At 46.2% G+C, this 56,549-nt stretch carries 60 protein-coding genes and 4 pseudogenes (1 of these 64 running past the window's edge); 42 read left to right on the plus strand and 22 right to left on the minus strand.

The genetic code is table 11. From position 1 onward, the window contains the following. Positions 1-11 precede the first annotated feature (11 nt). Together licA and licH are read left to right on the plus strand one after the other, a co-directional pair. Positions 12-344 (plus strand): PTS lichenan transporter subunit IIA, encoded by a 333-nt coding sequence (gene licA, locus ABK447_RS01175; protein WP_003150867.1) that lies wholly within the window; start codon positions 12-14, stop codon positions 342-344. Beyond that, the gene (gene licH, locus ABK447_RS01180) at positions 341-1,669 is read left to right on the plus strand and encodes a 6-phospho-beta-glucosidase LicH (protein ID WP_094031392.1); all 1,329 of its coding nucleotides are present in this window, start codon (positions 341-343) and stop codon (positions 1,667-1,669) included. The genes licA and licH overlap by 4 nt, the downstream gene beginning before the upstream one ends. Before the next feature lie 39 nt (positions 1,670-1,708). Here the strand turns inward: licH and ABK447_RS01185 are convergent, their stop codons facing one another. From ABK447_RS01185 to ABK447_RS01210, 6 genes are all read right to left on the minus strand, one after another. Further along, complete coding sequence (locus ABK447_RS01185; RefSeq protein ID WP_025650062.1) at positions 1,709-2,800, minus strand: branched-chain amino acid aminotransferase; 1,092 nt, start codon at positions 2,798-2,800, stop codon at positions 1,709-1,711. 184 nt (positions 2,801-2,984) lie between these two features. Then, positions 2,985-4,163 (minus strand): D-alanyl-lipoteichoic acid biosynthesis protein DltD, encoded by a 1,179-nt coding sequence (dltD, locus tag ABK447_RS01190; protein WP_012118763.1) that lies wholly within the window; start codon positions 4,161-4,163, stop codon positions 2,985-2,987. After that, entirely contained in the window at positions 4,164-4,400 is a 237-nt protein-coding gene (gene dltC, locus ABK447_RS01195; RefSeq protein WP_003150875.1) for a D-alanine--poly(phosphoribitol) ligase subunit 2, read from the minus strand. A gap of 16 nt (positions 4,401-4,416) precedes the next feature. Further along, on the minus strand, positions 4,417-5,598 hold the full coding sequence (gene dltB / locus ABK447_RS01200; RefSeq protein ID WP_015240830.1) for a D-alanyl-lipoteichoic acid biosynthesis protein DltB: 1,182 nt from the start codon (positions 5,596-5,598) through the stop codon (positions 4,417-4,419). Then, on the minus strand, positions 5,595-7,106 hold the full coding sequence (gene dltA / locus ABK447_RS01205) for a D-alanine--poly(phosphoribitol) ligase subunit DltA (RefSeq protein ID WP_094031391.1): 1,512 nt from the start codon (positions 7,104-7,106) through the stop codon (positions 5,595-5,597). Before dltA ends, dltB begins: the two co-directional genes overlap by 4 nt. Positions 7,107-7,121: 15 nt before the next feature. Beyond that, on the minus strand, positions 7,122-7,271 hold the full coding sequence (locus tag ABK447_RS01210; RefSeq protein WP_003150882.1) for a teichoic acid D-Ala incorporation-associated protein DltX: 150 nt from the start codon (positions 7,269-7,271) through the stop codon (positions 7,122-7,124). A gap of 443 nt (positions 7,272-7,714) precedes the next feature. On the opposite strand from ABK447_RS01210, the gene ABK447_RS01215 reads away from it, so the two are divergent. From ABK447_RS01215 to ABK447_RS01225, 3 genes are all read left to right on the plus strand, one after another. Then, positions 7,715-8,650, plus strand: coding sequence for a 1,4-dihydroxy-2-naphthoate polyprenyltransferase (locus ABK447_RS01215; protein WP_003150884.1), 936 nt, complete (start codon positions 7,715-7,717; stop codon positions 8,648-8,650). 131 nt (positions 8,651-8,781) lie between these two features. Then, a complete protein-coding gene (locus ABK447_RS01220; protein WP_007407732.1) occupies positions 8,782-9,414 on the plus strand; it encodes a GTP pyrophosphokinase family protein in 633 nt (210 codons plus the stop codon). A 259-nt stretch (positions 9,415-9,673) separates the two neighbouring features. Further along, positions 9,674-10,534 carry a glycosyltransferase family 8 protein gene (locus ABK447_RS01225; RefSeq protein WP_007407730.1) on the plus strand — a complete coding sequence of 287 codons (861 nt, stop codon included), beginning with the start codon at positions 9,674-9,676 and terminating at the stop codon, positions 10,532-10,534. A gap of 55 nt (positions 10,535-10,589) precedes the next feature. Here ABK447_RS01225 and ABK447_RS01230 read toward each other — a convergent pair whose 3' ends face one another. Beyond that, positions 10,590-12,335: a S8 family peptidase gene (locus ABK447_RS01230; protein WP_094031899.1), complete on the minus strand. Its 1,746-nt coding sequence runs from the start codon at positions 12,333-12,335 to the stop codon at positions 10,590-10,592. Positions 12,336-12,496: 161 nt separating this feature from the next. Here ABK447_RS01230 and celB point away from each other — a divergent pair, with 161 nt between their 5' ends. Continuing rightward, entirely contained in the window at positions 12,497-13,831 is a 1,335-nt protein-coding gene (gene celB, locus ABK447_RS01235; protein ID WP_094031390.1) for a PTS cellobiose transporter subunit IIC, read from the plus strand. 27 nt (positions 13,832-13,858) lie between these two features. On the opposite strand, the gene ABK447_RS01240 is transcribed toward celB, so the two are convergent. After that, on the minus strand, positions 13,859-14,242 hold the full coding sequence (locus ABK447_RS01240; protein WP_003150894.1) for a VOC family protein: 384 nt from the start codon (positions 14,240-14,242) through the stop codon (positions 13,859-13,861). A 94-nt stretch (positions 14,243-14,336) separates the two neighbouring features. On the opposite strand from ABK447_RS01240, the gene ABK447_RS01245 reads away from it, so the two are divergent. Continuing rightward, a complete protein-coding gene (locus tag ABK447_RS01245; RefSeq protein ID WP_094031389.1) occupies positions 14,337-15,524 on the plus strand; it encodes a class I SAM-dependent rRNA methyltransferase in 1,188 nt (395 codons plus the stop codon). An 82-nt stretch (positions 15,525-15,606) separates the two neighbouring features. Here the strand turns inward: ABK447_RS01245 and ABK447_RS01250 are convergent, their stop codons facing one another. The 4 genes and pseudogenes from ABK447_RS01250 to ABK447_RS01265 all read right to left on the minus strand — a co-directional run. After that, positions 15,607-16,449 carry a DUF2268 domain-containing protein gene (locus tag ABK447_RS01250; RefSeq protein ID WP_082187773.1) on the minus strand — a complete coding sequence of 281 codons (843 nt, stop codon included), beginning with the start codon at positions 16,447-16,449 and terminating at the stop codon, positions 15,607-15,609. Between the two features lie 46 nt (positions 16,450-16,495). Further along, positions 16,496-17,257, minus strand: a complete 762-nt coding sequence (locus tag ABK447_RS01255) for a MerR family transcriptional regulator (RefSeq protein ID WP_012118755.1) — start codon at positions 17,255-17,257, stop codon at positions 16,496-16,498. Between the two features lie 155 nt (positions 17,258-17,412). Further along, entirely contained in the window at positions 17,413-17,607 is a 195-nt protein-coding gene (locus ABK447_RS01260) for a YwbE family protein (RefSeq protein ID WP_003150901.1), read from the minus strand. 128 nt (positions 17,608-17,735) lie between these two features. Then, positions 17,736-17,927 (minus strand): annotated as a pseudogene (locus ABK447_RS01265) (LrgB family protein); the annotation flags it as partial. Positions 17,928-18,061: 134 nt separating this feature from the next. Between ABK447_RS01265 and ABK447_RS01270 the strand changes: the two are divergent. The 4 genes from ABK447_RS01270 (at position 18,062) to ABK447_RS01285 (ending at position 21,388) form a co-directional block, all read left to right on the plus strand. Continuing rightward, positions 18,062-18,496: a hypothetical protein gene (locus tag ABK447_RS01270; RefSeq protein ID WP_025650423.1), complete on the plus strand. Its 435-nt coding sequence runs from the start codon at positions 18,062-18,064 to the stop codon at positions 18,494-18,496. Between the two features lie 61 nt (positions 18,497-18,557). Continuing rightward, complete coding sequence (locus ABK447_RS01275) at positions 18,558-19,355, plus strand: ABC transporter permease (protein WP_017418638.1); 798 nt, start codon at positions 18,558-18,560, stop codon at positions 19,353-19,355. An 824-nt stretch (positions 19,356-20,179) separates the two neighbouring features. Beyond that, positions 20,180-20,734: an ABC transporter permease gene (locus tag ABK447_RS01280; RefSeq protein ID WP_223254685.1), complete on the plus strand. Its 555-nt coding sequence runs from the start codon at positions 20,180-20,182 to the stop codon at positions 20,732-20,734. A gap of 12 nt (positions 20,735-20,746) precedes the next feature. Continuing rightward, positions 20,747-21,388, plus strand: coding sequence for an ATP-binding cassette domain-containing protein (locus tag ABK447_RS01285; RefSeq protein ID WP_017418641.1), 642 nt, complete (start codon positions 20,747-20,749; stop codon positions 21,386-21,388). Between the two features lie 85 nt (positions 21,389-21,473). Here ABK447_RS01285 and ABK447_RS01290 read toward each other — a convergent pair whose 3' ends face one another. After that, positions 21,474-22,151, minus strand: coding sequence for a CidB/LrgB family autolysis modulator (locus ABK447_RS01290; protein WP_094031387.1), 678 nt, complete (start codon positions 22,149-22,151; stop codon positions 21,474-21,476). Next, positions 22,133-22,519: a CidA/LrgA family holin-like protein gene (locus tag ABK447_RS01295; RefSeq protein WP_007407725.1), complete on the minus strand. Its 387-nt coding sequence runs from the start codon at positions 22,517-22,519 to the stop codon at positions 22,133-22,135. The genes ABK447_RS01290 and ABK447_RS01295 overlap by 19 nt, the downstream gene beginning before the upstream one ends. 106 nt (positions 22,520-22,625) lie before the next feature. Between ABK447_RS01295 and ABK447_RS01300 the strand changes: the two genes are divergently transcribed. The 6 genes and pseudogenes from ABK447_RS01300 to ABK447_RS01325 all read left to right on the plus strand — a co-directional run bounded on the left by ABK447_RS01300 (position 22,626) and on the right by ABK447_RS01325 (position 27,384). Then, positions 22,626-23,534, plus strand: a complete 909-nt coding sequence (locus ABK447_RS01300) for a LysR family transcriptional regulator (RefSeq protein WP_003150908.1) — start codon at positions 22,626-22,628, stop codon at positions 23,532-23,534. Between the two features lie 2 nt (positions 23,535-23,536). Then, positions 23,537-24,355, plus strand: coding sequence for a hydroxyethylthiazole kinase (gene thiM / locus ABK447_RS01305; protein ID WP_094031386.1), 819 nt, complete (start codon positions 23,537-23,539; stop codon positions 24,353-24,355). Further along, positions 24,352-25,026, plus strand: coding sequence for a thiamine phosphate synthase (gene thiE, locus ABK447_RS01310; RefSeq protein ID WP_094031385.1), 675 nt, complete (start codon positions 24,352-24,354; stop codon positions 25,024-25,026). Before thiM ends, thiE begins: the two co-directional genes overlap by 4 nt. A gap of 75 nt (positions 25,027-25,101) precedes the next feature. Continuing rightward, positions 25,102-25,421: pseudogene (locus tag ABK447_RS01315) on the plus strand (Efem/EfeO family lipoprotein); the annotation flags it as partial. Between the two features lie 18 nt (positions 25,422-25,439). After that, positions 25,440-26,696 (plus strand): annotated as a pseudogene (gene efeB, locus ABK447_RS01320) (iron uptake transporter deferrochelatase/peroxidase subunit). A gap of 85 nt (positions 26,697-26,781) precedes the next feature. Further along, complete coding sequence (locus ABK447_RS01325) at positions 26,782-27,384, plus strand: DsbA family oxidoreductase (RefSeq protein ID WP_349909317.1); 603 nt, start codon at positions 26,782-26,784, stop codon at positions 27,382-27,384. 20 nt (positions 27,385-27,404) lie between these two features. Here the strand turns inward: ABK447_RS01325 and ABK447_RS01330 are convergent, their stop codons facing one another. From ABK447_RS01330 to ABK447_RS01340, 3 genes are all read right to left on the minus strand, one after another. Beyond that, on the minus strand, positions 27,405-28,079 hold the full coding sequence (locus ABK447_RS01330; RefSeq protein ID WP_039063812.1) for a glycosyltransferase family protein: 675 nt from the start codon (positions 28,077-28,079) through the stop codon (positions 27,405-27,407). Next, positions 28,079-28,759 (minus strand): bifunctional 2-polyprenyl-6-hydroxyphenol methylase/3-demethylubiquinol 3-O-methyltransferase UbiG, encoded by a 681-nt coding sequence (locus tag ABK447_RS01335; protein WP_007407718.1) that lies wholly within the window; start codon positions 28,757-28,759, stop codon positions 28,079-28,081. Before ABK447_RS01335 ends, ABK447_RS01330 begins: the two co-directional genes overlap by 1 nt. Positions 28,760-28,975: 216 nt before the next feature. Beyond that, positions 28,976-29,137: an anti-repressor SinI family protein gene (locus ABK447_RS01340; protein ID WP_003150917.1), complete on the minus strand. Its 162-nt coding sequence runs from the start codon at positions 29,135-29,137 to the stop codon at positions 28,976-28,978. A gap of 335 nt (positions 29,138-29,472) precedes the next feature. Between ABK447_RS01340 and ABK447_RS01345 the strand changes: the two genes are divergently transcribed. The 4 genes and pseudogenes from ABK447_RS01345 to galT all read left to right on the plus strand — a co-directional run bounded on the left by ABK447_RS01345 (position 29,473) and on the right by galT (position 33,330). After that, positions 29,473-30,096, plus strand: a complete 624-nt coding sequence (locus ABK447_RS01345) for a TetR/AcrR family transcriptional regulator (protein WP_014419191.1) — start codon at positions 29,473-29,475, stop codon at positions 30,094-30,096. A 79-nt stretch (positions 30,097-30,175) separates the two neighbouring features. Further along, positions 30,176-30,562, plus strand: coding sequence for a GtrA family protein (locus tag ABK447_RS01350; protein ID WP_032863219.1), 387 nt, complete (start codon positions 30,176-30,178; stop codon positions 30,560-30,562). A gap of 51 nt (positions 30,563-30,613) precedes the next feature. Further along, positions 30,614-31,799, plus strand: a pseudogene (locus ABK447_RS01355) (galactokinase). Further along, positions 31,789-33,330 carry a UDP-glucose--hexose-1-phosphate uridylyltransferase gene (gene galT, locus ABK447_RS01360; RefSeq protein WP_100001642.1) on the plus strand — a complete coding sequence of 514 codons (1,542 nt, stop codon included), beginning with the start codon at positions 31,789-31,791 and terminating at the stop codon, positions 33,328-33,330. Before ABK447_RS01355 ends, galT begins: the two are co-directional and overlap by 11 nt. Before the next feature lie 16 nt (positions 33,331-33,346). Here galT and ABK447_RS01365 read toward each other — a convergent pair whose 3' ends face one another. Next, positions 33,347-33,592, minus strand: coding sequence for a GlsB/YeaQ/YmgE family stress response membrane protein (locus ABK447_RS01365; RefSeq protein ID WP_003150926.1), 246 nt, complete (start codon positions 33,590-33,592; stop codon positions 33,347-33,349). A gap of 502 nt (positions 33,593-34,094) precedes the next feature. On the opposite strand from ABK447_RS01365, the gene qoxA reads away from it, so the two are divergent. From qoxA to qoxD, 4 genes are read left to right on the plus strand one after another with little or no spacing between them, the layout of a single operon-like run. Further along, a complete protein-coding gene (gene qoxA, locus ABK447_RS01370) occupies positions 34,095-35,060 on the plus strand; it encodes a cytochrome aa3 quinol oxidase subunit II (RefSeq protein ID WP_087920812.1) in 966 nt (321 codons plus the stop codon). 27 nt (positions 35,061-35,087) lie between these two features. Beyond that, positions 35,088-37,037: a cytochrome aa3 quinol oxidase subunit I gene (qoxB, locus tag ABK447_RS01375; protein WP_100001640.1), complete on the plus strand. Its 1,950-nt coding sequence runs from the start codon at positions 35,088-35,090 to the stop codon at positions 37,035-37,037. Positions 37,038-37,051: 14 nt separating this feature from the next. Further along, positions 37,052-37,666 carry a cytochrome aa3 quinol oxidase subunit III gene (gene qoxC, locus ABK447_RS01380; protein ID WP_003150930.1) on the plus strand — a complete coding sequence of 205 codons (615 nt, stop codon included), beginning with the start codon at positions 37,052-37,054 and terminating at the stop codon, positions 37,664-37,666. Between the two features lies 1 nt (position 37,667). Continuing rightward, positions 37,668-38,036 carry a cytochrome aa3 quinol oxidase subunit IV gene (qoxD, locus tag ABK447_RS01385; protein WP_007614576.1) on the plus strand — a complete coding sequence of 123 codons (369 nt, stop codon included), beginning with the start codon at positions 37,668-37,670 and terminating at the stop codon, positions 38,034-38,036. Positions 38,037-38,079: 43 nt separating this feature from the next. On the opposite strand, the gene ywcE is transcribed toward qoxD, so the two are convergent. Continuing rightward, on the minus strand, positions 38,080-38,340 hold the full coding sequence (gene ywcE / locus ABK447_RS01390) for a spore morphogenesis/germination protein YwcE (protein WP_003150937.1): 261 nt from the start codon (positions 38,338-38,340) through the stop codon (positions 38,080-38,082). Between the two features lie 292 nt (positions 38,341-38,632). On the opposite strand from ywcE, the gene ABK447_RS01395 reads away from it, so the two are divergent. From ABK447_RS01395 to ABK447_RS01410, 4 genes are all read left to right on the plus strand, one after another. Continuing rightward, on the plus strand, positions 38,633-39,091 hold the full coding sequence (locus tag ABK447_RS01395; RefSeq protein WP_061047005.1) for a GNAT family N-acetyltransferase: 459 nt from the start codon (positions 38,633-38,635) through the stop codon (positions 39,089-39,091). A gap of 201 nt (positions 39,092-39,292) precedes the next feature. Beyond that, complete coding sequence (locus tag ABK447_RS01400) at positions 39,293-40,480, plus strand: FtsW/RodA/SpoVE family cell cycle protein (protein ID WP_007407709.1); 1,188 nt, start codon at positions 39,293-39,295, stop codon at positions 40,478-40,480. Between the two features lie 102 nt (positions 40,481-40,582). Beyond that, positions 40,583-41,332 (plus strand): oxygen-insensitive NADPH nitroreductase, encoded by a 750-nt coding sequence (nfsA, locus tag ABK447_RS01405; RefSeq protein ID WP_007407708.1) that lies wholly within the window; start codon positions 40,583-40,585, stop codon positions 41,330-41,332. Between the two features lie 161 nt (positions 41,333-41,493). Next, positions 41,494-42,495 (plus strand): LLM class flavin-dependent oxidoreductase, encoded by a 1,002-nt coding sequence (locus ABK447_RS01410; protein WP_039063808.1) that lies wholly within the window; start codon positions 41,494-41,496, stop codon positions 42,493-42,495. A gap of 45 nt (positions 42,496-42,540) precedes the next feature. Here the strand turns inward: ABK447_RS01410 and ABK447_RS01415 are convergent, their stop codons facing one another. Further along, on the minus strand, positions 42,541-44,952 hold the full coding sequence (locus ABK447_RS01415; RefSeq protein WP_221663917.1) for a S8 family serine peptidase: 2,412 nt from the start codon (positions 44,950-44,952) through the stop codon (positions 42,541-42,543). Between the two features lie 525 nt (positions 44,953-45,477). On the opposite strand from ABK447_RS01415, the gene ABK447_RS01420 reads away from it, so the two are divergent. The 5 genes from ABK447_RS01420 to ABK447_RS01440 all read left to right on the plus strand — a co-directional run bounded on the left by ABK447_RS01420 (position 45,478) and on the right by ABK447_RS01440 (position 50,023). Then, positions 45,478-45,792, plus strand: a complete 315-nt coding sequence (locus ABK447_RS01420) for a hypothetical protein (RefSeq protein WP_003150952.1) — start codon at positions 45,478-45,480, stop codon at positions 45,790-45,792. Positions 45,793-45,815: 23 nt separating this feature from the next. Then, positions 45,816-46,646, plus strand: a complete 831-nt coding sequence (locus tag ABK447_RS01425) for a PRD domain-containing protein (protein WP_007407705.1) — start codon at positions 45,816-45,818, stop codon at positions 46,644-46,646. Between the two features lie 219 nt (positions 46,647-46,865). Further along, on the plus strand, positions 46,866-48,248 hold the full coding sequence (locus ABK447_RS01430; protein WP_020958006.1) for a sucrose-specific PTS transporter subunit IIBC: 1,383 nt from the start codon (positions 46,866-46,868) through the stop codon (positions 48,246-48,248). Then, entirely contained in the window at positions 48,245-49,684 is a 1,440-nt protein-coding gene (locus tag ABK447_RS01435; RefSeq protein ID WP_100001638.1) for a sucrose-6-phosphate hydrolase, read from the plus strand. The genes ABK447_RS01430 and ABK447_RS01435 overlap by 4 nt, the downstream gene beginning before the upstream one ends. 63 nt (positions 49,685-49,747) lie before the next feature. After that, positions 49,748-50,023, plus strand: a complete 276-nt coding sequence (locus ABK447_RS01440; protein ID WP_042635591.1) for a hypothetical protein — start codon at positions 49,748-49,750, stop codon at positions 50,021-50,023. Positions 50,024-50,054: 31 nt separating this feature from the next. On the opposite strand, the gene ABK447_RS01445 is transcribed toward ABK447_RS01440, so the two are convergent. Then, a complete protein-coding gene (locus ABK447_RS01445; protein ID WP_003150959.1) occupies positions 50,055-50,867 on the minus strand; it encodes a bifunctional hydroxymethylpyrimidine kinase/phosphomethylpyrimidine kinase in 813 nt (270 codons plus the stop codon). A 149-nt stretch (positions 50,868-51,016) separates the two neighbouring features. On the opposite strand from ABK447_RS01445, the gene ABK447_RS01450 reads away from it, so the two are divergent. From ABK447_RS01450 to ABK447_RS01485, 8 genes are all read left to right on the plus strand, one after another. Further along, a complete protein-coding gene (locus tag ABK447_RS01450; protein WP_003150960.1) occupies positions 51,017-51,355 on the plus strand; it encodes a PadR family transcriptional regulator in 339 nt (112 codons plus the stop codon). Beyond that, positions 51,348-51,983 (plus strand): permease prefix domain 1-containing protein, encoded by a 636-nt coding sequence (locus ABK447_RS01455; protein WP_100001636.1) that lies wholly within the window; start codon positions 51,348-51,350, stop codon positions 51,981-51,983. Before ABK447_RS01450 ends, ABK447_RS01455 begins: the two co-directional genes overlap by 8 nt. 44 nt (positions 51,984-52,027) lie before the next feature. Continuing rightward, entirely contained in the window at positions 52,028-52,555 is a 528-nt protein-coding gene (locus ABK447_RS01460) for a hypothetical protein (RefSeq protein ID WP_061581646.1), read from the plus strand. A gap of 84 nt (positions 52,556-52,639) precedes the next feature. After that, entirely contained in the window at positions 52,640-53,446 is an 807-nt protein-coding gene (locus ABK447_RS01465; RefSeq protein WP_015418477.1) for a glycosyltransferase family 2 protein, read from the plus strand. Positions 53,447-53,460: 14 nt separating this feature from the next. After that, the gene (locus ABK447_RS01470) at positions 53,461-54,144 is read left to right on the plus strand and encodes a uracil-DNA glycosylase (RefSeq protein ID WP_221663921.1); all 684 of its coding nucleotides are present in this window, start codon (positions 53,461-53,463) and stop codon (positions 54,142-54,144) included. Positions 54,145-54,203: 59 nt separating this feature from the next. Then, positions 54,204-54,626: a YwdI family protein gene (locus ABK447_RS01475; protein WP_015387535.1), complete on the plus strand. Its 423-nt coding sequence runs from the start codon at positions 54,204-54,206 to the stop codon at positions 54,624-54,626. A gap of 18 nt (positions 54,627-54,644) precedes the next feature. Continuing rightward, a complete protein-coding gene (locus tag ABK447_RS01480; protein ID WP_094031379.1) occupies positions 54,645-55,964 on the plus strand; it encodes a purine/pyrimidine permease in 1,320 nt (439 codons plus the stop codon). Positions 55,965-56,027: 63 nt separating this feature from the next. Next, entirely contained in the window at positions 56,028-56,399 is a 372-nt protein-coding gene (locus tag ABK447_RS01485; protein ID WP_012118729.1) for a DUF423 domain-containing protein, read from the plus strand. 46 nt (positions 56,400-56,445) lie between these two features. On the opposite strand, the gene gerQ is transcribed toward ABK447_RS01485, so the two are convergent. Then, positions 56,446-56,549, minus strand: the 3' end of a protein-coding gene (gerQ, locus tag ABK447_RS01490; protein ID WP_094031378.1) for a spore coat protein GerQ. The gene runs 442 nt beyond the window's last position; the window shows 104 of its 546 coding nt (coding positions 443-546); its start codon lies beyond the right edge, outside the window — the gene reads right to left on this strand; it ends in the stop codon at positions 56,446-56,448.

Raw genomic sequence — 56,549 nt, forward strand, 5'->3', positions numbered from 1 at the left:
GAGTGAAACACATGAATGAAAAAATGGAACAGACCATTTTTCAGATCATCCTGCATGGCGGCAACGGCAGAAGCGCATCAATGGAAGCCATTGCCGCCGCAAAGCGGGGGGACAGAGCTATGGCGGAAGAAAAGCTTCAGGAAGCCGCAAGGGAACTGACCGAAGCCCATCATTATCAGACAGAACTGATCCAAAATGAAGCCGGCGGAGAAAAAACAGACATGACGCTTTTGATGGTGCATGCGCAAGATCATTTAATGAATGCCATGACCGTGAAAGACTTGGCCGCTGAGTTAGTCGAGATTTACGAAAAAGTGAGTCTGCAAGGGGGAGCAAAAATATGACAAAAGGAATTAAAATTGTAACGATCGGCGGAGGTTCAAGCTATACACCGGAGCTTGTGGAAGGCATCATTAAACGCTATGAGGAACTGCCTGTCAGAGAATTATGGCTCGTCGACATTCCCGAAGGCGAGAAAAAACTCAATATCGTCGGCACGCTTGCAAAACGCATGGTCGAAAAAGCGGGTGTTCCGATAGAGATTCACCTGACGCTTGACCGGAGAGAAGCCTTGAAGGATGCGGATTTCGTAACGACTCAATTCCGCGTCGGCCTTCTTGAGGCCCGCGCCAAAGATGAACGGATTCCGCTAAAATACGGTGTAATCGGCCAGGAGACAAACGGTCCGGGCGGTTTATTCAAAGGGCTGCGCACCATCCCGATTATTCTGGAAATCGCGAAAGACATCGAAGAGCTTTGTCCGAATGCATGGCTCGTGAATTTCACAAATCCTGCCGGCATGGTTACCGAGGCCTTGCTCCGCTACTCGAATCTCACAAAAGTCGTCGGCCTCTGCAATGTGCCGATCGGCATTAAAATGGGCGTCGCAAAAGCATTGGACGTGGATGTCAGCCGGATCGAAGTGCAATTTGCCGGGCTGAATCATATGGTCTTCGGATTAGATGTTTTCTTAGACGGCGTCAGCGTGAAAGATCAAGTCATTGAAGCCATGGGAGACCCGGAAAACGCCATGACGATGAAAAATATTTCAGGGGCGGAATGGGAGCCTAAATTCCTGAAGGCGCTCGATCTGATTCCTTGCGGCTACCACCGCTATTATTTCAAAACGAAAGAAATGCTCGAGCATGAAATAGAAGCGTCACAGACGGAGGGCACACGCGCCGAGGTCGTACAGAAGGTTGAGAAAGAACTGTTCGAACTGTACAAAGATCCGAATCTCGCCATTAAACCGCCGCAGCTTGAAAAACGGGGCGGAGCGTACTACAGTGACGCGGCCTGCAACCTGATCAGCTCCATCTATAACGACAAACATGATATCCAGCCCGTCAATACGATCAACAACGGCGCGATCGCCAGCATTCCGAATGACTCAGCGGTCGAAGTGAACTGTGTTATGACGAAAGACGGTCCGAAACCGATCGCCGTCGGTGATCTGCCGGTGTCTGTCCGCGGACTCGTCCAGCAAATCAAATCATTTGAGCGTGTCGCCGCTGAAGCAGCCGTCACGGGAGATTATCAAACGGCGCTACTTGCGATGACGATCAATCCTCTCGTCCCGTCAGACTCCGTGGCAAAGGCCATTCTGGATGAAATGCTTGAGGCCCACAAAGAACATCTGCCTCATTTCTTTAAGTCGATTGAAGCATAAGAGCAGTAAAAAACCCGGATTCGCTTCCGGGTTTTTTGCTTATTTTGATTCGCTTAGTGAGGCGACTTCCGTCGTCCAGCCGAACACGTCGGCTTCCGCGCCTTTTTGAATGCCTGTAATGGTATCATACAATTTCTTCGAGATCTCTCCGGTTTCACCGCTGCCGATGACAAGACTTTCATCATTCCAGATCAGTTCGCCGACCGGAGAAATGACCGCAGCCGTACCGGTTCCGAATGTTTCTTCCAATCGGCCGTCACGATGCGCCTGGATGATTTCATCGATCGAAATCTTCCGCTCAGACACAGTCAGTCCCCAATGTTTGAGAAGGGTGATGACGGAATTTCTCGTAATTCCTTCAAGAATGCTTCCGTTCAGCTCCGGCGTCACGATCTCGCCGCTGATCTTGAAGAAGATGTTCATGCTGCCGACTTCTTCGATGTATTTTTTCTCAATGCCGTCAAGCCATAAAACCTGGGAAAATCCCTTCTCTTCCGCAACCTGCTGCGCTTTCAGGCTTGATGCGTAGTTGCCGGCGGTTTTCGCGTTTCCGGTGCCGCCTTTGACGGCGCGCACGAATTCGTTTTCCACGGCGATTTTTACCGGTTTAATGCCTTCTTTGTAATAAGAGCCGACCGGGGAAAGAATGATAAACAGCTTGTACGTATGGGATGCCGCTACACCGAGGAAAGGCTCAGTCGCAATAATAAACGGACGGATATAAAGGGAAGTGCCTTCCGCTTTCGGAATCCAGTCTTTGTCGATGGCTACGAGCTGTTTCAGGCCTTCAAGAACAAGCTCTTCATCAATGAGCGGGATGCAAAGGCGGTCATTTGACTGGTTCAGGCGCTCCATATTTTTCTCCGGTCTGAACAGAAGCACTTCCTGATCCTTCGTTACATACGCTTTAAGCCCTTCAAAAACGGTTTGGCCGTAATGATAAACCATGGCCGCAGGATCCATTGAGATGGACTGATAAGGGATAATTCTCGGATCATACCAGCCTTGATCGGCGTCGTAATCCATAACAAACATATGGTCGGTGAAAATTCTGCCGAACGCAAGGTCATGGGGGTCCGGTTTCGGTTTTTTGGCTGAAGTCAATTCAACACGAATATCTTGTTTCATAATGTTCTGTCTCCCTATTGGTGTTATTGTCAAACTTATTTGAAAATAATTTATATTCTATTGTATACCTTCAACAAATATTCGCAATAGTTTTCCTCAAATTTGTGAAAAAATCAAAATCACATAAAAAGCAGGGGAGAGAATGCCCCCTGCGTGTTCGTTTTTACGTATTCTGTCATCACCGTGCTCAGTGAACCGTCACCTTGCCGGTTTTGTAAAACTGCTCCATTGCTTTATCGACGTACACCCAGCCCTTCCAGGCGATATGGATGGTGTCTTTCATAAAGTACGGATCATATTCGTGCCCGGATAAGTCGGCAACCTGAAAGCCCTTCGCTTTAATTTGCTTAGTGACTTTTTTGTAGTAATCAGTCCGGCCTTTTTTCGGGAAGCCGGTGTAGTCATACCATTTTCCGTTGACCGGAATAACCACGAACATCGGTTCAGCGCCTGCATCTTTCAGAATGTCCAGCATATCCTCAAAGTCGTGATATTCGACTGATTTGGCGTATGTTCTTCCTTTGTTGATTCCTTTCACTCTCTTTACTTTCTTCTTAATCTTTTTATAAGAAGCGTCATCGATATAGAAAGGATTGGACTTGGAGCTCCGTTCTCCTAATTGAGCGGCGGCTGTTTTTAACTCTGACCACGATTTCCCTTTCAGGTTTTCAGAGATCGTCCGTTCAGGGCCCTTGTTTTCTCCCATTGAATAATAAAGATCTTTTTTCTCAAGCAGAGAATAATAAGCTTTTGCAGCCGGCATGACCGCTTTCACTTTCCATGATTGTCCGTTGACCATTCCCTTGTACAATTCAGAAAGGACGGCATCATGCTGAACGACTTTAAAACGGAGCATGCGCTTCATCATGTTCTTTTTGACCGCGGGATCAATCTGGTTATTAAATGCTAAATCCAATGCCTGAAGTGATGAAAAATTCGGCGCAAAGTGCTGTTCATCAGAACCTTTTTTGATAAACCATTGCGGAGAAACAATGAATACCAGTTTTTTGCCCTTCAGCTGCTGATAATGCGCCGCAAAGTTCACGGCGTGTATCAAGGATTGGTCCCCGCCTTTTCCGACAAGATAAGGCGTAAAGCCTTGGTTGTTCACTTGGAAATAGTTGGACGGGTGAAACTCATCCAGTCTTGAAAGCTCGGAAGAACCGAAAATCGGCAGATACTTCGAGTCTTCGAACATTTTGTTTTGAAGATAGAGTCCCTGGAACATATTCGGATTTAAGGCTGCCGCCGACTCTTCGACACGTTTTTCAGGAATGAAGCGCGTAAGCCATGAAGCCGGAACTGCGATAGCTCCGACAAACAGGACGAACGCTAAAATAATTGGTCCAAAGAAACGCTTTTTCATTTACTTCAACTCAGTCAGTTTGTTTACAATGTTGTTTGGCGTATTCCACTCGTCACGGTCAAATTCAGTGATCGGCACTGTAATGCCGAAGCGGTTTTCGATGGCGACCAGCAGCTCTACAGTTCCGAAAGAATCAAGCAGTCCTTCTTCAAAGATTTCAATATCAGGATTTTCTTTCACAGCGTCCTCCTGACAAACTTCAGCTAATACGTCTAATACTTCCTGTTTAAATTCCATGTGTTTTCAATCTCCTTTAGTGATGAAATGGTTTTCCTGAGAAAATATAAAATCCGAAACATACGAAATGGAATGTGATGACGATGGCTAAAAAGGCCGTAAAACGATTGGCGGGCAGCCACTTGTATTTCTTATTCCATTTCTCAAAAAAGTTATACCCGGTCATTAATACGGCGTGGTACAGGCCGTATACAATATATTGCAGGGCGAGTCCGTGCCAGACGCCCATCAGCATGAACAGCAGGAAATACCCGATGTTCGAGACGGCCATCCGGTTCTTTATCCATTTTTTCTTTGTCATCCAGAAAACAAAGCGCATAAATACGTAGTCTCTGAACCAGAAGGATAAGGACATGTGCCAGCGGTTCCAGAAGTCTTTAATGTTTTTGCTGATAAACGGCTTATTAAAGTTTTCCGGAGATTTGATACCCATGATATAGCTTACACCGACGGCAAACATCGTGTAACCCGCAAAATCAAAAAACAGGTACAAGCTGTATCCGTACATGTACAGCACATTACCCCACAGTTTGCTGTGGGTGATATGAGACAGATTCATAATGAAATACGTGTTAATCGCATATCCGATAATGAATTTGTATAAGAAACCGATAAAAATTTTATGAATGCCGGTATACAGTAAATCAGCGTATTCTCCCTTTGTCCATACTTTCTGTTCGTCCTTGGCAAATCTACGGTATCTGTCGATCGGACCGGAAGAAATGGTCGGGAAAAACATTATAAAGTACAAAAGGCGGTGAAGCGGCATTTTTTCTTTAATCAGCCCGTCTCTCGTTTCCATGATCAGCTGGACGCCTTTAAATGTCAAATAAGAAATTCCTAAGAAACTGATCAGGTTATGAACCGGGTGATGAGGCACCGGCGGAAAGAAAAACGGCCATAATTTAGATAAAAACAGGGGTAAAATGGACGCGATCACGGCCATACTGAAGACAAAGCCGCTGTTGGCTTTCAGTCTGTAAGCGAGATAACCCCTGATTAAAAGCACCTGCCACAGCGTAAAGATACATAGTGCGATCACGCCGTGCAGATCATGCGCGAAAATCAAAGCCAATACGATGATGGATATAAACATGTTGTATCCTTGGAATCTCTTGCCGTTCAGCCCTAAAATAATCGTCGGCAAAAGAAGGATTCCAAGTAAGATAAAGAAGAAAAACGAGCTGTAAGGCGTCATACAAGAACCTCTTCGCCAATGCGTTTACGGTCGATTTTTCCGTTCGCAGTCATTTGAATGTGATCCTGATAAATGAATTTTCTCGGAATCATGTAGGCCGGAAGCGAAGCGGCCAGTTCTTTCTTAATGGCGCTTGTCAGCTGGAATTCTTTTTCAAAATCATGTTTTTCAGGCACGATGGCGGCAATTAAATATTCGACAGGTCCGTTAGGCTGATACGGGATGACAACCGCCGTGCGCACATATTGAGACTGCCTTACATGTACTTCGATTTCCTCCAGCTCCATGCGGTAGCCGTGAAGCTTAATCTGGAAATCAAGGCGTCCTTGGCAGAAAATCTGACCATCCTGAACATAACCGGCATCACCCGTGTGATATGCCCACTGGCCGTCGATCGGGAAAAACGCTTTTTCCGTTAGAGAAGGTTCTCCGAGATAGCCTTTGCTTACGCTCGGGCCCGCGATGATGATTTCCCCTTTTTCTCCGTCCGGAAGCTTATTCCCGTTTTCATCCATGATGAAGATATCCATATCGGGTTTTGCAAAACCGACAGGCAGAGATTCATTTTCATCAATGATCTGCTGCGTAATTTCAACGGAGGTGACGGCAACCGTTGTTTCAGTCGGGCCGTATGTATTGAATACGCGGGCCTTCGGAAAACGGTTTAACAGCTCCTGTGCCACGGCAGCCGGAAGCGCTTCTCCGCAAAACATAAATACTTCTGCCTCAGGCAGGAGCTCCTGCGTAAAGCCGGGGTCCATCAGACACATTTGGACGAAAGACGGCGTCGATGTCCAGACGTTCAGTTTGGATTTCTCCAGCTCTTCAAATAGTACTTTCGGTTTATTGATTTTGTCTTTCGTTACGCAGTGCAGCGTACCTCCCGTTTGAAGCGACGGGAAAATGTCCATGACAGATAAATCAAAAGAAAACGGAGCTTGGTTTAAGAATGTCTTACCCTCGCCCACAGGAAAATCCCTGCAGATCCAGTCAGTGAAGCTTTGCAGGTTATCAGCCGATATCTGCACGCCCTTCGGATTTCCTGTGCTGCCGGACGTGTAAATAATGTAAAACGTGTCCAGCTCTTTTACCCAGTTCTCACGGCTGAGGTCTGCATCTTCGTAAGCTGCAAGCTCTTCGGGCGTAACGGTTTTAATCAGATTGCTTCCCGTATCGACTGCATCGCCCGATACGCTGATAAGCAGCTCTGCGCCTGAGCTTTCAATGATTTTGACGATCCGCTCCGCCGGAATGGAAACATCGACAGGGATGTATGGGCGGCCCGCTTTGACGCTTCCTAAGAAAGAAACGATCATATTCGGCTCCATATGTCCGTAAACCAGGACAGGCGCTTTCGAACCGTCAGCTGTATGTTTTTGAATGCCGGACGCAACCCGCTCCGACAAATCCCATAATTCCCCGTAAGTGAGGGAATGATCTAAGGAACGAAACGCTTCGGCCTGCGGCTTGGCGTCTGCGTATGTTTTTATAGCATCAAGTAGTTTCATAGTTATCCTCCCCGATTAGAAATCGTTGTAAATATAAGTGCCGGTATTCGCTGTATGAAATCCATACATCCAAAAGAGCAATACTAATATCAGAAAATAAAAGCCCGTATGAAACGTCCATTTGATCAATGTATTTTCATAAGCACGTTTTAATTTTTGCATCATATTCAAAATTCCTTCCCCGCGTATTCAATAATTACACCAGTATATGACGATTAGATTAACAAAAAGTTTCAAAATATGTCTAATATCCTAAGCTTAAAATTTCCTTAAAAATGAATGAGAAACAAAAGGATGGAAAACACGCATGTATAAATTGGCAAATGATCATACTAAAAAGGCGCTGTTCAGGCGGGATTTTTAACTTATCGTAAATATAAACGAGGTAAAAAAATTTTGGCGGCTTTTTCTTAAGCAGGCTTGTGCCGAACCCCAATGGAGAAGGGCGAAAAGCCGTTTCCGGCAGGATAGCCGATAAAGCGCCGCATCTTGTGAAATGAGGAAGAAATTATTATGATAGATAAGGTAGCAGAAAACGTGAAAACCCCAATTCAACACTACTGTTATCGGCTGACTGTGAAAGCCTTTTAATAGAAAGGAAGAGGAAAATGAATCAAAACAATATGGGGGGCAGCCAAAAGACGCCCGAGAAAGAAAGCATGGGCCGCATTTTGTGGCAGCTAACCCGCCCTCATACATTGACGGCATCGTTTGTGCCCGTACTTCTCGGCACCGTATTGGCGATGTTTTACGTAAAGGTTGATTTCCTGCTGTTTTTGGCCATGCTGTTTTCCTGTCTTTGGATTCAGATCGCCACGAACTTATTCAATGAATATTACGATTTTAAACGCGGTTTAGATACGGAGGATTCCGTCGGTATCGGCGGAGCGATCGTCCGCCACGGCATGAAGCCGAAAACAATTCTGCAGCTGGCGCTCGGCTCTTATGCGATTGCCCTCGTGCTCGGTGTTTATATCTGCATGAGCAGCAGCTGGTGGCTTGCGGCTATCGGCCTTGCCGGCATGCTGATCGGCTATCTGTATACGGGCGGCCCGCTGCCGATTGCGTATACACCGTTCGGGGAACTGTTCTCCGGCATTTGCATGGGCTCTGTATTTGTCCTTATTTCTTTCTTCATTCAGACAGGCAGAATTAATGAACAGAGCATTTTGATTTCCATCCCGATCGCCATCTTGGTCGGAGCCATTAATCTGTCCAACAATATCCGTGATATTGAGGAAGATAAAAAGGGCGGACGTAAAACCCTGGCCATTTTGATGGGGCATAGAGGGGCTGTCATGATACTGGCCGCATCTTTTGCCATCGCTTACATCTGGATCGTCGGTCTTGTCATTATGGGTTACACAAGCCCGTGGCTGTTCCTGGTCTTCCTGAGCGTGCCGAAACCCGTTCAGGCCGTGAAAGGCTTTGTGAAAAACGAAATGCCGATGAACATGATTATTGCGATGAAATCAACGGCGCAAACCAATACATTTTTCGGATTCCTGCTTTCCATCGGACTCCTGATCAGTTATTTCCGCTGATCAAATGAAAGGGCAAATGCCATAACCGGCATTTGCTTTTTTTTATGACATAATCTTCACGATATTGTAAAGAACCTGACCGCGGACTGACACGTCTCATATATGGACAGCAAAGCAAGGAGATGAAAAAAATGGACTTGTCAACAGCCCATATGGATGATTTGAAAACGGTCATGGAAGATTGGAAAAATGAATTATTAGTTTATAAATTCGCTTTAGATGAGCTGGATACGAAGTTTTCTATCATCAGCCAGGAATATAATCTGATTCACGGGCATAACCCGATCGAGCATACAAAATCACGCGTGAAAAGTTTTGAGAGTATCGTCAATAAACTGATGCGCAAAGGCTGCGATGTGACGACGCAGGAAATGAAAGAGCATATTCATGATATTGCGGGTGTCAGGATTATCTGTTCCTTTATTTCCGATATTTATAATGTCGCTGAGGTTTTGAAGCAGCATAAGGACCTGAAGATCGTAAAGGTGAAGGATTATATCAAACATCCGAAGCCGAACGGCTACCGCAGCCTGCATTTGATTATTGAAATTCCCGTTTATTTGACGAATCGTGTGGAATATGTGAAGGCGGAAATTCAAATCCGCACCATCGCCATGGATTTTTGGGCGAGTCTTGAACATAAAATTTATTACAAATTAAATAACGAAGTCCCAAAGCATCTGACCGACGAGCTGAAGGAAGCGGCGGACATCGCCCATTATTTAGACGAAAAGATGCTTGGGATTAAGAAAGAAGTCGATTAAACGATTGATGCATCACAACCAGCCGGACCGCTTTTATGTGCAGTCCGGCTGGTTGTTTTTATGTTTACGTGTTTTCGCTTTCCTGCGCGATATATTCTGACGATGATTCAGGCTGAAATCCTGATTGAATTTGAACAGGGAATGCAAAAGATATCAAATCGTAAACAGCACATTCCCGCAGAAAAAATGTGTAAGATCGAGGTTTACTTTTTAAAAAAAGGGAAAGACATTTGTACAACAAAAAGGGAGATGAATATCAGTGGGAAAGAATGAAACAATGCATATCGTATCATGTGCCGATGATCATTATGCTCGTCATTTGGGTGGGATGTTCGCTTCTTTATTGATGAATATGGATAAAACAAGGGATGCAAAATTATATGTAATCGACGGCGGAATTACTGCCGAAAACAAGGACAAGCTTGAACAGACCGCGATGTCATTCGGGACGCCGCTTGAATTTTTAGAAGTAGACGCTGATCAATACAAGCATGCAGTCGAAAGCAGCCACATTACAAAAGCGGCTTATTACCGCATTTCCATCCCTGATTTAATTAAGGATGAGTCCGTAAAGCGGATGATTTACATCGATTGCGATGCAATTGTGATGGAAGATATTTCGGTTTTATGGGACTTGGATATTTCCCCGGCAATAGTTGCGGCGGTAGAAGACGCCGGACAGCATGAAAGGCTGAAAAAAATGAATATCAGCGACACTGCCAAGTATTTTAATTCCGGTATTATGATTATAGATTTCGAACCTTGGAGAAAACAAAATATTTCCGAAAAGGTGATTGATTTTATTAACGAAAACAGCTCGGAGGATTTTCTCGTGTTTCATGATCAGGACGCGCTTAACGCGATCTTATATGATCAATGGCATGAACTGCATCCGCGCTGGAATGCGCAGACGCATATTATCATGAACGAGAAAACGCCTCCTGAACTGATCGACCGTATACGTTACAGAGAAACACGTGCCGAACCGGCCATCGTCCATTTCTGCGGCAGCGACAAGCCTTGGAATACAGGCACCTCGCACCCGTATCGTGATCATTATTTCCGATATATGTCCTTTACGAAATGGAACACGATCGACCGCCCGGCCATGAACCAATAGGCAGGTGTGATGAAACGCTTGTGAAGCCGTTATCCGGCTCATAAGCGTTTTTTTGCTATTTCACCCGAATCGCACGCACGCGTTTTTGCAGGCTGGTCTTTTCGGCAGACGGCTTCAATCGGCTGACTGCCGTTTGCGCCGCTGATTTTGCTTTTTTCGTCTTGGTTTTTTCAGCCGTTTTTACTTTGTCTCTAGCCTGCTGCCGGTTGAGTTTATCTTTTATCCGGTCAAGCCGTTTTTCCAGAGCGTTTTTTTCTTTTCCCGGCTGGATTTCGCTGACTGCTTTTTGGGCTTTTACGGTGCTGGCCTCAGAGGTCTTTTTTTCCGCCTGCTTGACGCTGGCCTCAGCTGTTTTCAAAAGGCTTGAGTTGACAGCGTTCAGCCGCTTTTGCAGCCCTTTTTTTTCTGAACCGGCCGGTAATTTGCGAATGGCGCTTTGTGCGGCATTGACGGCGGTTTTTTTCTTTTGTTTTTCGGCAGTCCGGACTTTGTCTCTTGCGTCCGTCACATTTCTTGCCGTCTGAACTTTATTGATCCGGGACTCGAGAGCGGTTTTTCCCTTTGACTTGGACAGCTTGCTGACGGCCGTTTTTGCTTGATTGATATCTGCCTGTTTTTTCGTCTTTTCCGCTTTTATTACGGCCCGTTCGGCATAGCTCTTTTGCTTTACATGATATTGCACCAGGCCGTACCCGAATCGGCTGTCACGTCCGGGAGCGCCCAGATCTTTGACGTTTTGCTGCATCTGCTGCCGGAGCTGTGTATTTGTTTCCTCGGGATATTTCTGCCTGAGCAGCGCGAACATGCCGGTGACGTGGGGCGCGGCTTGAGATGTGCCGTCAGCCGTGGCGTACATTTGATTCAGATACGTGCTCGTAATATTGGTGCCGGGTGCGGCAAACTCAATTTGTTTTCCGGTCGTGGAAAAAGCCGCGAGCCCGTTTTTTTCAGTTGACGCTGAGACTGCCGTTACGCTGCTGTAGGCGCCCGGATAATTGACGGGTTTTTTGTTGCCGTCGTTTCCTGCGGCGGCTACGATCACGATTCCTTTTTTGTATGCTTTATCTACGGCGTCGTGAAGAATTTTGCTGTCTGCGTTAGTTCCGAGGCTCATATTGATGATGTCCATTTTATTGGCGATCGACCAGTCGATTGCTTTAAGAAGGCTCTTAAGATCCCCTGCACCCTTTCTGTCTAATGCCTTAACCGCATATAACCGGACATCCGGCGCGATGCCGTCAATGCCGTATCCGTCATGTTTTGCCGCAATGATTCCGGCGACATGCGTCCCGTGTCCGTTGTCATCTTTGTATGAGGAAGTATAGCTGACTGCGGAATAGCCTCCGGCAATGGAAAGGTCATCATGAGGGTAAATGCCGCTGTCAATGACAGCCACTTTCACCTTTTTTCCCGTCAAGCCTTCTTTCCACGCCTGCTTGACCTGAGTCGGTTCTATATCCCATTGCGGCAGCGCGTAACTGCTGCTTTGGGCCGCTGATAACGGGCGGATATCAGAACCGTCTGCTGCCTGAAAGGATACATTGTCTTCTACATATAAGATGTCAGGGTCCTGTTTCAGGTCTTTCACCGTTTGTGAATCGGCTGACACGGCGACTGCCGGGAGATGCTGATAGGTCTGTTCCACATCCGCTCTGCTGTCTATGGCGGATTTCTTGCCGTTTTGATTTTTGTACACCACGATAACGTCCCGGTCGTGCGTCTCGGCGTGCGCGGGCGCCGCGGCGGAGAACAGGCCGACGCACAAGGCCGCGGCCATTATCGGTTTCAGGGTGTGATACATTGTGATTCCCCCTTTTTCTTTATATATCGGCAGTGCGGAATTCTTTTTTTCCTGAAGGATAAGGAAAATTTCTGTATGCAAATGTAAGCGTTTCCAAAATATGATGGAGAAAATGCTTTAAGACATCTGCGCAATGAACTCAAAAAGGGGGTTTTTGATAAATGAGTACGTTCAATCGGGTCATGGAAGAAAAAATCATGCCTGTCGCCGGAAAAGTCGCCGGCCAAAGGCACTTAAGAGCTTTGCGGGACGGCATTATTTTGACTATGCCGCTTATCATCATCGGATCGGTTTTTCTGATTCTGACGAGTCTTCCGATTCCCGGTTATGCCGATTTTATGGCTGGTCTTTTCGGTGAAAATTGGGTTGAAAAGCTCGGGTATCCCGTGAATGCGTCCTTTGACATTATGGCGCTTGTCGCCGCCTTTGGGATTGCCTACCGGCTTGCGGAAAGCTATGAGGTGGATGCCCTGTCGTCGGGAGCCATTGCCCTTGCCGCTTTTTTATTGGCGACGCCGTATCAGATTCCGTTTATTCCTGACGGCTCGGCAACAGAGATTATGGTGGGAGGCGGCATTCCGATTTCGCTGCTCGGAAGCAAAGGTCTGTTTGTCGCGATGATCATTGCAATGCTGTCTACGGAAGTGTACCGGTTTATCATACAAAGAAATATCGTCATTAAAATGCCTGACGGAGTGCCGCCTGCGGTCAGCAAATCGTTCGTTGCGCTCATCCCCGGTTTCATTATTATTACGCTTGTATGGCTGGCCCGTCTGTTTATTGAAATAACTCCTTTTAAAAGCCTCCACAATGTCGTAGGCGATCTGCTGGGCACCCCGCTGTCTATTTTGGGCGGGAGTCTCGGCGGGAGTCTTATCGCCGAATTCGTGCAAATGCTGCTTTGGTCGTGCGGCATACACGGCGCGTCCATTATCGGCGGCGTCATGTCGCCGATCTGGTACGGGGCGATGGACGCCAACCGTTTGGCTTTTCAGGCGGGAGAAGCGCTGCCGAGCATTTTTACGACACAGTTCTTTCAAATATGGATTAATGTCGGCGGAAGCGGAGCGACGCTTGCCCTTGTGCTGACCATGCTTGTGCGCTCCAGAAGCAAACAGATGAAACAGCTCGGCCGTCTCGGAATCGGGCCCGCGATTTTTAACATTAACGAACCGATTATTTTCGGGATGCCGCTCGTCATGAATCCGCTGTTAATCGTGCCTTTTATCATTGCGCCGCTCTTGACCATTACGGCGACGTACATCGGGATGAGCACGGGGATGGTGGCAAAACCGGCGGGAATCGCCGTGCCGTGGACGATGCCGCCGCTGATTTCCGGTTATTTAGCGACGGGCGGGAAAATCTCCGGTTCGGTCATGCAGCTGATCAATCTCCTGATTACATTTATCATCTATTATCCGTTTTTCCGAATTTGGGATCTTCAAAAATGGAGAGAGGAACGGGCGGCGGAACAACACGTCACTGAAGAAACATAAAAAAACGGGCGCTTTCGCCCGTTTTTTTTAACGCTGGAAAAATTCAATCCATTCGCCGTCAGGTCCTTCAATGTAAAAGTAGCGGTACCCGTTCGGAAGCGTCGTGATTTCTTCATCGATAAATACGGCGCCCTGACGCTTCGCATGCGTGAACTCCGCCGCGATATCTTCTGTCAATAAAGCGACATGATGCACTTTTCCTTCTGCGGGAAGCTCGCTGCTGTAGCCCTGGATCAGCTCAATTTCTGTCTCCGGCCCTTCCTGAAAGCCGAGAAAGGCAAGTTCAATAATGCCGTTCGTATGAGTGATACGATCCTTTAACTGCATACCGAGAACGTCTTGATAAAAGGCGATGGATGTTTCAATATCTTTGACCATAATGCCTGTATGGTCGATTCTTTTGGCTGTCATGGTTTTCCCCCTGTTTTGAATTTTTCGGGACAATGCGGTGTTGATCATGTTTTATGGTACGATAAGAGAAAGCAAAACGAAAGAGGAATGCACAATGAAGCTACTTACAGTGAAAGATACATTTGTCGGAAAGCTGAAAAAAGGATTCCCCCTGATTGAAAAAGACGCTCTGTCCGGAAGCTCTGCTCATTTAACAGAGGGCGATCTTTTTGATGTGACATCCGAGAAGGGTGAGTTTATCGGAAAAGGCTATTACGGTTTGCAGAATAAAGGAGTCGGCTGGGTGCTGTCCCGCGAGAGAGATGAACGGATCGACGGACGTTTCTTTCTGGACAAGCTGAAAAAAGCGGCTGAAGCAAGAGCCCATCTGTTTAAGGCGCCCGATACGACGGCGTTCCGGCTTTTCAACGGTGAGGGCGACGGCATCGGTGGCGTCACGATTGACTTTTATGACGGTTATCTGCTGATTCAATGGTACAGTAAAGGTATTTACGCTTATAAGGACAGCATGATTGAGGCGATTGACGGACTGGAGCTTTCTTATAAAGCGATCTACGAAAAGAAACGATTCGATACGGCCGGGCAATACGTGGAAGACGACGATTTTGTCAAAGGCGAAAGAGGAGATTTTCCGGTCATTGTTCAAGAAAACGGCATCCGGTACGCGGTGGATTTAAACGACGGGGCGATGACGGGCATTTTCTTAGACCAGCGTCATGTGCGCAAAGCGATTCGGGACAAGTATGCAAACGGCAGACGGGTGCTGAATACGTTCTCTTATACGGGGGCATTTTCCGTTGCGGCAGCGCTTGGCGGAGCTGAGAAAACGACCAGCGTCGATGTCGCCAACCGCAGTCTCGCAAAAACGATTGAACAGTTCAGCGCCAACGGAATTGATTATGAGGCGCATGACATTAAAGTCATGGATGTTTTCAAATACTTCGGCTATGCGGAGAAAAAAGGGCTGGAGTTTGACCTCATCATCCTTGATCCGCCTTCTTTCGCCCGCACAAAAAAACGGACGTTCAGCGCGGCGAAAGATTATAAAAATCTGCTGAAGGAAACGATCGCCATCACTGCAAAAAACGGCATCATCGTCGCTTCGACAAACAGCAGCGCCTTCAATATGAAGAAATTTAAAGGCTTTATAGAGACCGCCTTTAAAGAAACAAATGAGCGTTACGACATTTTGGAAGAATACACGCTTCCGGAAGATTTCAAAACGATTCCCGCGTTTAAAGAAGGGAACTATTTGAAGGTTGTTTTCTTGCGGAAAAAATAGGATGATCATTTATAGCGTGGAAAGAGGGGAAAAGAAAACCCTCTTCCATCGCGTTAATACGGGATAAAATAATCTTCATATCTTAAAGAAACAACCCGCTATTACTTAGTATTTCATCTGTGCCAAGTAAAGTGGCCTCACTAATCCCCACATTGTTGGCTTTCATGAAGGATTGCACCGCTTGGTAGCCAACCGCATAACCTGCAAACGGTGATAAGCCGACAGGCTGATAACCTTGTTCGGCTGCAAAGGTGTCACCAAACATGTAACTGCTGACCTCAGCAAACCCTTTCTTATTTAACGAGTCTTTGATGATTTCTTTTGAGTATTCTAAGTCTTCTTTTTCAAAAGAAGTAACCCAAGGACCTAACAGAGCTTCTCCGTAAAGTTCTTTGGCAAACGATTCTGCCAACCCCTCTATAATTAAGTAATCACCAACCGTTACGTTCCCATAATCCCAATTGAAATACGAAAAACGAATATTATGATGAAATTCATGTGCGATTACAGCAGGCAGTCTCGGTATGTTATAAGAATTGGGGAATATTGAAACTTGAATAAATCCCGGAATTCCTCCGAATCCACAATACCCTCTATGTAACTCAAGCTTTTTTGGATTGGCCAGATACATCCCAAACCTTATTTCATCAGCATTTATTTTTAAGCGGTTTTGTTGGATAAATTCTACACAATGAGTTAAAGTGCCATATGCAATTTGAAGAGCTTGAATTTCTTTTAGATTCTCTAATGCTTTTCTTCCGGTTTCCGTATCAAATATGCTCAGATAGCCCAGCATATTTGTAGCCATGATTACATCATATCCGTTAGGTTGCTTTGCCTTTAAGGGAACATTCATCTTTTTCCACATATCTTCAAAAGGTTTCATCATTGAATACCGATAATAATCTTCTCTATTTTCAATCATTGAAAATAACGTTTCGTATTGCCCAATTGTATCCTCGATAATGATTTTAATGGGTACCACCCTTTTTTTGATGATCTATATAAATTGTAATGGCATCACTCATGAGCTTCGCCAACCCTTCACCATACTGATCGATGTTCTTAGTGAAGCGTTTATCTTCAATATAGAGTTGACCTAATCCGTAAAAGGCATCAAAAGAATATTCACCAAAATTTTCATTGAGAAAATCAAACCACTCTTTGATAGCTGTTTGTACGTCTGGGGACTTGGGAGATTGGTTAATAAGGAGTGCAAATTTATTGAACATTGCAGTCCACTTATCAGATAAATCTTTTTGCTCACCATCAGTCATGTTTTTCAATCTAATATTTACCTTATCGACAGGTTGATCACCCCACCGTTTGCGAGCTTCTTGTTCATAAAGATTATGATTGAAGTTCATTCCCTCAAACCGCTCTTTGTTCGTCATGCAAATCTCTCCCATCAAATGTTTGATTGATTTATCGATGGTTTCAATCATTTTATCGACTCTATTCCGTTTCTCAATCAACATTTTCTTTTGTAAAATTAATGCCTCCCTTCGGTTAAATGAAGGACTATTAATGATTTCTTTAATCTCTTTTAAGGAGAAATCGAGCTCCTTGAAAAATAGTATCTGCTGCAGCTGTTCAAGATTCTCTTCAGAATAAAGCCGATAACCGGAATCGGTCGTTTCCTGAGGAGTCAATAATCCGATTTGATCGTAATGATGGAGAGTACGTATGCTTACTCCAATCAGTTCAGCTACTTCTTTTACTTTCATACCCATCACGTTTGCCGCCTCCTTAATGGCTACTCTAAAGTATTACGCAACGTAAGAGTCAATAGTTGGTTTAAAATTTTTTGTATATAAAGGGAGAACATATGAGGATTTCATTGCTGAAATTAAAGAAAAAAAGCCGGGCGTGAAGCTCCGGCTTTTTTCTATTCAATAATGTGCTGCACCCGGCCGATTCGTCCGTCTTCAAGGCGGACCTTAATGCCGCGCGGGTGGAAGCTTGAGTTCGTCAAAATATCTTTCACGATTCCTCTTGTCAGCTTTCCTGAACGCTGATCGGCTTTCAGGACGATATCGACTTCAAGTCCTTTTCTGATGCTGCTTCGCTGCTGGCCGTTCATATGACACATCCGTTCTTCAGTCTTTTCACTTCATATCTTATCATATCGTGTTTTCGTCTTTTTATGAAGGACAGACAAATCCATCTGAGTGGCAAATAAAAAAAGACCGCTCTGTAAGGAGCAGTCTTTTATGACATAAACGAAAGCAAAATCGGGGCCGCGCACAGCGTCATAATTGCGGCGAGAATCATGGACACGCTTGAGATCGTTCCTGATACGGAGCTGAGCTCAAATGCTTTAGATGTTCCCGCTCCGTGCGCGCTAGTTCCGAGCAGCACGCCCCGGGCAATTTCGTTATCAATGCGGAAATAGCGGATGACCCGGTCCGATGATCCTAGAGTAAACACCTCTTTATATAGAAAAAAGAAATAAGTCTGATAAAAATAGAAAAAAACTTGATTAAATACATTTTTTTGTATACAATCCTTATATATCAAAAAAAGGAGGATCAATAGTGAAATTCAAAAAAGTACTTACATATTCTTTCGGAACGATTGTTCTTTTGTCAGGTTTAGTTACAACTAATGCTTTGGCAAAAGGAGACACAAAAGATACAGGTTATTATCTCGAGATGCCAAAAGGATTTGGTGCCAATAACTATACAGGGTCTAGAACTAAATACAATGATTCCTCAGTATATCAAAAAAACTCATGGATAGGTAGAGACAGAAAAATAAATTTGTGGATAGTTAATAAAGATAAAAAGGATGTATCAGGCGGTCGTTACGTAGTTGTTAGTAGTGGTCAACATAAGAATATACCAAATGTTGCAATTGAGAAGAATCATGGTAAAGCACTCGGTGTAAGAATTGCTGGAGAGGTACAAGGCCCTCCAAATGCAGTAGTTATTGCAGCAAAAGGAGTTTGGAGTCCAGATAGTAGAAGATAGAATTTGATAATAACTAGAAAGAATTTTTTCTTTCTAGTTATTTGAATTGGGAGGGTTTTTTTTGTTTTATCAATTATTGAAAAATAATTTCATAGAAGTTTTAAGCTCGAAAAAATATAAATTTTCTTTATTAATTATGATTCTCCTTTTCGTTATTGATATTTTCATATCAATCTATCAAAAGTTTTCTCTTCCTTATTTTGATAAAGATCATTTGAGTTTTTCGTTGTATTTTTGGTTAGGCACGAACGACTCTGTTATTAGCGGTATCTTAATATTCTTATTTGTTTTAATTTCTTGCTTACCGTACAGTACAAATGTATTAGAAGAAAAGCAAAATGGTTATTTTCAATTTGTTATATCACGTTGTTCATTATTAAAATATTTTAGTTCCAAAGTGATAACAGCCTTTATTAGCGGCGGTTTCTTATTTGTTCTCCCTTTTGTGTTATCATTCATATTGATGTTAATAATGTTCGGAAACAAGTTGCCGTATACTGAATTTGTTGATAATTATGGAATGTTTCATCAGATTGCAGAGTATCATCCTAGTATTTACATGGCAATATATATTTTAATTTTGTTTTACTATGCAGGGTCTTTTGCAATTTTAGGAGTGTTTTTGTCTACTTTCCTAAAGAATAAATATCTTGCATATGTGTCACCGTTTTTGATTATTTTGGTTTTAGAACCTGTTTTCGAAATATTTTACCCACAGTTATCGCCTATATTGTTAATGAGTCCCATTCAAACTATTACAGGTATTTCGATTATATATCTGTTTGCGATACCATCTTTTGTTTTAGCAATTTCATTAGTAGGAACTTATATTGGGTTGAAAAGATATGTTCAACAATAACTTTCTGTATTATTTACTGAAAATAAGTTACAAAAGAATTTTATTAACATTTATAATTTTGCTGTTGTTAAATTCGGCCGTATTTTATAATAATACAATTAATTCAGCAATAGATATTAGTTTTATGAAAATTTTCTTGAACATATTAGGTGGACCTACAAGCTTTATAACAGTATGTGTATTTTTATTGTCTTTGAATAGTTTGCATTTTTCAAATTATGTTATACCACGGTTTAATAAGAGAACTATTTTTTTTAGTTTTATTATTAAGCTTATCCTATTAAGGACTATTTTGTTTTTAGTATTAGCAGTATTAAGCACTTTACTTACAGCGTTACTTTTATCACCTGGTACATTTCTTAAAACTATAATTTATACAAATGGGACTATTGGATTGCAACTAGTATGTTTGTTATTAGGGTGGGTAATGGTTTTATTAATTATTCAGTTAGTTATATTGATATTCGAATTGAAGTTTCCAAGATACGGAATGTTAATTGGTTCGGTTATTGTACTACTAATCCTATTTAATGATATGTATGATTATTTTTCAATCATATTTGTTCAGGCCATATCATCCACGTTTTACGATAAATTATATCTATTATTTATAATTGTTTTTACATCCTTGATTTGCTTGAAACTATCAAAGTCTTTTCAAATACTGAGGAGATAAATAAAAAATGTATTTATATGATGTGAAAAATATCTGGAGACAGAATAAATGGCAATGGATAATTTGGATTTTTGTTATTGCTTTTTTGCTATTTATGATAGTCCATAGTCTCAATATAATTAATATTAATTCTGTTTGGGAGTCGTTGATGGGAAATGAATTATTTTTCATGCCGTTCCCTTATTTCTTTATCTGTGGATTTTACTTGTTGATTAATGGTAATTATTTATATCAACAACGGAGTAAAACAATTTCTATTGTCCTTACTAGAGTATCCTCGAGGAAACAATGGTTATTTGGCAAACTCTTTTTTACTATAGTAATGTGTACTAGTTATTGTCTGTTGTTAATTTTATTAGTACATATAGCTGTTTTTTTAAAACATGGAAATTTTAGATATGACCATTATACAGCTTATACTTTTTTTACAGTTTTTTTAACTTTGTTAATTTGTGGTTTGTTTCAAACCATTTATATTTTGAAAGTAAAACCTATACAAGCTTTTTTTGTAGTGTATGGTCTATTGATACTTCCTGTATGGATTGACGTACCTTTTTTACCTGGTTACTACTCTTTTATTAGCAATACTCTTATAACTCCGCATGAAGTTAATCATAGTGGTTATTTGTTTTTCTTTACTATAATAACAATTTGTTTAATTATGCTTGCAATTAAGCAAATTAGACACAAAAACTTTTTTTAAAGGGAGAACAATATGTCTTTAACAATAAAGTTAGACCATGTCACTAAAACACTTAATTCCAATAAGGTAGTAAATGATGTTTCGCTACAGTTATTTTCAGGAAAGGTTTACGGATTTAAAGGTGTGAACGGTTCGGGGAAATCGATGCTTTTCAGAGTGATTTCTGGGCTACTCGTTCCTGAAAAGGGTGTTATAACTGTGAACCAAAGCATTTTACATAAGGATATATCGTTTCCAGAGAGCATGGGGATAGTTATTGAAAATCCGGAATTTATTCCTCACTTAACGGGCAAACAGAATTTAAAAGTGCTTGCATCAATAAAAAAGAAAGCGACGGACGCAGATATTAATAAAGCATTAGACATAGTTGGTTTGGATAAAAATGATTCAAGAAAGTATAAGAAGTTCTCACTAGGAATGAAGCAACGTCTAGCTATTGGACAAGCTATTATGGAAAATCCGGATTTGCTAATCCTTGATGAGCCAACTAATGCATTGGATGAAGAAACACTTCATAAAATAAAGACTTTTTTGATCGACTATAAAAAAAGAAACAAGTTAATTCTTATTTCAAGTCACGATAAAAACTTTCTTGAATCAATTAGTGATGAAATATTTGAAGTGAAGGATGGAGGTGTAATTGTTTCAATGTAATAGCTATTAAAATTGAGTTTACTAAAAACACCATTTCTTAAGAGAAATGGTGTTTTTAATTTAAATATAGTGAAGTTAATGAGGGTTAAAAAAACGAAAGCAAAATCGGGGCCGCGCACAGCGTCATAATTGCGGCGAGAATCATGGACACGCTTGAGATCGTACCTGATACGGAGCTGAGCTCAAATGCTTTAGATGTTCCCGCTCCGTGCGCGCTAGTTCCGAGCAGCACGCCCCGGGCAATTTCGTTATCAATGCGGAAATAGCGGATGACCATCGGCCCGATGATCGTTCCCAATAAAGCCGTTAAAATGACGAAAACCGCTGTAACGGCCGGCATCCCGCCGATCATTTCTGAAACGTTCATGGCAATCGGCGTCGTCACGGATCGCGGCACGAGACTGTCGACTAAGCTGCTGCCGAGATGGAACCATTTGGCGATAAAGGCCGTTGACAGAATGGCGATACATGAACCGACCGCTACGTTCAAAATAATTTCCACGGCGTATTTCTTTAAAATCGGGAAATATTTATAAAGCGGGATGGCGAACGCCACTGTTGCCGGCTGAAGCATATCGGTCAGCAGTCCGCCGCCGAGATTGTATGTCTGATACGGGACATTGACAAGAAGCAGCAGTACGACCAAAACAGCGGGCGTAATCAGAAGCGGCGACGTATACACCCGCGGAAAACGAATGTAGAGTTTTTTCGCGCCCAAATATACTAAGACAGTTAAGAATAAACTTATGATTCCGATGAACACGTTTGTTTTTTCTCCTTTCTTTTTGCTATCAGCTGTGTAAGCGTACCTGTTGAAACCATCACGACAAATGTGCTGATGACGACGACAAGTAAAATGCTTACGCCGAATTTAGACATAATATCTCCGTATTCAATCACTCCGACGGCAGACGGGATGAAAAACAGCAGCAGCTCACCGAGGAGCCATGCTGCGCCAAGCTCAATCCATTCAAGTTTGATAATCTTGAAATGCAATAATGTGAAAAGAATCACAATCCCGATTATACTGCCGGGAATATTTATATGAAGAGCCGCCGTGACCCAATTGATCAGACGCGCAAATATAAACAGCAGAGCGATTTGAATAACGGTAAGCAGCAATTTTTTCATAATGATGCCTCCCTTATATTTATATTGTACAGAAGGTTTTGCTATAGGTAAAATACATATAAAGAATAATGTGTATTCCTTTTGTCTATAGAAAGGATGAAATGTAATGGATATCCGGCACTTAACGTATTTTTTGGAAGTGGCCCGTTTGAAAAGCTTTACGAAGGCTTCACAGTCGCTGTATGTTTCACAGCCGACAATCTCAAAAATGATTAAAAACCTGGAGACGGAGCTCGGCATTAAGCTGTTTTACCGCAATGGCCGGCAAGTTGAACTGACTGACGCCGGGCAGAGCATGTATGTGCAGGCGCAGGAAATCACAAAGTCATTCCAAAACCTGACGTCAGAGCTGAACGATATTATGGAAGTGAAGAAAGGGCACGTCCGCATCGGTCTTCCGCCGATGATCGGGTCCGGCTTTTTCCCGAGAGTGCTCGGTGACTTCCGCGTCACATATCCCGATGTGACGTTTCAGCTTGTTGAGGACGGCTCAATTAAAGTGCAGCAAGGGGTGGAGGACGGCTCGCTTGATATCGGGGTCGTCGTGCTTCCCGCGAATGAAGAGATTTTTCATACGTTCACAATCGTCAAGGAAACCCTTATGCTCGTCGTCCATCCGTCACATCGGCTCGCTGACGAGAAAGAATGCAGTCTTCACGAATTAAAAGAAGAGCCGTTCATATTTTTCAGGGAGGATTTTGTCCTTCATAATCGAATTATGACGGAATGCGTGAAAGCCGGATTCAGGCCTCACGTCATTTATGAAACGTCACAGTGGGACTTTATCAGCGAAATGGTATCCGCCAATCTCGGTATCGGCCTCTTGCCGGAAAGAATCTGCCGCGGTCTTGATCCTGACAAAGTCAGAACCATTCCGCTCGTTCATCCGGTCATTCCGTGGCATTTAGCCATCATTTGGCGGAAAGACCGCTATATGTCCTTTGCCGCCAGAGCCTGGCTGGAGCATACGAAATCGTATTTATGGAATCCGAAAAAGAGAAAAAAGGATGATTAAGCATGGACGCACAAACCGCAGCTCAACACTTGAGTAAAGTGCGGGATCAAAACCCGCTCGTTCACAGTATCACCAATAATGTCGTCACGAACTTCACAGCTAACGGACTGCTCGCGCTCGGCGCATCGCCCGTTATGGCTTATGCAATTGAGGAGGCAGCCGACATGGCGAAAATCGCAGGAGCGCTCGTCCTGAATATAGGCACCCTCAGTTCGGCGTCGGTTGAAGCTATGATCGCAGCCGGAAAATCGGCCAATGAAAACGGTGTTCCGGTCATTTTTGATCCGGTAGGCGCAGGCGCCACGCCGTTTCGGACGGCATCAGCCAGCAAGATCATACAGGAGGTCCGCTTGTCCGCCATTCGCGGAAATGCCGCGGAAATCGCCAATATAGCCGGCGCCCCTGATTGGAAGATAAAAGGCGTGGATGCGGGGGAAGCCGGAGGAGATGTGGTTCAGCTCGCTAAGACGGCTGCAAGCGGGCTGAAGACGGTCATTGCGATTACCGGAAAAACCGACGTTATCTCTGACGGCGCCGACACATACGCCGTACATAACGGTGATAAACTGCTGACGAAGGTGACGGGGGCGGGATGCCTGCTGACGTCTGTCATCGGAGCCTTCTGCGCGGCGGGACAGGACGTTCTGCAAGCGGCCGTTTCAGCCGTTTCTGTATACGGAAGCGCCGCTCAGCTTGCCGCTCTGGACACCTCCCATAAGGGTCCGGGCAGCTTCCAGATTGAGCTTTTAAACAAGCTGGCAAGCATCTCAGAACAAGAAGCGGCCGAGCTTGCCGCAATTGAAAGGGTGACAGAAAAATGACGCGTATTTCTCGGGAAATGATGAAGGATATGTTATCGGTTTATTTTATTATGGGATCAAACAATACAAGCGCAGACCCCGTTTCCGTGGTGAAAAAAGCCATTGAGGGCGGCGCTACGCTTTTTCAATTTCGGGAAAAGGGGAGCGGTTCTTTAACAGGGGAGGAACGTGTCCTGTTCGCGAAGCAGGTACAGGATGTCTGCAGGCAGGCCGGGATTCCTTTCATCATTAATGATGATGTCGAATTGGCCTTGCGCCTTGAGGCGGACGGAGTGCATATCGGGCAGGATGACGCAGACGCCGAAGAAACGAGAGCGGCAATCGGCGATATGATACTCGGTGTGTCAGTACATAACGTCTCCGAGGTGAAGCGGGCGGAAGAAGCCGGAGCCGATTACGTCGGAATGGGCCCGGTCTATCCGACCGAAACAAAAAAAGATGCTGAAGCTGTGCAGGGCGTTACATTGATTGAAGAGGTGCGGCGTCAGGGCATCAGCATTCCGATTGTAGGAATCGGCGGCATTACGGCTGACAACGCGGCGCCCGTCATTGAAGCGGGTGCAGACGGCGTCAGCATGATCAGCGCCATCAGCCAAGCTGAAGATCCAAAAGCGGCAGCGCGCAAGTTTTCAGAGGAAATTCGGCGCTCCAAAGCAGGGCTGTCCCGATAGGGCGGCCCTTTTTCTGTGTGCGCAAAAAGGCAGTGACGGACTTGGAGAATATAAGCCGTATGTCAAGAACAGGGCAATCAGCTTGCAATATCGACCGGAACGTTTGACGGCTCTATCGCTTCTCTCAAAGTGACGCCTGAACCAATCACCGCCGGCGCCGAAGGCTTAAAAGCCCTCTATGAAACAGTGAAAAGCGCGCAGTGAGAGATCATTTCGACGTCACGGAAAAACTTGATGCGGAATTCAGCGAATTTGAAGGTTTGATGTCGAAATACAAAACGTGCGATCAATCTTATATGTCTTGTGATACATTAAGTACAGATCAAATCAGAGAGATAAGCACGAAGCTGACGGCTCTTTCTGAAACCATGTCGAAGATTGCCGATGTGCTTTAAAAGGAGTTAAGACGCAGCATGAGCGATGAACATAACAAGGAAAAACAGATCCACAGACGGGATGTCCTGAAGTGGGGCGCCGTCGCGGGCGCCGCCGTTGCTGTCGGAGCGAGCGGCCTCGGAGGACTCGCGCCGCTCTTCAAACCGGCGGCCACCGCTTCAAAGAAGAATGATGAAAAAAGGGATCGTGATCAAATCGTTCCTTTTTACGGGAAGCACCAAGCAGGAATCACAACGGCGCATCAGACGTATGTGTATTTTGCGGCGCTTGATGTCATGTCAAGCGACAAAGCCGATGTCATCTCCCTTTTCAAACAATGGACAAGCCTGACGCAGCTGCTGACTTCAGGCGCGGTCCCGTCGGGCGAACAGAAAAATAAATATATGCCTCCGCAGGATACCGGGGAGTCGCAGGATCTGGCACCGGCGAATTTGACCGTTACCTTCGGCTTCGGCCCCGGGTTTTTCGAGAAAGACGGGAAGGACCGCTTCGGACTGAAAGATAAAAAACCGAAGCACCTCGCCGATATTCCGCCGATGCCTAACGACAAGCTCGATAAGAAACAAGGCGGCGGTGATATCGTCATACAAGTCTGCGCGGATAATGAACAAACGGCGTTTCACGCGGTGCGCAACCTGATGAAACAGGCAGCAGGCGTGTGCGAAGTCCGTTTTCTCAATAAAGGTTTCTTAAGCGGCGGGAAAAACGGGGAAACGCCGCGCAACCTCTTCGGATTCAAAGACGGCACCGGCAACCAAAGCACGAAGGATGAAAACCTGATGAATTCGATCATTTGGGTTCAATCAGGAGAGCCGGACTGGATGACGGGCGGCACGTACATGGCGTTTAGGAAAATTAAGATGTTTTTAGATATATGGGACCGTTCATCCTTGAAGGAACAAGAGGACACGTTCGGGCGGGTGAAAAGCTCGGGCGCGCCTTTCGGACAAAAAAAGTAAACCGATCCCGTGAAGCTGAATCAAATTCCCGCCGACTCGCATGTCAGCGTGGCAAAATCAACCGGCAGACAGATTCTGCGCCGGGCATTTTCCTATACGGACGGAATTGATCCAAAGACGGGCTATGTTGACGCAGGCCTGCTGTTTATCTGCTTTCAAAAAGACCCGGACCGCCAATTTGTCCCGATGCTGAAGGCTTTGGCGGCAAAGGATGCGTTGAATGAATACACACAAACGATCGGCTCTTCCTTATTCGCCTGTCCCGGCGGCTGTAAAAAAGGAGAATATATCGCCCAAAGGCTGCTGGAATCGTGACACCTTCCATATGGAGGGTGTTTTTAAAAAAACACTTGTAACTATATGTGTTACAACTTAAAATGAAAAGGAAAGGAGACTTACAATGACACTGCAGATTAAAGTATATTCTGATTATGTATGTCCGTTTTGCTTTGTCGGCAAAGCGGCGTTTGAAGAAGCAATCAAGGACAAGGACGTACAGGTGGAATGGATGCCGTTTGAATTGCGTCCGAGCCCCTCGCCGAAACTTGATCCGGTGAATGATCCCGCCAAGCGGCAGATGTGGAAAAACTCCATTGAGCCGATGGCGCAGTCGTTAGGCGTTGAAATCACGTTCCCCCGCGTGTCACCGCATCCTTACACGGATTTGGCATTTGAAGGCTTTCATTTCGCAAAGGAACATGGGAAAGGAAGCGAATACCATACACGCGTTTTTCAGGCGTTCTTTCAGGAAGAGCAAAATATCGGTGACGTTGGCGTGCTGACAAAGCTTGCGGAAGAAGCCGGACTTGACGGCGCTGCCTTCAAAGAGGCGCTTGAGACAAGAGCGTACAGACACGTACAGCGGGAAGCGCTCCGCCATGCTTATGAGGAAGCCGGCATTACGGCAGTGCCGACGTTTATCATCGGCAATGAGAGAATCCCTGGCGCGGCGGGAAAGGAAACCTTTGAACAAATCATTGAGCGGGAACTGAATAAACGTTAACCCGAAAAAAGCCCTCTCGATCAGCGAGAGGGCTTTGCCATATAGTGTTTGACAAATGTTTGTCTGTCCGCTTCATATGCCGCGGCGTCAAATGAGTCGCCGCAAAAATGAAGGCACCAAGGGTCTTTCTGGCAGGCGACGCCGACTTGATAGCCGTGTTTTTGAAATTCAAGCGACTGTGATGTGTCGTAAAAATGAAAGCCGCGAAACAAATCCTCCCGCCACTCCACGTCATATTGAGCCGCCATTAACAAGCCGTCAATGGCGTCAGCGGGCGTAAACAGGCCGTCTTCATCGCCGTGCTCAAAGTCCAGCGGGTGATAAGCATTCCCCCGGTATTCAATCACTTTTCCCATCCGCTCTCCGCTTTCCCACCAAATGCCGTTCGGCGGCAGGGTTTTGCAGCCGGCGACACCGAGAAGGCCGAGCTCCTGATGAGATTGAAAGATATGAAGCATGTCATGTAGGAAATGCTGATGAATGATAAAGGTATCCTGATGCAGATAAATTTTATATTTGGAGGGGTGTCTCAGCGCTTTGTTGTAGGACGAGGCCATGCTTGCTGAATCGTATATCGGCATGATATCAACGGAGTATGAAGGGGGGACGGTAAGCTGCATGATATGGCTCTTGCACCGGGAGTAGAGCGACTCGTCATTCACACAGACGACAAACAGAAATGAATGTGAATCCATTACATGCTCCTCTCGGCCTCAATCACATATTGATACGCCGATGCTTCTGTCATAAAGTCATGCCTTATGCCGAGCTGTACGCATACTTCGTGCAATGCTGCGATGGCTTTGTGATAAGAGGGGTGATCAACGCGGATCGCCTCAATGCGTTTCACCTCATAACCGGCGGCTTTAAATAATGAAAGCGTCTCTTCACGGGTAAAAAAACGCAGGTGGGTCTGATCCATTAATCCGGCGTCACTGTAAGTCCATTTGCCGGCTAAAAGCTCCAGCACCACTGAGATGTGGCCGACATTCGGTATGCATGCAAGCACCGTGCCGTCTTTTTTTACATAAGGACGAAGCTTTTTCAGCACGGACCACGGGTCGATAAGATGCTCAAGAACGTCTCCGAACAGCATGCAGTCGAATTGTTCTGATTCGTACGGAAGAATGGCGGATTCAATGTCGCCGCAAAGCACGTGGCTCAATTTGCTTTCCGCCTTTTTTGCGGCTTCGGGATACGCTTCAATGCCGTAAACCGTTATTCCGCGGTCTTCGATCGCCGCTCCTAAATTGCCTGTGCCGCAGCCGACATCAAGCACTGTCCGCCAGTTTTCGTCTATTTTGTTCAATAAATAAGGATTCAGGCCTTCGTAGTAGTTCTGTTGTTTTTCATCATAATAGGGATTCGTATCCATCTGTGTATCACCTCATAAATGGGCATATACACAAGATATGCAGCGGGGGGATCTCATATCACCATGTTTGGCTGTTCAATTGCGGAATGCGGACGGGAATGGTTGTCCGGTATACGGTTTGTTCTCTGATTCCCCTCTTATTGCGGCTGTTCCTTTGAAAACTCGGGTGCGGGCGGACTGTGGCAGGTCATATAGTAAAAGGATCCGCCTGTAATCTTACCGCTGGCGGATGGTGTTTTTCATTGGTGTTTTTTTCTTCACCGCTTTTTCAGTATTTAAGAAGCGCCTCACATCGTCAATGTGCAAACCCATGATTCTAGCCTCTTGAATTAACAATTGCCAATCTTGATCTATATCTTTCATTACATGAGTTTTCATAAGAACCTCCAATTGAAAAATTGATTTGCCCAGCTACAGCAGCCAATGTATAACAAATATCACACATAGTTGGCCGGTAATCCCAAATTGAAGATGAATTCACCTACCTATTCCCTAAGAAAATGACTGAAATAACCAAAATCCTTCAAGAATTCTTACGTATAATAATAAACAAATAAATACTGACTGGATAGTATGCAAATAAAAATAAATCATATGACCTATTAATATTTACCCTCAAAGCGTCGACTAGCATATTCTTTTTGCATAAAAAATACCGCAAAAGAATGATTCGGTGTAAGATAAAGTGAATGATCAAACAGCTGGGGTAAAAAATGAAAAAAAACAAATTTCAAATTAAGAGAGAAGAAACATTTGAAAGTTTTATTGACGCAGGCCTTCATCTCCTGATTGAAAGAGCTTACGATTCAGTCTCAATCGATGACATCAGTAAAGCGGCGGGTTTCAGCAAAGGCGCGTTTTACGTTCATTTTGAAAGCAAGGAAGATTTTCTGAAGCATTTATTAGACAGGCGTCAGATTAAAAAAAGGATCATCACCGGCTATCTCGATGAATTAGAAAAGCAAACAGCGCGGCCGTTGACGCTTTGTGAAGCTGCGGCAAGCGCGGCCAGCCTGTTGATGCGGTTTGTAAACAGCAAGCCTGCCTGGAATGTTGTGTCTTTTGCCGTTCATATGCCTACTTACAAAGTCGTCAGTGAATATGAAGCTTATATCCGTCTTTATAAGTTATGGATAGAAGAAAGCACCATGTACATAAATTGGCTCAAATCGAGAAATTTAATAGAAGACCATATAGATACCGAGCATACCGCTAAAATGATGTGCGCGCTCATCGACGGGATGATTAAGCAATCCAATGTGCTGGGAAGGCCGGTTACTTTCCGCAGCATGTTTGACGCGCTCTATGTTTTTGTCAGCGGCAGAAAATCAGGGTAACGTTCTTCTTGATTTGACAAAAGGTTTAGAAAAGTCTTTCAGAAAGCGAGGAACTGCCATGCGCTACAGAGAAATTATGATGTATATCATTATGGGGATATTCACGACCATCGTGAATATCGTCAGTTTTTACTTTCTGACGTCGGCATTTGAGATGGATTACAAGGCGGCGACCGTCGCTGCTTGGATTCTGTCCGTTCTATTTGCATATGTCACGAATAAACTGTATGTATTTCAGCAAAAGACCGCGGGGATGCGGAGTCTGATGAAAGAATTGACGGCCTTTTTCAGCGTGCGGGTATTGTCTCTCGCCATCGATCTCGCCATGATGATTCTTCTGGTCAGTCAATTTCATATGAACGAAACGTTGGCGAAAATCGCCGATAACGTCATTATCGTAGTCGTCAACTATGCGGCCAGCAAGTGGATTGTCTTCAGAAAAGCGAAAGAAGAGGGCGTGTCATAACGGTTTCTTTCCGCGCCCCGGGGGAAAGTGTAATAGTGAAAGGGGATGCGTATGAAGCACAAAATAAAGAAAGCGTTTGCTGATGTATTCGGGGAATCGGAGGACCTGCGCATTTTCTTTGCGCCCGGCAGAGTGAATCTCATCGGAGAGCATACGGATTATAACGGGGGCCACGTCTTTCCTTGCGCGCTGACGATCGGTACATATGCAGCCGTCCGGGAGAGAGGGGACAGGCTCGTCAGAATGTACTCTCATCATTTTAAGGAAGCGGGCATAAAGGAATGCAGTCTCGATAATATCCGTTATCAAAAAGAGGACGGGTGGGCCAACTATCCGAAAGGGGTCATGGCAGAATGTCTCGGCAGCGGTTTTTCCCTTCCGCACGGCTTCGATATTGTGTTCTGGGGAAACATCCCGAACGGCGCGGGGCTGTCATCTTTCGGCTTCGATTGAACTTGTTACGGCGGTCATTCTCAAGGAATGCCATGAGCTTGAGGCGGATATGCTCGACTTGGTGAAGCTCGCTCAGACGGCGGAACATTCCTTTATCGGCGTCAGCTGCGGAATAATGGATCAATTCGCCATCGGAATGGGAAAGAAACATCATGCGATTCTGCTGAATTGCGGTACGCTCAGCTTTGAATATACAAAACTCGGGCTGTCGGGGCTGTCGATCGTTATTGCAAATACCAATAAAAAACGAACGCTTGCAGATTCAGGCTATAATACGAGGCTCAAGGAGTGCGGGGAAGCGCTTTGTGATCTTCAGAAGCATCTTTCCGTTCAATCACTGGGAGAGCTGACCCCTTCCGCTTTTGACGCCCATGCGGAGCTGATTCAGAATGAAGTGAACAGACGCCGGGCGAAACACGCCGTCTATGAAAATCACCGCACAATAGAGGCCGCCGACATGTTCAGTAACAATCAGCTTCATCATATCGGTGAATTAATGAGGGATTCGCATCTCTCTTTACGCGATGACTACGAGGTGACGAGTCATGAGCTGGATACACTGGCTGAAGCGGCCTGGCGCCACGGCGGGGTGATCGGATCAAGGATGACGGGAGCCGGTTTCGGCGGCTGTACGGTCAGTATCGTCAAGGACGATGCGGTTTCGGATTTTATTGAAACGGCAGGGGCCCGCTATGAGGGGAAGACAGGGAGAAAAGCTGACTTTTACACGGCGGATATCGGAGCCGGAGCGAGAGAACTAAAGGGGGATGACGATGGCAATTGAGCGGCACGTGGAACGTTTAATCCGGTACGGATTGCAAAAAGAGCTGATTTCATTTCTTGATATTGAATATACGAGAAACCGTTTGTATGAAGCTTTGCATATCACCCATCCGGAGGTTCCAGAACAGAAAGAAAATGTATCGGCGGCATCATTGCCGGACATATTGGCCCCGATTTATGAATGGGCGGCAGAAACGGGCCGGATTGCAGCCGATACAGACACCTATCGCGACCTGCTGAGCGTGAAGATCATGGGCTGCTTTGCCCCGCAGCCGTCCGAGATTGTCCGTCGTTTTGAAGAAACAAAGGCGGTGCACGGATCGGAGCAGGCGACAAAGGCGTTTTACCGATTTTCAGAGGATGTGTATTATATCCGTTCGGACAGAATACAGCGGAATGTCGGGTGGACGGCTGAGACGGCTTACGGAAAGCTGGACATCACGATCAACCTTTCAAAACCGGAAAAAGATCCGAAAGCAATTGCCGCTGCCAAAGAGCAGCCTCAATCCGATTATCCGAGATGTGTTCTTTGTAAAGAAAATGTCGGGTACGAGGGGAGACCGGATCACCCGGCGCGTCAAAACCTTCGTGTCATTCCGGTAATTCTCGGCGATGAGCAGTGGTTTCTGCAATTTTCTCCGTATGTGTATTACCGGGAGCATTGCATCGTTTTGAAAGACCGGCACGAACCGATGAAGATCAGCAAAAAAACGTTTGACCGGCTGCTGTCGTTCGTCAGCCAGTATCCTCATTATTTTCTCGGTTCCAATGCTGATCTGCCGATTGTCGGCGGCAGTATTTTAAGCCACGACCATTTTCAGGGGGGCAATTATGAATTCCCGATGGCGCGGGCGGAGACAGAAAGCCGGTACAGGCTGCCTGACTATCCGAAAACGGTGTTGGGAATTGTGAAGTGGCCGATGTCTGTCATCCGCCTGCAAAGCGAGAGTGCGTCTGAGCTTTCCGGCGCGGCGGATGCCATCCTGCGGGCATGGCGCGGTTATTCCGATGAGGCGGCTGATCTCCTCGCCTGTTCAGGAGAAACACCGCACAATACAATTACGCCGATTGCCCGGCGGAGAAACGGTTTATTCGAATTAGATCTCGTCCTCAGAAATAACCGCACCTCTGATGAGCATCCGCTGGGAATTTTTCATCCCCATCAGGAAGTTCATCACCTGAAAAAAGAAAATATCGGACTGATTGAGGTAATGGGGCTTGCGATTCTGCCGGGCCGCCTTGAACAAGAAATGAAATACACGGCTGAAGCGCTGTGCTCACCGGACCCGGAAGCGGCCTTAACGGCAGACCCTTCTGCGGCAACGCATAAAGATTGGGCGCTCAGTGTGCTGCATAAGCGGAAGGTAACGAAAGAAAACGCGGAACAGATTCTGAAAGAGGAAATCGGCCATGCCTTTGCGCGGATACTGGAGCATGCCGGCGTCTTTAAACAGACAGAAGAAGGCAGAGCGGCTTTCCGGCGGTTTATCCGCCATTTGGGCGCTCTACCGGAAAAAAGCCCCATCCCATAAGGGACGAGGCTTTTTTTTATCCTCTGCTTCTGGCGATCAGGCTGAATAAGAATACCACGATCGCAGCTCCGATGATTGCCGGAATGATGGCAAAGCCGGCAAGGTGAGGACCCCATGTGCCGAGCAGTCCGTGCCCGATCCATGCGCCGATCAGACCGGCGATCATTGACCCGATGATTCCCCCGGGCATACTGCCTTTTACAAATAAACTTCCGATCCAGCCGATAATAATAGCGACAATCAGAGATACGATAAAACCCATAAATATCACTTCCTATTTTTTATTATTTATGCCTATATGTTTCCTTCGTTTTGTCCATATTAAACATATGAATGCGTTTTTTATAATGAACATATCAAGGCGCGTTCCGGTCTTTTTTTTCACAATGCGTTGCGTTAAAATGGAAACCGTGTGAAAAGGTGTGAGCAAAGGAAAAAATATTTCTTTTGTAGAATGTTTAACAAAATGAATCTTTTTGTTGACCAGCGTTTTTTATTATGGTAAACCTTTATTTGGTATTATTCGTTCTCACTATCTTTTTTCTCTATATATGCTAAATGATCTAAAACTTTTTATGTTTGGTTTGCGCAAGTGGAAAAAGTTCATGCATTTTTTGACGATTTTGTGACATTAGGTCGAAAAAAAGATGAACTTTAGAAAAAAATAAAGCTAATAAGGGCAGATTTTGATAGCATAACAAGGTAGATAGAGAAAAGATTTTGAGAAAGTACATTTCAGATTCACTACATCAATAGGAAGGATGGTGATCTTCTTGTTCAGAGCATTTAAACCGTTACTTTTAATAGCGATGTTGGCTGTTGTTTTCGTACTGGGCGGATGCAGCGACATTTCCGTTTTAGATCCGAAAGGACCTGTAGCAGACCAGCAGAAAGATCTGATTCTCTTGTCAATCGGATTTATGCTGTTCATTGTCGGCGTCGTATTCGTACTATTTACAATCATTTTAGTGAAATACCGCGACCGCAAAGGCAAAGACAGCGGAAATTACAAGCCCGAGATGCACGGCAACACGTTCTTAGAAGTAGTCTGGACAGTGATCCCAATTTTAATTGTTATTGCACTTTCTGTGCCTACCGTACAGACGATATATTCGTTAGAAAAAGCGCCTGAAGCGACAAAGGATAAAGAGCCTCTTGTTGTTTATGCTACTTCGGTAGACTGGAAATGGGTATTCAGCTACCCAGAGCAGGATATTGAGACGGTTAACTACCTGAACATTCCTGTAGACCGTCCGGTTTTATTTAAAATTTCTTCAGCCGATTCAATGGCATCGCTATGGATTCCTCAGCTTGGGGGACAAAAATACGCGATGGCGGGAATGCTGATGGATCAATACTTACAGGCTGACAAAGTGGGAACATATGAAGGCCGCAACGCGAACTTCACCGGCGAACACTTTGCCGACCAGAAATTCAACGTAAAAGCTGTTACGCAAAAAGACTTTAACAGCTGGGTGAAAAAAGCCCAAAGCGATTCTCCAAAGCTGACGAAAGAGAAGTATGACGAACTGATGCTTCCGGAGAATGTCGGTAAATTAACGTTCTCTTCTACACACTTAAAATACGTTGACCACGGCCAAGATGCCGAATATGCGATGGAGGCGCGAAAACGCCTTGGCTACAAAGCCGTATCACCGCACTCTAAAACAGATCCGTGGGAAAATGTAAAGAAAAACGAATTTAAAGTATCCGACGATAAACAAGATTGAAATTGAACAAGAAAGGAGGAAGCCCGAATGAAATTGAGATGGGATGAATTTTTTGTAACAGGTGACCCATTAATTCTGGGCGCACAAGTTTCCATTGCGCTTTCCACTATCGCTATCATCGCTGTACTCACATACTTCAAAAAGTGGAAATGGCTCTGGTCTGAATGGCTGACGTCTGTAGACCATAAGAAACTTGGAATCATGTACATTATCTCTGCTGTTATCATGCTGTTCCGCGGCGGGGTCGACGGCTTGATGATGCGCGCCCAGTTAGCGCTTCCTAATAACAGTTTTTTAGACTCAAACCACTATAATGAGATCTTTACGACTCACGGTACGATCATGATTATCTTCATGGCGATGCCGTTTTTAATCGGTCTGATTAACGTTGTCGTACCTTTGCAGATCGGTGCGCGCGACGTAGCATTCCCTTACTTGAACAACCTGAGTTTCTGGACGTTCTTCGTAGGTGCGATGCTATTCAATATTTCTTTCGTTATCGGAGGTTCTCCGAACGCAGGCTGGACGAGTTACATGCCGCTGGCAAGCAACGACATGAGTCCCGGGCCTGGTGAGAACTTCTACCTGCTCGGTCTTCAGATTGCCGGTATCGGTACGCTGATGACGGGTATCAACTTTATGGTGACGATCCTGAAAATGCGTACGAAAGGCATGACGCTGATGCGTATGCCGATGTTCACATGGACGACGCTGATTACAATGGTTATTATCGTATTCGCCTTCCCTGTTTTGACAGTGGCATTGGCGCTGTTATCATTTGACCGTTTGTTCGGCGCTCACTTTTTCACGCTGGAAGCCGGCGGTATGCCGATGCTTTGGGCTAACTTGTTCTGGATTTGGGGACACCCTGAAGTATATATCGTTATCTTACCGGCATTCGGTATTTTCTCTGAAATTATTTCAGCGTTTGCAAGAAAGCAGTTATTCGGTTACAAAGCGATGGTCGGCTCAATTATCGCCATTTCCGTCCTGAGTTTCCTTGTATGGACTCACCACTTCTTCACAATGGGGAACAGTGCGTCTGTTAACTCTTTCTTCTCGATTACAACGATGGCGATTTCGGTTCCGACCGGGGTTAAAATCTTTAACTGGCTCTTTACGATGTATAAAGGCCGAATCAGTTTTACAACACCGATGCTGTGGGCGCTCGCGTTCATCCCGAACTTCGTTGTCGGCGGGGTAACAGGGGTTATGCTTGCGATGGCTGCAGCGGATTATCAATACCATAATACGTACTTCCTCGTATCTCACTTCCACTATGTGCTGATCGCGGGTACGGTATTTGCATGTTTCGCAGGATTTATTTTCTGGTATCCGAAAATGTTCGGTCACAAGCTGAACGAAAGAATCGGAAAATGGTTCTTCTGGATCTTTATGATCGGATTTAATGTATGTTTCTTCCCTCAATACTTCTTGGGGCTACAAGGTATGCCTCGCCGTATTTACACATACGGACCGAATGACGGATGGACTGCATTGAACTTTATTTCAACTGTCGGAGCCTTCATGATGGGTGTCGGGTTCTTAATCCTTTGCTACAACATCTACTACAGCTTCCGCTACTCTACTCGCGAGATCAGCGGAGATTCATGGGGCGTGGGACGTACGCTTGAGTGGGCGACTTCATCTGCGATTCCGCCGCATTACAACTTTGCGGTGCTTCCTGAAGTGAAATCTCAAGATGCGTTACTGCAATTGAAAGAAGACAAAACGGATATTCATCCGGAAAGCAAGTTCAAGAAAATCCATATGCCGCACAACTCCGGAAGACCGCTTATTATGTCAGTGGCGTTCGGTATTGCAGGCTTCGGACTTGTATTTGAATGGTTCTGGATGGGCATTGTCGGCTTGATCGGCATTCTGCTTTGCATGGTGCTTCGTTCATTTGAATATGACAATGGCTACTATATACCTGTTGAAGAAATAAAAGAGACGGAAAGAAAGATTTCCGAATAAAGGAGGCGTGATTTATGGAACATGCAGAACACGGCAATTCTAACGCGCCTATGGAATATCAATCTGAAACCGGCAGACTCAATATTCTCGGGTTTTGGATCTTTTTAGGGGCAGAGATTGTGTTGTTCTCAACACTATTTGCAACCTTCTTCGTTCTTCAAAGAAGAACAGCAGGAGGAGTCTTACCGGCTGAATTATTTGAAGTGAAGCTTGTCATGATCATGACATTCCTGCTTCTGATCAGCAGTTTCACCTGCGGGATCGCTGTTCATGAAATGCGTCGCGGAAGTTTAAAAGGCGTCGTCATTTGGACGATCATTACGCTTCTTCTTGGCGCGGGCTTCGTCGGATGTGAGCTTAACGAGTTCATCCACTATGTACATGAAGGAGCATCTCTCGGTACAAGTGCTTTCTGGTCTGGATTCTTCGTCCTTCTGGGAACGCACGGAACGCACGTAACGATCGGTATCTTCTGGATTGCCGGCATCTTACTGCAATTGAAGAAACGCGGATTAACGCCGCAGACGTCTTCAAAAATCTTTATCTCAAGTTTATACTGGCACTTCTTAGACGTTGTTTGGATCTTCATCTTTACAGGCGTCTATCTCATCGGATTGGGGGGACTATAATATGGCAAACAAATCTGCTGAACACAGCCACTTTCCGTGGAAGCATATCGTAGGTTTTGCGTTGTCTATTATTCTGACCCTGCTGGCCCTTTGGGTTGCAGTATATACGGATTTAAGCTCATCAGCAAAACTCTGGATCATTTTCGGATTCGCATTTATCCAAGCCGGTCTTCAGCTTCTCATGTTCATGCACATGACAGAAAGCGAAAACGGCGGAATTCAAGTCGGAAACACGCTCTTCGGATTTTTCGGAGCGATTGTTATCATCCTTGGTTCCATCTGGATCTTTGCGGCGCACTACCATCACGGTGACCATATGGATGGAAACCCTCCTGGCGGTGCAAAGCATCATTCCGAACATCAGGAATAAAAAGAAACCCTCTTCGTTTATGCGAAGAGGGTTTTTGGTGCCTTTATTGGCTTCTTCTCCGGCGCAGGCGCGGAAGGCCGTAAATGATAAAGGCGGCGATATGGGCAACGATGACGTTGACGGCAAACAGGATGATCATGAGTGTGTGGCCGAGAGGGGATAGGCTGCTGGTTGCGTAAAAGTAGAAGAAAACCCACATGAGAATAATTGGCGGTATGGCCGAAAGAGCGACTTTTTTGTTATCCAGCCAGATAAAGAGGGGTGTTGCGCTCGCGACCAGTAAATAAGCAAAAAACATGTCCATCTTACATGTCTCCTTTCATTTTATGGGAGCGTTTCCAAAATGAAATACAGAGAATGAAATGTGTCTGTTTTGTGGTCGTTTTTTGAACATTTTGTTACAATTATTATACCATGTTTTCCAATTTTTGATACCGCTTTTTCGAGAAATGTATTGCAACTATTGCCTCATTTTTGGATAGGTACAAGAAACCGGAAAGGCCAAATACCCTGTCACATTTCCGGACAATGGAATGGCGCAGGCTGTGAACCTTTGCTATGGTCAAAGAAAATATGCACAGCAAGGGTGGTTTGAAGTGGACGTAAGGAAAGAAGATGTCACAGCGCCGGATGTCTTTGCGCTTTTGCAGGATCATCTGAAGAGCATGACCATGCATTCTCCTCCGGAAAGTATACATGCGCTCAATGCGGACCGGCTGCGTCAGCCTGACGTTACGTTTTGGAGTGCGAGGGGAAACGGCATCCTGCTCGGCTGCGGTGCCTTAAAGGAGCTAAACAGCCGGCACGGTGAGATCAAATCAATGAAAACCTCTCCGCATCATGTCAGGAAAGGCGTTGCCAACCGGATCCTCCGCCATATGCTTGAAGAAGCAAGGCGGCGGGGCTATCATCGGATCAGCTTGGAAACCGGTTCTATGGAGGCTTTTCTCCCCGCCAGACGCCTGTATGAAAAAGCCGGGTTTCAATATTGTGATCCGTTTGCACATTATAAAGAGGACCCGAACAGCTTGTTTATGACGTTAAACATAAGCTGAAACCCCTTTTCTGACGAGAAGGGGTTTTTTATCGGAAAAGTTTCATCATGACCGAAACATTTCCTTTTCTGACACGTCATATGTCGTGTAGTCCCCAAACCGTAAAAAATAAAAAGGAAGCAACCTCAACATGTTTTCTTGAACGGTGTTCATGTATAATAAACAATAGTGACTTCCGATGAAAATGTAAGGCGGGATAGAATGAGTCGATATAAGAAACAGCAAAATCCCTATTATCAGGGGGATTTGATTTTTATATTTGGTGTGTTTTTAATAATTAGTGTTGCGGCGATTTATGCGGCCGGACAGTTCGGGCAGTACGGAGGCAGTGCCTGGATGAAACAGATTGTCTTCTATGTTATAGGTGCGGGATTCATCGGATTATTGCTGTACTTTGATTTAGAGCAGCTTGAAAAACTGAGTCTGTACGTATTGATTGCCGGTGTGCTGTCGCTGCTCCTTTTGCGTGTGGCACCGGAATCCATCGCGCCGATTAAAAACGGAGCGAAGAGCTGGTTTCAAATCGGAAACTTTACCCTCCAGCCCTCTGAGTTTACGAAAATAGGAATTATGATGATGGTCGCGTCCATTATATCGAAGGCGGGCCCGAAGGATCAAAGGTCACTTCGGGAAGATGTGAATCTGCTTTTGAAAATTGCGGCATGGACGGTTATTCCGATCGGGATGATCGTTTTGCAGGATGCCGGAACGGGTGCGATCTGTCTGTTTATCGTTATGGTGATGGTGTTTATGTCGGGTGTAAACTGGAAGCTGATCACCATTATCGGCGGTTCGGCCGCACTTGTGCTTGGCCTTTTCTTAGTTCTCGTGATTGAATTTCCCCATGTGGCGAATTCAATCGGCATTGCGGATTATCAAATTAACCGGATTACATCGTGGATGTCTGACTCCAGTGCGGCAACGACTCAGGCAGAGAGCGATAAAAGCTGGCAGGTGGATCAGGCCGTTATGGCGATCGGATCGGGCGGCATTACTGGCAACGGCGTTCATAATCTGAAGGTGTACGTACCTGAGGGACAGACCGACTTTATCTTTGCGATTTTGGGTGAAAGTTTTGGATTTTTAGGCTGCGCCATTGCGGTTGTCATGTTTTTCTTTTTAATTTACAGACTTGTGGTGCTGATTGACCGCTTGCATGCGTTTAACCGATTTGGCGCGTTTTTTTGCGTAGGATTTACTGCACTTATCGTGATTCACACCTTCCAGAACATCGGGATGAATATCGGCATTATGCCGGTTACCGGTATTCCGCTGCTGTTTGTCAGCTATGGGGGGAGCTCGGTGCTTTCTACATTAATCAGCTTCGGGATCGTATATAACGCAAGTGTGCAGCTGACGAAATATAAAAGCTACTTGTTTAATTCTTAATGTGAGACGGCTCGTTTTTCGGGCTGTCTTTTTTTGTTTAGAGCATTTCGCTTTTGACATGATTCCCTTTCGGATATGATATAGAGAGAAGGAGGCTTTTATATGAACAATACCATCGAAACTATACTTAATCATCGGTCGATCCGATCATTTACTGACGAGCTTCTGACAGCAGAAGAGATAGATACATTAGTGAAAAGCGCCCAGGCGGCGTCAACGTCCAGTTACGTGCAGGCTTACTCCATCATCGGCGTAACCGATAAGGAGAAAAAGCGGAAGCTGGCGGCACTGGCCGGAAACCAGCCTTACGTCGAAAATAACGGGCACTTGTTTGTGTTTTGCGCTGATTTGTACCGCCATAAAAAACTTGCTGAGGAAAAAGGCGAAAACATTACCGAGCTTCTTGAGAATACAGAAATGTTTATGGTCAGCGTCATTGATGCCGCACTTGCCGCACAAAACGTAAGTGTTGCCGCGGAATCAATGGGACTTGGCATTTGTTATATCGGAGGCATTCGAAATGAACTTGATCAGGTGACAGAAGTGCTTGGTACACCTGACCATGTGCTGCCGCTGTTCGGCTTGGTAGTCGGTCATCCCGCTCATCCGTCCGGTCAAAAGCCGCGCCTGCCGAAACAAGCCGTATATCATGAAAACACGTACGATACGAATGAAGAACACTTCCGCAGTTATATGAAGGAATATGATGAAACCATTTCCGCTTATTATGATAAACGGACAAACGGCAAGCGGGTTGAAACGTGGTCTGATCAAATCCTGCAGTTCATGAAACAAAAACCGAGAACCTATTTAAATCAATATGTAAAAGATAAAGGTTTTCAAAAGAATTAAGAAAAAACCTCTCCTGACCGGGAGAGGTTTTTATGTTTCACGTGTAACATATTTCGACAAAATGGAACAAGGTATATAAATGTTTATCATCAGGGATGCTTATAAGCATACAGAAAGAAAAAACGGCTTAGCAGTGGTACGATGTTGATGAGGTGACAGTGATGATTTCATTAAGTATATTGGATCAATCTCCTGTATCAGAAGGGTCTTCTGCGGAAAATGCTCTGCGGAATACAGTAAGACTGGCGCAGGAGGCGGAAAAGCTTGGATATAAGAGGTTTTGGGTGTCAGAGCATCATTTTTCAGAGCGGTTGGCGGGTTCAAGCCCTGAAGTGCTGATCAGCCATATTGCGGCGAAAACGAATGAGATTCGTGTAGGCTCGGGCGGTGTGATGCTTCCGCATTACAGCGCATATAAGGTGGCGGAGAATTTCCGCGTGCTTGAAGGGTTGACGCCGGGCAGAATCGATCTCGGATTAGGGAGAGCGCCGGGCGGAATGCCGATCGCATCATGGGCGCTGAATGACGGCGGGAAGCGTAATGCTGATCAATATCCGCAGCAGCTTCGTGAGCTGGCGATGTATTTGCATGATACAGCTGATGACAATCACCGTTTTCCGAATCTGACCGCATCACCCCTTATTAAGACGGCGCCGGAAGTCTGGCTTCTCGGTTCTTCGGGGGAAAGCGCGCTTCTGAGCGCAGAAATGGGAGCAGGCTATATGTTTGCCCATTTTATTAATGGAGAAGGCGGAGAAAGCACGACAGCACAATATAAGCGCAGATTTAAACCTTCCGCATTAGGAAAAGAACCAAAAACGGCCGTGGCTGTGTTTGTGCTGTGCGCGGACACGGAGGAGAAAGCGGAGGAACTCGCGGCCGTCATGGATTATACGCTGCTTGCGGGTGAACAGGGGATTCCGCTTCACGGCGTACCGTCTTACGAAACCGTCCGCGGAAATACGTATACACCGTATGAACAAAGACGAATTGCCGATAATCGGAATCGAATGATCATCGGAACGAAGCAACAAGTGAAAGAACAGATTCTGGCTCTCAGTAAAGCATACGGAACGGAAGAAGTGATGGCTGTAACCATTACTCATCATTTTGAAGATAAACTTCAGTCATACCGCCTGCTTCGAGAAGCTTTTGCCGAATGATCAGAAAGAAACCCTGCTGATTGATGCTCCAGCAGGGTTGTTCGGTTATTCAATGATAAAAGGTTTTTCAGTCAGCACCTGGCTTGATTTCCCTTTGTTCGCGGCATAGGCCAGCATATAATATTCTCCTGCCGGCAGTCCGGTGTCACCATTGACTTTGCCGTTCCAGTCGAAATATTGATAGCCTTTATCCTGCTTTTTGTAGATGCCGGCTTGGCCGACAAAGTCAAGATTGCTGTCATATACAAGGAAGGCAAGCTCTTCGGCTCCCGCCGGAAGATAGGTTTCAATTTGGTAGGTTCCCTGCGTTGTGCCGTCCTGCACGTCGATTGACGTCACGCGCGGATAGTCCGGCTCTTTTACAATCAGCAGCGTCGGCACTTTTGCGACTGTTTTTCCGCCTTCACGCACTGTAACGGTTCCCTCATAGGTGCCCGCCTTTACTTTTTTGGCATTGACCTTTACTTTCGCATTGACCTTTCCGGTTTGATGAGCGGGGATCACGACCCGGTCTGTGCCCGAAACGGTAATGCCCGCGCCGTTGAAAGAGTACTCGAGCTGATATGATTTTCTGATGGACGATTGGTTTTCAATCGTAAAGGTTTCTTTTTTCGTTTCATTGCCTTTGTCTTTCATAAACGTTCCGTAAGAATAACTTCCCGGGGCGACAAGGGAGTCTGCTTTGATCGCCTTCATGATTCTGATGCTTCCGGCGCCTTGCGCATTATGCGGGTATACGTCACCGTCCGCGTCCGTTAAGGTTTCCGCCGTGTTCATGAGAGCGGCTTTTATTTGTTCCGGGCTCCATTTCGGTTTGGCCTGCTTGATGACGGCAGCTGCGCCGGCTACATGCGGAGAAGCCATGCTCGTTCCCTGCTTCGATCCGTAGCCGTACGGGTCGGCCGGATCATGAGTCGGAATGGTGCTGACGATGTTTACGCCGGGAGCGGAGACGTCAGGTTTAATCATCCACGTGTCCATAACCGGGCCGCGTGACGAAAAGTCTGCCATTTGTTCAGTGAGCGATTTAGCCACGGATAAATGGAATGTCGCTTTTGTGCCGCCCGCTTTTAATTGGCTGACGAGTGTTTCGCCGTCTTCTGATGAAAGCTTAATCGTCGGCACGGACATGCCCGGTACATTGGCTTCAATTTCTCCCGGGGCATTGTTATACACAACCATACCGATCGCGCCCGCTTTTTTGGCGTTGTCTGCTTTATCCACAAAGGCAATGCTGCCCCGTTTGACGACCGCGACTTTTCCTTTCAGATCTTTGCCTTCAAAATCCTTTTGCTCGCCGATACCCGCCTCTATGAGCTCTGTTTCTTTTTTATTCAGTGCTTTTATGTCATCTTCTTTGTTGTAGCCCATTACTTTCGCTGAGGAATAGGAACCGAAGGAGACGGCGTACTCGTTCAGCGGCAGCTGGGTCGCTCCGACGGAGATGGCTTCTCTGGACGTTCCCGGAGAGCCGACGGTCCAATTGTTCGGCCCGCTGTTTCCGTTTGATGTAACGGCCGTGACGCCTTCTGACATCGCCCAGTCAAGCGCCGTGCTTGTCGCCCAGTCTGGGTTATTCACAGAATTGCCGAGAGAAAGGTTCATGACATCCGCTCCGTCCTGTACGGCGCGTTCGATGCCGGCGATGACGTTCTCCGTTGTTCCGCTTCCGCCCGGACCGAGCACACGGTAGGCAAGGAGTGTAGCATCCGGCGCGACGCCTTTAATCGTTCCGTTTGCCGCTACCGTGCCCGCGACATGAGTTCCGTGGTCAGTCGACGCGCCTCTCGGATCACCGGACGGCGTTTCTTCAGGATCGTAGTCGTTATCCACAAAATCGTATCCTTTATATTGTCCGAAATTTTTCTTTAAGTCAGGGTGTTTATATTCGACACCGGTGTCAATAATGGCAACCTTGACGCCTTTACCCGTATAGCCGAGCTTCCACGCGTCATTTGCCCCTATATAAGGCGCGCTGTCATCCATCTGCGGAGACACGGCATCCTTAGATAGGGTGATGTCTTTATCTTTGAGCTGATCGGTATGATAGGTGACATTCGGATAAACCGCTTTGACATCCTGATCACTCAGCAGTTTTGGGATTTCATTTGCCGGGAGTTTCATGGAGAAGCCGGAAAACACTTGCTCATATTCCCTGTTAATTTTTCCGTGTTTAATGGTTTTGAGCGCTTTCTTTTTCACTTTTGCGCGTTCGCTTTTCAGCTTGCTTTTTGTCTGTGCTTTGCCGAGTTCCTTTGCTTCCGCCAGTGACTTTTCCTTCAGCTCCACGATGACTGTCGTTTGTTTGCCGATGGTCATATCAATGTCACCGAACACCTCAGCCTTCTCAAGATCAGGAGTTTGCGGTTTTGAAGCCGGCGCAGCCTGTGAACTTGTGGATAAGGTAAAGGATAAGACAAAAGCCGGAAGCAGATAACGGATGATTCCTTTTTTCAATCGTGTTTCCCCCTTTTTCTTTATCTAAATTAGAAATCTAGTATATATTTCTTGAAAATTCAAAATAATCCTTGTGACATATGACTCATTTATGGAAATTGGTCTGTGAATAAGGAGGGAGTTATACACAGAATCCTGTGCATAACTGAATAAATTTGTGTATATATATTGTTGGGAACGAATGTTCCTATACAAAATATAGATCAAGTTTGTGGATATGTGGATATATCCTGTGTTTAAGCTGTGCTTAACCAAGGGATAAAGTGTGTATAACTTTTTTTATCGGCTTTTCCATTTTTCAGGTCATTTCCATCAGCTTTCAACAAAACTTCTGAAAACTAGTTTGTTTTTTCACTCATATTGTGACAAACAATTCGCCCGGCCGCGTCTATCATAGAGTCATAGGGTTGCTAGACCCGCTAGTTTTTAGCGGAGAAGGATCGGCCGCCTTTTCCGTTAAAGCGGAGAGAAAAACAGGCCTGCGAACAAGCTGTCTGTCAAAAAGAAGCGGAGGGATGATTTGCAATGAAACGTTTGCTAGTATCTTTACGGGTGTGGATGGTCTTTCTGATGAACTGGATGGCGCCGGGTAACGGAAGATATCCATTAGCCGCCGTGTACGGAAACCAAGCGGCTTATCATAAGAAAGCGAAGCGGACGGCTGGGGCTTTTTCGTTTGTGAGCCGTGTCCGATCGGCGGATTTGACCGATGAAACGAAATCGGCCCGCGGCAGGCTGGATAAAAACCGATGGATGCCTGTCCGCAAAGAATTGCCGAAACGGGAGCGCGCGGGTCCGGCACCTTTACATCATATGAAAAAGAGGGTACAATCCCACTAAACATATGAACGGGAGCGAACCTCTTGAGAATAGACAAAGTATTAAATAACAATGCGGCGTTAATAAAAGAAGACGGACGGGAAAAGATCGTAATGGGTCCCGGAATCGCTTTTCAAAAGAGAAAAAATGATGTGATTCAAAAACATAAAATTGAAAAAATATTTGTCGTGCACGACGAAAATGAAAAGTTCAAACAAGTGTTAGAAACGCTTCCCGAAGAGCATATAGAGGCGGCTGAAGATATCATCAGCCATGCGGAGGGAGAGCTTGCGGCACCTTTGAGCGATCACATCCACATTGCGCTGGCGGACCATTTATCCTTTGCGATCGAAAGGATTCAAAACGGCCTTCAGGTGCATAACCGATTGCTTCATGAAATTAAGGCGCTTTATAAAAAAGAATATGAGATCGGCCGCTGGGCGGTTGAACACGTGAAACAAACCCTCGGTATATCATTGCCTGATGATGAGGCGGGGTATATCGCGCTTCATATCCACACTGCCAAGGCGGATGCCAAAAGCATGTATTCGGCGATGAAGCATACAACCATGATCAAAGAAATGATCGAAAAGATCGAATCCTTTTTCGAACAGAAGGTGGATGAAGACAGTATTTCCTATCAGCGCCTCGTCACGCACTTACGGTATGCGGTCAGCCGGTTGGACTCAAATGAAGCACTCCATTCCATGGACGAGGAGATGCTTTATTTCATCCAAAAAAAGTATCCGTTTGCTTATCGGTGTGCGCTTGAACTGGCGGCGTTTTTAAAAACTGAATATGATTTGGAGCTGCCGGAATCCGAGGCCGGCTATATCACGCTGCATGTCCAGCGTCTGCAAAAAAACCCGGAATAACGCGTCTGTTTCGAGAAACAGACTTTTTTTTTGAAAACATATTGACGAAAGCGCTATCATGAAATAGAATGAAAGCGCATTAAAAAAACTGAATCCGGCGGGATTGTGACTGGTAATGCAGGCAAGACCTAAAATTTGCGTACATGAAAAAGGGATCATGCTGACCTTTTTCGTTGGCGAATTTTAGGTCTTTTTTGATTTTAGAAAGGGGGATACATCATGAATTATCAAGAAACGGCAAAACAGCTTATCAAACATATCGGAGGGGAATCAAATGTCATCAGCGCGACACATTGCGCGACGCGGCTCAGGCTCGTCATTCAAGATGAACAGAAGATCAGCCAGGCCGGCATTGAAGAAATAGAAGGCGTAAAAGGGGCTTTCAGCAGCTCGGGGCAATATCAGATTATATTCGGCACCGGCCTCGTGAATAAAGTGTATGACGCTTTTTCAAAAGAAGCCGATTTGGGGCGGGAAGATCGTGAGACACATCAGGACGCAGCGAAAAAAAAGCTGAATCCGGCCGCAAGATTTGCGAAGACACTGTCTAACATATTCGTTCCCATCATTCCGGCTATCGTGGCAAGCGGACTTTTAATGGGGCTGCTCGGCATGATGAAGGCTTTTCACTGGGTGTCTGAACAATCATCGCTGTTTAAGCTTTTAGACATGTTTTCAAGCGCGGCGTTTATCTTCCTGCCGGTATTCATCGGGTTCAGCGCGGCGAAGGAATTTGGCGGTAATGCCTATCTCGGTGCCGTGCTCGGGGGAATTATGATCCATCCGGCGCTTTTGAATCCGTGGGGGCTTGCGGATGCATCGCCTGATTTTATGCAGCTCTTCGGCTTCGACATTGCGCTGCTCGGCTACCAAGGGACGGTCATCCCCGTACTGTTAGCCGTTTACATTATGAGCAAAGTGGAAAAGGGCACGAGAAAAATTGTGCCTCACGCATTCGATTTATTGGTCACGCCCTTTGTCACGGTGATTGTCACAGGATTTATCACCTTTATCGCAATCGGTCCGCTTGGCAGGGCGATCGGATCAGGCATTACCGTCTCGCTGACATATGTGTATGATCATGCGGGCATTGTTGCCGGACTGCTTTTCGGCGGTCTTTATCCGCTTATTGTGCTTACCGGTGTGCATCACAGCTTTCATGCGATTGAGGCCGGCCTCATCGCTGATTTGGGCAGAAACTATATCCTTCCTATCTGGTCGATGGCGAATGTCGCTCAGGGCGCGGCGGGACTGGCTGTATTTTTTCTGACGAAAAAAGCGAAAATGAAAGAAATCGCTCTGCCGGCCGCATTTTCCGCTTTTCTCGGTGTAACCGAACCAGTCATTTTCGGTGTGAACCTAAGATACCGCAAGCCGTTTATCGCGGGAATGATCGGCGGAGCGCTGGGCGGAGCCTATGTCGTGGTGACCGGTGTCGCCGCCAATGCCTACGGTCTGACCGGAATTCCGATGATTGCCATCACGGCTCCGCTCGGTTTAGGAAACCTTATAAACTATCTGATCGGAATGGGCATCGCCTCTGTCTCGGCGTTTATTGCCGCTTACATTATGGGAGCTAAAGAAAAGGAGGCCGTCAAATGAGAACACCGGATCAAGAGCTGCGCCTGCAGGCTGAGGAAGCGAAAAAGAAGCGGGGAGAAACAGCCGCGTCAGATCCATACCGCCAGAACTATCATATTATGCCGCCGGTCGGGCTTTTAAATGATCCGAACGGCGTGATCCAATGGAACGGCGTATATCACTTGTTTTTTCAATGGCAGCCATTTCATACGGGGCACGGCGCGAAATTTTGGGCGCATGTGACGACGAAGGATTTCGTTGAGTGGAAAGAGGAAGAAATCGCGCTTGCGCCGGGTGAGTGGTATGACAAAAACGGCTGTTATTCCGGAAGCGCCATCGAAAAAGACGGGCGGCTCTGCCTGATGTACACAGGCAATGTCCGTGACGGAGAAGGCAATCGGGAAACGTATCAATGCCTCGCCGAATCCGAAGACGGGATCGCATTTGAAAAAAAAGGAGTCGTCGCGCGTCTCCCGGAAGGCTATACCGCTCATTTCCGTGATCCGAAGGTTTGGAAGAAAGACGGAGCGTATTACATGGTGCTTGGCGCGCAGACAGAAAAGCTCACCGGAAGCGCTGTGTTGTTCACATCAGAGAACTTGACGGATTGGACGTTTCTCGGTGCGATTGCGGGGGCGGACTCCGGCGGTCTCGGGTCATTCGGTTATATGTGGGAATGTCCCGACTTGTTTTCCCTTGACGGAACCGACGTGCTGCTCGTATGTCCGCAGGGGCTTGAAGCTGACGGGATAGAATATCATAACAGCCACCAGGCGGGCTATTTCCTCGGCAGGCTGCATACAGAGCCGCCAGAATTTAAGCACGGTGAATTTACGGAGCTTGACAGAGGATTTGACTTTTACGCGGCGCAGACGCTGGAAGATGATAAGGGACGGAGGATTCTGTTCGCGTGGATGGGCGTTCCGGATCAGCATGAGGACAAACATCCGACCCATGCGTATCACTGGATTCACTGCTTAACGATGCCGAGACAGCTGTCACTGTCCAACGGCAGAATCATACAGCGCCCGCTTTCGGAAATGAAATCACGCCGCACGGATGAACAAAAGCACCGTCTTCAATTGAATTGCTCGTCTGTAAGCCTCCCGGTGAAAGATGCGTCCCGGGCTGAAGTGCTGCTGGAGGACATCACTTGCGAATCCGGTTTTGAAATCTCAATTCGGGGGGCGGCCCGGTTTATATTTCATCAGGAAGAGGGGCTGGCTGTGCTGGAGCGCACCGCTTTCAGCGGAGAAGAAAAAGAAAAGAGAAGCTGCGCCATCAGCGAGGTGCATTCCGTGCAGCTCTTTCTGGATGCATCCTCGATTGAATTGTTTTTGAATGATGGAGAAGAGGTATTCAGCGCCAGATATTTTCCTTTCCCGGGAAATGATGACGTAACCGTCACTTCGGCAGGGAAAACGGAAATAAATGGCTCAATTTGGACACTTTTGTAGAAAATCGTTCTTTTTTCTTATGTGAAACCTATGCCATCTGTGCTATTCTTCAAACGAAAGCCTATGATTCCAGGAATAAAAGGAGTTGTTTTCTCAGTTTTGAAAAATCAGAAGATGACGCCGAAATGTTTACTTGTCAAAGCCGCAGAGCAAGTGGAAGATAAGCGGGAAGAATATAAAGAAGTATTGCTTCAGCTGAATCGCATGCTCAAGAGAGCTGAGCCGCACAATGAATGGAGTGATCGGCTGATGCATACATATGAACAGATGAAGGAATATGCGCTGTTTGTGCAGTCTATTGAGATGTTTTTGCGGTCATCCGCGAAAAAAATGAAATAATCCCCCTCGGGTAATGAGGGGGATATTTATTTTATTTTCCGCTAAGACGCATCGCCGAATGTTTAGTCGGTCCGATGTATTGGTTCAGCGGGAAGGATTCTTTGATTGCCGCGGTGATAAATTCTTTTGCCGCATAGATGGCTTCCTTCACTTCAGCGCCTTTGGCCAGTTCTGCCGTCACGGCGGCGGAGAATGTGCATCCGGCTCCGTGCGTGTAAGGTGTATCAATCATTTCGCTTTCTAATACTTCCGCGGTTTCTCCGTCATACAGCACGTCGATCGCTTTTTCATGTTTCAATTTGCCTCCGCCTGTAATCAATACATATTTCGCGCCGAGTTCGTGAATTTTCTTGGCCGCTTCTTTCATGTCTTCCACCGTTTTTAATTCATCCATACCGCTCAGCTGGCTTGCTTCAAACAGGTTTGGCGTGATGACGGTTGCCAGAGGCGCCAATTGGGTGCGAAGCGCTTCGGCATGCTCCGGATACAGCACTTCGTTCGCTCCTTTGCAGACCATGACAGGATCGATAACGACATTCTTCAGCTGTTTTTCTTTAATCGTTTTCGCCGCAAGCTCTATGATCTCCACGGTAGGGAGCATTCCCGTTTTCATGGCGTCTACGCCGATTCCGTCAACAATCGTCGCCAGCTGTGCGCGAATCGTATCGGCATCGATCGGAAATACTTGATGATCCCAGCTGTTCTCCGGGTCCATCGCTACGATCACGGTCAAAGCCGTCATTCCGTATACGTTTTTTTCTTGAAATGTTTTTAAATCGGCCTGAATTCCCGCGCCGCCGCTGGAATCAGAACCGGCAATAGTAAGTGCTTTGTGCATTGACATATCAATGGCCTCCATCAGTGTTTTATATCTCATTATAGTTAGATTTTCTTCCGATCACAATACGGAAGGCTTGGAGGAATGATTTGACAGCCGCGGAGGATGTGCGTACAATACCTACATAAGATTACTAGGTAAGGGTGAGAAAATAAATGCTCAACAGGGAGCTTGTAAAGGGAAGCACGGTCATTCTGGTGCTGACGCTGCTGAATGAACGGCCCATGTACGGGTATGAACTTGTGAAAGAAATGGAGAAAAGAAGCGGGAATGAACTGCAAATGAAGGAAGGCACGCTGTACCCATCGCTTCATAAGCTTGAACGCCAAAGCTATATTTCTTCTTACTGGGAAAAGCAGACCAAAGGGCCGGACCGAAAATATTACCGGATCACCGATGAAGGAAAAAACATTCTAGCCGAACGGACGAAGGAATGGAATCTGTTCTCCGCTCTGATGGACCGGATGCTGAAGCGGGGCGGGCAGAATGGATAAAGACCTTTATGTGCAGGAAATCAGAAAAGGGCTGGAAGGCAAGGCCGGAAGCCGTGAATTATTAAAGGAAATCGAAAGCCATATTCATCATGCCATTTGTGATCATCTGGAAAAAGGCAAAACCGAAAGCGAAGCGATGGCGCTTATTCTGCGGGAAGTGGGGACTCCGTCTGAGATTATCTCTGCTTTTCAAAAAGCTTCGGCGGTGCCCGCGCGGACTTTTATGCTCTTTTATCTGTTCTGCAACTGCGGTCTTTTTGTGATGGGGGCGATGATTACGATGATGCACGCGTGGAGGATTCATCCCGCTGTTGACGCGCTGTGGAAAGGGATTTCCATGTCAGTATGGCTGATTATGATCGGTTATGTGCTGTATTGGTTCCAAATCGGCTATCAAGCTGGCAAAGAGTTCGGGGCTGGCGGCAAAAAGCTTGCTGAGCGGACGGTATGGGCTTCAATGGTGCCGAATCTATGTTTTATGTTTGTCTTTTTGTTCAATCTGGTTCCGGCTGGGCTGTTTCCTTCGGCGGTCACACCGAGTTTTGCGGCAGTATGCGCCGTTGTGACGGTATGTTTTCCGTTTTGCGGCAAAATAGGTTTTTACGCAGGCAGGCAGAGACTTGCCTGATCTTTTTCACTATATACATAGGGAATCTATATAGGGGTGTTAAAATGAGATTAGGTTCGTGGATGTACGGCGCGTGCGCCCAAATAGCCGTTACCGTATTTACCGTCTGCAGCTTGGTTCTTGCATTGCCCGTTGTGAGTCTTTTTATTATGGTTCTGAATGGGATGCAAGACGCTGTTTTTGTTGTTTTCAGTATTTTGCTTCTTCTATTATTTTATGCGCTGGGATGGATTTGGGCCGTTTCGTTTGCGCGTGAGTGGAAGGTGAAACTTTTCGAGCTGCAGATCAGTTCGCTCATTCCGCTGGCGGGTATATTATACTTGTACATTGACAGCGGGGTGAGTATACCGGAACTGATTCATGATTGGAATGAGGATGGATGTGCGCTTGTCCCGCCGGCTTTTGTCTGTTTGTGCACATGCTATGCGATGGTGTTGGTGCCTGTTTATCAATCAAAACTTTGGAACGCCATGGAGGCGGGCAGACTTAATGCCAAGGCGGTATGCACTGTTTGGGGAGACCTTCTGATCATTCTCGTTTTGCTGGCGGGCATGACCTGGATTTGTTTCTGAATGGGCCGAAATCAAAAATCCCCCCTGATCTCTCCGCCGCTTTATGTTTTAATAGAACATGAGAAAAAGCAGAAGGAGCGGATCATGAATATATCAATTGTCATAGTCACGTATAATCGGATTCCGGCTTTGTGTGAGCTGCTGGAGTCGATTTCCATGCAGACCATAAAGCCTTATGAAGTGATCATTGTAAATGATGCCGGGGAATCGGCCGAACAAGCGAAGCAGCTGTACAGCGATCTGCCGATTCAGATTATTGATTTAGAACAGAATGCCGGACATGTGGAAGCGCGGAACGCAGGTGTGAAAAAAGCGTCGGGTGATTGTATCATGCTGTGCGATGATGATGATTTCATTACGCCGGGCCATTTGGAAAGAATGGCGGCTGCACTTGCTGATGCGGATTTTGTCCATTCTGACGCGGAAATTGTGTCATTTGAAGAACGGGGCGGCACGAGATACCCGGTGTCACGAAAGCCTTTCGCCTATACGGCGGATTATGCGGATATGCGGGTATTTTCCACGTACGTTCCGTCAGGCAGCATGTACAGGCGTTCTCTGCATGACACGTTAGGGTATTTTGATCCGGATGTCCATAATTATTGGGACTGGGACTTTTATTTGCGCGCCGCAAAACAGCACCGTGTGAAGCGTGTTCCTTGCGCGAGCGTCATATATGCGTTTTTTGAGGGAGGCGGCAATCAGTCCGCGGATCTCGGCGGCAAACGGAAGAGGTACTTAGACCGGTTAAGCGAAAAGCACGGGCTTGGGGAGCTCCCGACGAAAAACTTCGCGGTTCTTCTTGAAGAGCCGGACATGAAGAGGCGGGAGGCGCCGACTGACATTGTGTGGGACGGAAAGCCCGTCCATTCAAGACTGCACAGTTCATAAGGGGGACGGACAGTTTGAAGCAGCTTTTAAAAGACAGCTGGTGGAATCAGCTGAAAGATGAATTTGACAAACCGTATTATCAAGAGCTGAGAGAAATGCTGAAACAAGAATACAGCAGCCAAACGATTTATCCTGACAGCCATGATATTTTTAACGCCTTGCATTATACGCCCTATGAGGATGTAAAAGCGGTCATTCTCGGACAGGACCCGTATCACGGGCCAGGACAGGCGCACGGGCTTAGTTTTTCCGTTCAGCCCGGGGTCAGGCAGCCGCCGTCTTTGAAAAATATTTTCATAGAGCTTCAGGACGATATCGGCTGCTCCGTACCGAACCACGGATCGCTCGTCAGCTGGGCGAAGCAGGGAGTGCTTTTGTTAAACACAGTGCTTACGGTTCGCCGCGGTCAGGCCAATTCCCACAAAGGCAAGGGATGGGAGCGGCTCACTGACCGCATCATTGATGTGGTGAATGAAAGAGAGAAGCCGATTGTCTTTATCCTATTTGGGCGTCACGCGCAGATGAAAAAAGAGCGCATTGACACATCGAAACACATTATTATTGAATCGACTCATCCGAGCCCGTTTTCGGCAAGGAACGGTTTTTTCGGGAGCAGACCGTTTTCCCGTACAAACGCCGCCCTTGAAAAAATGGGGGAGCAGCCGATCGATTGGTGCATCTCCGACCTGCCGCAATAAACGGTTTTTTTGAGGCGCTTCCGCCCGGCGGAAGCGTCTTTTTTGACGTTCAGGGCGGTATGCCGTCAGAAAAAATAACAAACTCAATTCTGCGATTCGCTCAGAAATTTGATAAAATGCAGGAAGAAGACAAATTACTGCTGGAGGATTTACTCATGAACATACATATCTCTGCTTTGATTCAGAAGATGGAAGAAGAACTGAGGCAGGCGAAAACGGCGACCCGCACCGAGGAGGTCAAAATGCACGCGGCCGCCATCCGCTCTCTGTGTGATGTCGTGCTCGGCACTCAGACGCACACCGCTCCGGCGCCTGTGCAGAATCCGATTCCGAAAGCGGCGCCGAAACCTTCCGCGTCTCCTTCGACAGACCCGCTGCTGCTTGAAAAAATGATGGGCAGCGCCGGGCTGAACCAATATCAGAAAAAAGCGAAAGACGAACGTGAGGAAGACGGAAACGGGGATTCCATTTTCGATTTTTAACAGGAGAGGTTGATTGACTTGAAACTGATACTCGGGGGTTTGCAATGGACGGCATTTATGATTGCGGCTGCGATTGTAGTTCCTGTCGCCATCGCACAATCATTTCACTTGAACCATGCCGATTCTGCCGCATTGATTCAGAGCACATTTTTTGTGCTTGGCGTCGCCGCGGTCATCCAATGTCTCCAGGGACATCGTCTGCCGATTAATGAAAGCCCGGCAGGTTTATGGTGGGGCGTATACACGATTTACGGCGGACTGACTGGCACGGTGTTCGCGACATTCGGCGAGACGCTGCGGGCGCTGCAGGGGGCGCTGTTATTAAGCGCTGTCTTTTTCTTTTTGTTCAGCCTTTTTAAAGTGATTGAACGGCTGGCCGTGCTGTTTACGCCGGTTGTGACCGGTGTGTATCTGCTGCTGTTGGTCATGCAGCTGAGTCAGCCGATTGTGAAAGGCCTTTTGGGCATCGGCTATTTAAAAAACAGCGTCGACGGCCTTGTATTCGGGCTCGCCATGGTTGTGACGGCGGCGATGTTCATCATGTCCCGATCGAATGTTACGTTCTTAAGACAGTATGCGATTCTCCTTTCGCTTGCCGGCGGATGGATCTTATTCGCCGTCTTCGGCGCTGCCAAACCGATTCAAATACCGGACCGCGTGATTCAGCTGCCGGCTCTTTTTCCGTTTGGAAAACCCGTGTTTGACAGCGGCCTGATTATTACGTCACTCTTCATTACCGTGCTTTTGATTGTCAACATGCTCGCGAGCATCCGGGTTGTAGAAGCGGCGGTGAAAAAATTCGGCGGCACCGTCGGGAAACGGCGTGAGCGTCCGGCTGGGTTTGCGGCTTCGATCAGCCACCTTTTGAGCGGACTGTCAGGGGGCATTGCGCCTGTGCCGATTTCAGGGGCGGCCGGTTTTATTGAGATGACGAAGCTTCCTTCGAAAAAGCCGTTTCTTTTGGGAAGTGTATTTGTCGTGATCATCAGTATGATCCCGCTATTTATGAATGCGTTTGCGAGTCTGCCCTCACCGGTCGGCTTTGCGGTAAACTTCGTCGTTTTCTCCACGATGGCCGGTCTCGCCTTTACGGAGTTTGACTCTTATGAGAGAGAGGAGCAAAAACGAATCCGCTCCATTATCGGTCTGGCGCTCCTGACGGGGGTCGGCGTAATGTTTGTGCCGGAGAGCGCGTTATCAGGGATGCACCCGATCCTGATTTCGCTCTTAAGCAACGGTCTTGTGCTCGGGACGCTGCTGGCGATAGCGATTGACCGAATCCAGCTTATCAAAAAGAAAAAATCCGACAATCTCGTGTCATCGGACGGCGGACGTTGAATTTTGCCGATGTTGGGTTATGATTGAATTGGAAACTTTAACGAAAAGGCGGGAGAAAAATAGATGAAAGTGTTTATTATTCTTGGTGCGATTAACGCTTTATTGGCCGTGGCGCTGGGCGCTTTCGGCGCGCATGGGCTTGAAGGGAAAATCCCCGATAAATATTTGCAGGTGTGGCACACAGGCGTGCAATATCATATGTATCACGCGCTCGGTCTTTTGGTTGTCGCGTTTTTGGCCGAAAAGCTTTCTGGCGCAGGCAGTGTTTCTGTTGCGGGCTGGCTGATGTTTGCGGGCATCGTTCTGTTTTCAGGAAGCCTGTACGTATTGAGCGTGACGCAGATTTCCATTCTCGGCGCGATTACACCGCTCGGCGGCGTGGCGTTTATCATCTCTTGGATTATGATTATCGTCGCGGCCGTCAAATATTTATAAAGAAAAAAAGCCAATCCTCTGTCAAGTGAGCGATTGGCTTTTTGATTTATCTCGGAGAATAAGAAGACATGGAGTACGGATAAGTATAAGCGATTTCCTCATCAAACGTGATGTAATCAAGGTAAATGGTCAGAAGCAGATAGCGGGTGC

It is taken from the genome of Bacillus sp. hwrm1 (genome assembly GCF_040207805.1).
Classification (GTDB): Bacteria; Bacillota; Bacilli; order Bacillales; family Bacillaceae; genus Bacillus; species Bacillus velezensis.

Excerpts from the sequence above, each read along its gene's own strand:
- ABK447_RS01330 (WP_039063812.1), bottom strand. The coding sequence starts at position 28,079 with ATGGATTCACATTCATTTCTGTTTGTCGTCTGTGTGAATGACGAGTCG.
- ABK447_RS01325 (WP_349909317.1), top strand. The coding sequence starts at position 26,782 with ATGACACTGCAGATTAAAGTATATTCTGATTATGTATGTCCGTTTTGC.
- celB (WP_094031390.1), top strand. The coding sequence starts at position 12,497 with ATGAGTACGTTCAATCGGGTCATGGAAGAAAAAATCATGCCTGTCGCC.
- thiM (WP_094031386.1), top strand. The coding sequence starts at position 23,537 with ATGGACGCACAAACCGCAGCTCAACACTTGAGTAAAGTGCGGGATCAA.
- ABK447_RS01445 (WP_003150959.1), bottom strand. The coding sequence starts at position 50,867 with ATGTCAATGCACAAAGCACTTACTATTGCCGGTTCTGATTCCAGCGGC.
- ABK447_RS01440 (WP_042635591.1), top strand. The coding sequence starts at position 49,748 with ATGATTCCAGGAATAAAAGGAGTTGTTTTCTCAGTTTTGAAAAATCAG.
- qoxD (WP_007614576.1), top strand. The coding sequence starts at position 37,668 with ATGGCAAACAAATCTGCTGAACACAGCCACTTTCCGTGGAAGCATATC.
- ABK447_RS01220 (WP_007407732.1), top strand. The coding sequence starts at position 8,782 with ATGGACTTGTCAACAGCCCATATGGATGATTTGAAAACGGTCATGGAA.
- ABK447_RS01260 (WP_003150901.1), bottom strand. The coding sequence starts at position 17,607 with ATGAACGGCCAGCAGCGAAGCAGCATCAGAAAAGGACTTGAAGTCGAT.
- ABK447_RS01255 (WP_012118755.1), bottom strand. The coding sequence starts at position 17,257 with ATGGGTATGAAAGTAAAAGAAGTAGCTGAACTGATTGGAGTAAGCATA.
- ABK447_RS01475 (WP_015387535.1), top strand. The coding sequence starts at position 54,204 with ATGCCGTCAGAAAAAATAACAAACTCAATTCTGCGATTCGCTCAGAAA.
- qoxB (WP_100001640.1), top strand. The coding sequence starts at position 35,088 with ATGAAATTGAGATGGGATGAATTTTTTGTAACAGGTGACCCATTAATT.
- ABK447_RS01280 (WP_223254685.1), top strand. The coding sequence starts at position 20,180 with ATGGGAAATGAATTATTTTTCATGCCGTTCCCTTATTTCTTTATCTGT.
- qoxC (WP_003150930.1), top strand. The coding sequence starts at position 37,052 with ATGGAACATGCAGAACACGGCAATTCTAACGCGCCTATGGAATATCAA.
- ABK447_RS01420 (WP_003150952.1), top strand. The coding sequence starts at position 45,478 with ATGAAACGTTTGCTAGTATCTTTACGGGTGTGGATGGTCTTTCTGATG.
- dltD (WP_012118763.1), bottom strand. The coding sequence starts at position 4,163 with ATGAAAAAGCGTTTCTTTGGACCAATTATTTTAGCGTTCGTCCTGTTT.
- ABK447_RS01245 (WP_094031389.1), top strand. The coding sequence starts at position 14,337 with ATGAAGCTACTTACAGTGAAAGATACATTTGTCGGAAAGCTGAAAAAA.
- ABK447_RS01300 (WP_003150908.1), top strand. The coding sequence starts at position 22,626 with ATGGATATCCGGCACTTAACGTATTTTTTGGAAGTGGCCCGTTTGAAA.
- ABK447_RS01340 (WP_003150917.1), bottom strand. The coding sequence starts at position 29,137 with ATGAAAACTCATGTAATGAAAGATATAGATCAAGATTGGCAATTGTTA.
- ABK447_RS01455 (WP_100001636.1), top strand. The coding sequence starts at position 51,348 with ATGGATAAAGACCTTTATGTGCAGGAAATCAGAAAAGGGCTGGAAGGC.
- ABK447_RS01285 (WP_017418641.1), top strand. The coding sequence starts at position 20,747 with ATGTCTTTAACAATAAAGTTAGACCATGTCACTAAAACACTTAATTCC.
- ABK447_RS01250 (WP_082187773.1), bottom strand. The coding sequence starts at position 16,449 with ATGATTGAAAATAGAGAAGATTATTATCGGTATTCAATGATGAAACCT.
- ABK447_RS01215 (WP_003150884.1), top strand. The coding sequence starts at position 7,715 with ATGAATCAAAACAATATGGGGGGCAGCCAAAAGACGCCCGAGAAAGAA.
- ABK447_RS01460 (WP_061581646.1), top strand. The coding sequence starts at position 52,028 with ATGAGATTAGGTTCGTGGATGTACGGCGCGTGCGCCCAAATAGCCGTT.
- ABK447_RS01350 (WP_032863219.1), top strand. The coding sequence starts at position 30,176 with ATGTATATCATTATGGGGATATTCACGACCATCGTGAATATCGTCAGT.
- nfsA (WP_007407708.1), top strand. The coding sequence starts at position 40,583 with ATGAACAATACCATCGAAACTATACTTAATCATCGGTCGATCCGATCA.
- ABK447_RS01400 (WP_007407709.1), top strand. The coding sequence starts at position 39,293 with ATGAGTCGATATAAGAAACAGCAAAATCCCTATTATCAGGGGGATTTG.
- ABK447_RS01345 (WP_014419191.1), top strand. The coding sequence starts at position 29,473 with ATGAAAAAAAACAAATTTCAAATTAAGAGAGAAGAAACATTTGAAAGT.
- ywcE (WP_003150937.1), bottom strand. The coding sequence starts at position 38,340 with ATGGACATGTTTTTTGCTTATTTACTGGTCGCGAGCGCAACACCCCTC.
- ABK447_RS01465 (WP_015418477.1), top strand. The coding sequence starts at position 52,640 with ATGAATATATCAATTGTCATAGTCACGTATAATCGGATTCCGGCTTTG.
- ABK447_RS01430 (WP_020958006.1), top strand. The coding sequence starts at position 46,866 with ATGAATTATCAAGAAACGGCAAAACAGCTTATCAAACATATCGGAGGG.
- ABK447_RS01335 (WP_007407718.1), bottom strand. The coding sequence starts at position 28,759 with ATGGATACGAATCCCTATTATGATGAAAAACAACAGAACTACTACGAA.
- dltB (WP_015240830.1), bottom strand. The coding sequence starts at position 5,598 with ATGACGCCTTACAGCTCGTTTTTCTTCTTTATCTTACTTGGAATCCTT.
- ABK447_RS01240 (WP_003150894.1), bottom strand. The coding sequence starts at position 14,242 with ATGACAGCCAAAAGAATCGACCATACAGGCATTATGGTCAAAGATATT.
- ABK447_RS01210 (WP_003150882.1), bottom strand. The coding sequence starts at position 7,271 with ATGATGCAAAAATTAAAACGTGCTTATGAAAATACATTGATCAAATGG.
- ABK447_RS01410 (WP_039063808.1), top strand. The coding sequence starts at position 41,494 with ATGATTTCATTAAGTATATTGGATCAATCTCCTGTATCAGAAGGGTCT.
- licH (WP_094031392.1), top strand. The coding sequence starts at position 341 with ATGACAAAAGGAATTAAAATTGTAACGATCGGCGGAGGTTCAAGCTAT.
- ABK447_RS01365 (WP_003150926.1), bottom strand. The coding sequence starts at position 33,592 with ATGGGTTTTATCGTATCTCTGATTGTCGCTATTATTATCGGCTGGATC.
- ABK447_RS01435 (WP_100001638.1), top strand. The coding sequence starts at position 48,245 with ATGAGAACACCGGATCAAGAGCTGCGCCTGCAGGCTGAGGAAGCGAAA.
- ABK447_RS01485 (WP_012118729.1), top strand. The coding sequence starts at position 56,028 with ATGAAAGTGTTTATTATTCTTGGTGCGATTAACGCTTTATTGGCCGTG.
- ABK447_RS01295 (WP_007407725.1), bottom strand. The coding sequence starts at position 22,519 with ATGAAAAAATTGCTGCTTACCGTTATTCAAATCGCTCTGCTGTTTATA.
- ABK447_RS01450 (WP_003150960.1), top strand. The coding sequence starts at position 51,017 with ATGCTCAACAGGGAGCTTGTAAAGGGAAGCACGGTCATTCTGGTGCTG.
- licA (WP_003150867.1), top strand. The coding sequence starts at position 12 with ATGAATGAAAAAATGGAACAGACCATTTTTCAGATCATCCTGCATGGC.
- dltA (WP_094031391.1), bottom strand. The coding sequence starts at position 7,106 with ATGAAACTACTTGATGCTATAAAAACATACGCAGACGCCAAGCCGCAG.
- thiE (WP_094031385.1), top strand. The coding sequence starts at position 24,352 with ATGACGCGTATTTCTCGGGAAATGATGAAGGATATGTTATCGGTTTAT.
- galT (WP_100001642.1), top strand. The coding sequence starts at position 31,789 with ATGGCAATTGAGCGGCACGTGGAACGTTTAATCCGGTACGGATTGCAA.
- ABK447_RS01230 (WP_094031899.1), bottom strand. The coding sequence starts at position 12,335 with ATGTATCACACCCTGAAACCGATAATGGCCGCGGCCTTGTGCGTCGGC.
- dltC (WP_003150875.1), bottom strand. The coding sequence starts at position 4,400 with ATGGAATTTAAACAGGAAGTATTAGACGTATTAGCTGAAGTTTGTCAG.